Source organism: Streptomyces sp. NPDC014894 (genome assembly GCF_043080985.1).
Taxonomy (GTDB): domain Bacteria; phylum Actinomycetota; class Actinomycetes; order Streptomycetales; family Streptomycetaceae; genus Streptomyces.
Genome location: NZ_JBIBWD010000003.1, coordinates 599678 through 656801 on the forward strand (window position 1 = coordinate 599678; position 57124 = coordinate 656801).

General features: G+C 73.0%; 51 protein-coding genes, 1 tRNA gene, 1 pseudogene and 1 riboswitch (2 of these 54 cut by a window edge). Of the genes and pseudogenes, 27 read left to right on the forward strand and 26 right to left on the reverse strand.

Annotation, left to right across the window (positions count from 1 at the left end):
* Together ACF089_RS10485 and ACF089_RS10490 are read left to right on the forward strand one after the other, a co-directional pair.
* Window positions 1-1298: the 3' portion of an MFS transporter gene (locus tag ACF089_RS10485; RefSeq protein ID WP_392024516.1), read on the forward strand. It extends 316 nt beyond the left edge of the window; the window shows 1298 of its 1614 coding nt (coding positions 317-1614); the start codon falls outside the window, past its left edge; the stop codon is at window positions 1296-1298.
* Between the two features lie 152 nt (window positions 1299-1450).
* Complete coding sequence (locus ACF089_RS10490) at window positions 1451-1825, forward strand: peptidase inhibitor family I36 protein (RefSeq protein WP_392024517.1); 375 nt, start codon at window positions 1451-1453, stop codon at window positions 1823-1825.
* 97 nt (window positions 1826-1922) lie between these two features.
* On the opposite strand, the gene aceE is transcribed toward ACF089_RS10490, so the two are convergent.
* On the reverse strand, window positions 1923-4655 hold the full coding sequence (gene aceE, locus ACF089_RS10495; RefSeq protein WP_392024520.1) for a pyruvate dehydrogenase (acetyl-transferring), homodimeric type: 2733 nt from the start codon (window positions 4653-4655) through the stop codon (window positions 1923-1925).
* A 497-nt stretch (window positions 4656-5152) separates the two neighbouring features.
* On the opposite strand from aceE, the gene ACF089_RS10500 reads away from it, so the two are divergent.
* The 6 genes from ACF089_RS10500 (at window position 5153) to ACF089_RS10525 (ending at window position 9780) form a co-directional block, all read left to right on the forward strand.
* Entirely contained in the window at window positions 5153-5575 is a 423-nt protein-coding gene (locus tag ACF089_RS10500; protein ID WP_392024523.1) for a DUF3052 domain-containing protein, read from the forward strand.
* Between the two features lie 171 nt (window positions 5576-5746).
* Entirely contained in the window at window positions 5747-6205 is a 459-nt protein-coding gene (locus ACF089_RS10505; protein ID WP_392024525.1) for a peroxiredoxin, read from the forward strand.
* Between the two features lie 131 nt (window positions 6206-6336).
* On the forward strand, window positions 6337-6912 hold the full coding sequence (locus ACF089_RS10510; protein WP_392024527.1) for a TerD family protein: 576 nt from the start codon (window positions 6337-6339) through the stop codon (window positions 6910-6912).
* Window positions 6913-7075: 163 nt separating this feature from the next.
* A complete protein-coding gene (locus ACF089_RS10515) occupies window positions 7076-7651 on the forward strand; it encodes a TerD family protein (protein ID WP_392024530.1) in 576 nt (191 codons plus the stop codon).
* 96 nt (window positions 7652-7747) lie between these two features.
* Window positions 7748-8878 (forward strand): DUF475 domain-containing protein, encoded by a 1131-nt coding sequence (locus ACF089_RS10520; RefSeq protein ID WP_392024783.1) that lies wholly within the window; start codon window positions 7748-7750, stop codon window positions 8876-8878.
* Between the two features lie 170 nt (window positions 8879-9048).
* Window positions 9049-9780, forward strand: coding sequence for a Tellurium resistance (locus tag ACF089_RS10525; protein WP_392024532.1), 732 nt, complete (start codon window positions 9049-9051; stop codon window positions 9778-9780).
* Between the two features lie 5 nt (window positions 9781-9785).
* On the opposite strand, the gene ACF089_RS10530 is transcribed toward ACF089_RS10525, so the two are convergent.
* Window positions 9786-10619 (reverse strand): TerD family protein, encoded by an 834-nt coding sequence (locus tag ACF089_RS10530; protein WP_392024534.1) that lies wholly within the window; start codon window positions 10617-10619, stop codon window positions 9786-9788.
* Window positions 10620-10849: 230 nt separating this feature from the next.
* On the opposite strand from ACF089_RS10530, the gene ACF089_RS10535 reads away from it, so the two are divergent.
* The 3 genes from ACF089_RS10535 to ACF089_RS10545 all read left to right on the forward strand — a co-directional run bounded on the left by ACF089_RS10535 (window position 10850) and on the right by ACF089_RS10545 (window position 15623).
* Window positions 10850-12016 (forward strand): HpcH/HpaI aldolase/citrate lyase family protein, encoded by a 1167-nt coding sequence (locus ACF089_RS10535; RefSeq protein ID WP_392024537.1) that lies wholly within the window; start codon window positions 10850-10852, stop codon window positions 12014-12016.
* A 176-nt stretch (window positions 12017-12192) separates the two neighbouring features.
* Entirely contained in the window at window positions 12193-14781 is a 2589-nt protein-coding gene (locus ACF089_RS10540) for a phosphoribosyltransferase (RefSeq protein ID WP_392024539.1), read from the forward strand.
* A complete protein-coding gene (locus ACF089_RS10545; protein WP_392024541.1) occupies window positions 14778-15623 on the forward strand; it encodes an HAD family hydrolase in 846 nt (281 codons plus the stop codon). Before ACF089_RS10540 ends, ACF089_RS10545 begins: the two co-directional genes overlap by 4 nt.
* 112 nt (window positions 15624-15735) lie before the next feature.
* Here ACF089_RS10545 and ACF089_RS10550 read toward each other — a convergent pair whose 3' ends face one another.
* Window positions 15736-16383, reverse strand: a complete 648-nt coding sequence (locus ACF089_RS10550) for a DedA family protein (protein WP_392024785.1) — start codon at window positions 16381-16383, stop codon at window positions 15736-15738.
* Window positions 16384-16501: 118 nt separating this feature from the next.
* On the opposite strand from ACF089_RS10550, the gene ACF089_RS10555 reads away from it, so the two are divergent.
* Entirely contained in the window at window positions 16502-17683 is a 1182-nt protein-coding gene (locus ACF089_RS10555; protein ID WP_392024543.1) for a sensor histidine kinase, read from the forward strand.
* Entirely contained in the window at window positions 17674-18318 is a 645-nt protein-coding gene (locus tag ACF089_RS10560; RefSeq protein WP_392024545.1) for a response regulator, read from the forward strand. Before ACF089_RS10555 ends, ACF089_RS10560 begins: the two co-directional genes overlap by 10 nt.
* Before the next feature lie 15 nt (window positions 18319-18333).
* Here the strand turns inward: ACF089_RS10560 and ACF089_RS10565 are convergent, their stop codons facing one another.
* From ACF089_RS10565 to ACF089_RS10575, 3 genes are all read right to left on the reverse strand, one after another.
* Entirely contained in the window at window positions 18334-18555 is a 222-nt protein-coding gene (locus ACF089_RS10565; protein ID WP_392024547.1) for a zinc ribbon domain-containing protein, read from the reverse strand.
* 375 nt (window positions 18556-18930) lie between these two features.
* On the reverse strand, window positions 18931-20298 hold the full coding sequence (locus ACF089_RS10570; RefSeq protein WP_392024549.1) for a hypothetical protein: 1368 nt from the start codon (window positions 20296-20298) through the stop codon (window positions 18931-18933).
* Window positions 20299-20407: 109 nt separating this feature from the next.
* Window positions 20408-21094, reverse strand: a complete 687-nt coding sequence (locus ACF089_RS10575) for a DUF4097 family beta strand repeat-containing protein (RefSeq protein WP_392024551.1) — start codon at window positions 21092-21094, stop codon at window positions 20408-20410.
* A gap of 354 nt (window positions 21095-21448) precedes the next feature.
* On the opposite strand from ACF089_RS10575, the gene ACF089_RS10580 reads away from it, so the two are divergent.
* A tRNA-Val gene (locus ACF089_RS10580) sits at window positions 21449-21523 on the forward strand.
* A 287-nt stretch (window positions 21524-21810) separates the two neighbouring features.
* On the opposite strand, the gene ACF089_RS10585 is transcribed toward ACF089_RS10580, so the two are convergent.
* Window positions 21811-22719, reverse strand: a complete 909-nt coding sequence (locus ACF089_RS10585) for a nuclease-related domain-containing protein (RefSeq protein ID WP_392024554.1) — start codon at window positions 22717-22719, stop codon at window positions 21811-21813.
* A 200-nt stretch (window positions 22720-22919) separates the two neighbouring features.
* Here ACF089_RS10585 and ACF089_RS10590 point away from each other — a divergent pair, with 200 nt between their 5' ends.
* A complete protein-coding gene (locus ACF089_RS10590) occupies window positions 22920-23141 on the forward strand; it encodes a DUF2277 domain-containing protein (RefSeq protein WP_392024557.1) in 222 nt (73 codons plus the stop codon).
* Between the two features lie 45 nt (window positions 23142-23186).
* On the opposite strand, the gene ACF089_RS10595 is transcribed toward ACF089_RS10590, so the two are convergent.
* From ACF089_RS10595 to ACF089_RS10610, 4 genes are all read right to left on the reverse strand, one after another.
* The gene (locus ACF089_RS10595) at window positions 23187-23852 is read right to left on the reverse strand and encodes a DedA family protein (protein WP_392024560.1); all 666 of its coding nucleotides are present in this window, start codon (window positions 23850-23852) and stop codon (window positions 23187-23189) included.
* Between the two features lie 288 nt (window positions 23853-24140).
* On the reverse strand, window positions 24141-24608 hold the full coding sequence (locus ACF089_RS10600) for a DoxX family protein (protein WP_392024563.1): 468 nt from the start codon (window positions 24606-24608) through the stop codon (window positions 24141-24143).
* 262 nt (window positions 24609-24870) lie between these two features.
* Window positions 24871-26553: an alkaline phosphatase D family protein gene (locus ACF089_RS10605; protein ID WP_392024566.1), complete on the reverse strand. Its 1683-nt coding sequence runs from the start codon at window positions 26551-26553 to the stop codon at window positions 24871-24873.
* Window positions 26554-26639: 86 nt separating this feature from the next.
* The gene (locus ACF089_RS10610) at window positions 26640-27311 is read right to left on the reverse strand and encodes an HNH endonuclease family protein (RefSeq protein ID WP_392024569.1); all 672 of its coding nucleotides are present in this window, start codon (window positions 27309-27311) and stop codon (window positions 26640-26642) included.
* A 368-nt stretch (window positions 27312-27679) separates the two neighbouring features.
* Here ACF089_RS10610 and ACF089_RS10615 point away from each other — a divergent pair, with 368 nt between their 5' ends.
* Entirely contained in the window at window positions 27680-28417 is a 738-nt protein-coding gene (locus ACF089_RS10615) for an ABC transporter permease (protein ID WP_392024572.1), read from the forward strand.
* A 263-nt stretch (window positions 28418-28680) separates the two neighbouring features.
* Complete coding sequence (locus tag ACF089_RS10620) at window positions 28681-29265, forward strand: TMEM165/GDT1 family protein (RefSeq protein ID WP_392024574.1); 585 nt, start codon at window positions 28681-28683, stop codon at window positions 29263-29265.
* 503 nt (window positions 29266-29768) lie between these two features.
* On the opposite strand, the gene ACF089_RS10625 is transcribed toward ACF089_RS10620, so the two are convergent.
* Window positions 29769-30428: an HAD-IA family hydrolase gene (locus tag ACF089_RS10625; RefSeq protein ID WP_392024576.1), complete on the reverse strand. Its 660-nt coding sequence runs from the start codon at window positions 30426-30428 to the stop codon at window positions 29769-29771.
* 317 nt (window positions 30429-30745) lie between these two features.
* On the opposite strand from ACF089_RS10625, the gene ACF089_RS10630 reads away from it, so the two are divergent.
* Window positions 30746-32797, forward strand: a complete 2052-nt coding sequence (locus ACF089_RS10630) for an MFS transporter (RefSeq protein WP_392024579.1) — start codon at window positions 30746-30748, stop codon at window positions 32795-32797.
* 12 nt (window positions 32798-32809) lie between these two features.
* Here the strand turns inward: ACF089_RS10630 and ACF089_RS10635 are convergent, their stop codons facing one another.
* Window positions 32810-33289 (reverse strand): GNAT family N-acetyltransferase, encoded by a 480-nt coding sequence (locus tag ACF089_RS10635; RefSeq protein ID WP_392024582.1) that lies wholly within the window; start codon window positions 33287-33289, stop codon window positions 32810-32812.
* A gap of 42 nt (window positions 33290-33331) precedes the next feature.
* Entirely contained in the window at window positions 33332-33688 is a 357-nt protein-coding gene (locus ACF089_RS10640) for an antibiotic biosynthesis monooxygenase family protein (RefSeq protein ID WP_392024584.1), read from the reverse strand.
* A 213-nt stretch (window positions 33689-33901) separates the two neighbouring features.
* Here ACF089_RS10640 and ACF089_RS10645 point away from each other — a divergent pair, with 213 nt between their 5' ends.
* Window positions 33902-34309 (forward strand): DUF3291 domain-containing protein, encoded by a 408-nt coding sequence (locus tag ACF089_RS10645; protein ID WP_392024587.1) that lies wholly within the window; start codon window positions 33902-33904, stop codon window positions 34307-34309.
* 99 nt (window positions 34310-34408) lie between these two features.
* Here ACF089_RS10645 and ACF089_RS10650 read toward each other — a convergent pair whose 3' ends face one another.
* Window positions 34409-35110: an O-methyltransferase gene (locus ACF089_RS10650; RefSeq protein ID WP_392024590.1), complete on the reverse strand. Its 702-nt coding sequence runs from the start codon at window positions 35108-35110 to the stop codon at window positions 34409-34411.
* A gap of 321 nt (window positions 35111-35431) precedes the next feature.
* Here ACF089_RS10650 and ACF089_RS10655 point away from each other — a divergent pair, with 321 nt between their 5' ends.
* Window positions 35432-37648, forward strand: coding sequence for a bifunctional glycosyltransferase 87/phosphatase PAP2 family protein (locus tag ACF089_RS10655; RefSeq protein ID WP_392024593.1), 2217 nt, complete (start codon window positions 35432-35434; stop codon window positions 37646-37648).
* Between the two features lie 296 nt (window positions 37649-37944).
* Here ACF089_RS10655 and ACF089_RS10660 read toward each other — a convergent pair whose 3' ends face one another.
* Entirely contained in the window at window positions 37945-39297 is a 1353-nt protein-coding gene (locus ACF089_RS10660; protein WP_392024596.1) for a cytochrome P450, read from the reverse strand.
* Window positions 39298-39574: 277 nt separating this feature from the next.
* Here ACF089_RS10660 and ACF089_RS10665 point away from each other — a divergent pair, with 277 nt between their 5' ends.
* On the forward strand, window positions 39575-40744 hold the full coding sequence (locus ACF089_RS10665) for a steroid 3-ketoacyl-CoA thiolase (protein ID WP_392024599.1): 1170 nt from the start codon (window positions 39575-39577) through the stop codon (window positions 40742-40744).
* 197 nt (window positions 40745-40941) lie between these two features.
* The gene (locus ACF089_RS10670) at window positions 40942-41733 is read left to right on the forward strand and encodes a hypothetical protein (RefSeq protein WP_392024602.1); all 792 of its coding nucleotides are present in this window, start codon (window positions 40942-40944) and stop codon (window positions 41731-41733) included.
* Window positions 41734-41870: 137 nt separating this feature from the next.
* Here the strand turns inward: ACF089_RS10670 and ACF089_RS10675 are convergent, their stop codons facing one another.
* The 7 genes and pseudogenes from ACF089_RS10675 to ACF089_RS10705 all read right to left on the reverse strand — a co-directional run bounded on the left by ACF089_RS10675 (window position 41871) and on the right by ACF089_RS10705 (window position 50246).
* Window positions 41871-42299: a transglycosylase SLT domain-containing protein gene (locus ACF089_RS10675; RefSeq protein ID WP_392024605.1), complete on the reverse strand. Its 429-nt coding sequence runs from the start codon at window positions 42297-42299 to the stop codon at window positions 41871-41873.
* A 290-nt stretch (window positions 42300-42589) separates the two neighbouring features.
* Window positions 42590-43429 (reverse strand): ECF transporter S component, encoded by an 840-nt coding sequence (locus ACF089_RS10680; RefSeq protein ID WP_392024607.1) that lies wholly within the window; start codon window positions 43427-43429, stop codon window positions 42590-42592.
* Window positions 43426-45141, reverse strand: a complete 1716-nt coding sequence (locus ACF089_RS10685) for an ABC transporter ATP-binding protein (RefSeq protein ID WP_392024609.1) — start codon at window positions 45139-45141, stop codon at window positions 43426-43428. Before ACF089_RS10685 ends, ACF089_RS10680 begins: the two co-directional genes overlap by 4 nt.
* Window positions 45138-46253 (reverse strand): CbiQ family ECF transporter T component, encoded by a 1116-nt coding sequence (locus ACF089_RS10690; protein WP_392024787.1) that lies wholly within the window; start codon window positions 46251-46253, stop codon window positions 45138-45140. Before ACF089_RS10690 ends, ACF089_RS10685 begins: the two co-directional genes overlap by 4 nt.
* Before the next feature lie 449 nt (window positions 46254-46702).
* The gene (locus tag ACF089_RS10695) at window positions 46703-47359 is read right to left on the reverse strand and encodes an SCO2322 family protein (RefSeq protein ID WP_392024611.1); all 657 of its coding nucleotides are present in this window, start codon (window positions 47357-47359) and stop codon (window positions 46703-46705) included.
* Window positions 47359-48588, reverse strand: a complete 1230-nt coding sequence (locus ACF089_RS10700; RefSeq protein WP_392024612.1) for a prenyltransferase/squalene oxidase repeat-containing protein — start codon at window positions 48586-48588, stop codon at window positions 47359-47361. The genes ACF089_RS10695 and ACF089_RS10700 overlap by 1 nt, the downstream gene beginning before the upstream one ends.
* A gap of 132 nt (window positions 48589-48720) precedes the next feature.
* A riboswitch (cobalamin riboswitch) is annotated at window positions 48721-48804 on the reverse strand.
* 379 nt (window positions 48805-49183) lie between these two features.
* Window positions 49184-50246, reverse strand: a pseudogene (locus ACF089_RS10705) (MBL fold metallo-hydrolase).
* 153 nt (window positions 50247-50399) lie between these two features.
* Here ACF089_RS10705 and ACF089_RS10710 point away from each other — a divergent pair.
* Together ACF089_RS10710 and ACF089_RS10715 are read left to right on the forward strand one after the other, a co-directional pair.
* A complete protein-coding gene (locus tag ACF089_RS10710) occupies window positions 50400-51869 on the forward strand; it encodes an aldehyde dehydrogenase (protein WP_392024613.1) in 1470 nt (489 codons plus the stop codon).
* Window positions 51869-52102 (forward strand): ferredoxin, encoded by a 234-nt coding sequence (locus ACF089_RS10715; protein ID WP_392024615.1) that lies wholly within the window; start codon window positions 51869-51871, stop codon window positions 52100-52102. The genes ACF089_RS10710 and ACF089_RS10715 overlap by 1 nt, the downstream gene beginning before the upstream one ends.
* A 221-nt stretch (window positions 52103-52323) precedes the next feature.
* On the opposite strand, the gene ACF089_RS10720 is transcribed toward ACF089_RS10715, so the two are convergent.
* Window positions 52324-52998, reverse strand: coding sequence for a TetR family transcriptional regulator (locus tag ACF089_RS10720; protein WP_392024617.1), 675 nt, complete (start codon window positions 52996-52998; stop codon window positions 52324-52326).
* Between the two features lie 266 nt (window positions 52999-53264).
* Between ACF089_RS10720 and ACF089_RS10725 the strand changes: the two genes are divergently transcribed.
* From ACF089_RS10725 to ACF089_RS10735, 3 genes are all read left to right on the forward strand, one after another.
* Window positions 53265-54599, forward strand: a complete 1335-nt coding sequence (locus tag ACF089_RS10725; protein ID WP_392024619.1) for a glycosyltransferase family 4 protein — start codon at window positions 53265-53267, stop codon at window positions 54597-54599.
* A 97-nt stretch (window positions 54600-54696) separates the two neighbouring features.
* Complete coding sequence (locus tag ACF089_RS10730; RefSeq protein WP_392024621.1) at window positions 54697-55455, forward strand: methyltransferase domain-containing protein; 759 nt, start codon at window positions 54697-54699, stop codon at window positions 55453-55455.
* On the forward strand, window positions 55452-56525 hold the full coding sequence (locus tag ACF089_RS10735; protein WP_392024624.1) for a prenyltransferase: 1074 nt from the start codon (window positions 55452-55454) through the stop codon (window positions 56523-56525). Before ACF089_RS10730 ends, ACF089_RS10735 begins: the two co-directional genes overlap by 4 nt.
* 144 nt (window positions 56526-56669) lie before the next feature.
* Here the strand turns inward: ACF089_RS10735 and ACF089_RS10740 are convergent, their stop codons facing one another.
* Complete coding sequence (locus ACF089_RS10740) at window positions 56670-56963, reverse strand: hypothetical protein (protein ID WP_392024627.1); 294 nt, start codon at window positions 56961-56963, stop codon at window positions 56670-56672.
* A gap of 51 nt (window positions 56964-57014) precedes the next feature.
* A protein-coding gene (locus tag ACF089_RS10745) for an LLM class F420-dependent oxidoreductase (RefSeq protein WP_392024790.1) crosses the window boundary here: on the reverse strand, window positions 57015-57124 show its end. It continues 901 nt past the right edge of the window; 110 of the gene's 1011 nt are visible here — the last part of the coding sequence; its start codon lies off the right edge, out of view; it ends in the stop codon at window positions 57015-57017.

Sequence of the window (57124 nt, forward strand, 5' to 3'; positions counted from 1 at the left end):
TCGCCATCGCCTCCGCCGCCATCGGCTTCTCCGAGACCATCCCGATGGTGGTCGTCTTCCGGGTCGCCCAGGGCCTCTTCGGCGCCCTGCTGATGCCGGCCGCCCTCGGCCTGCTGCGGGCCACCTTCCCCGCCGAGAAGCTGAACATGGCGATCGGCATCTGGGGCATGGTCATCGGCGCGTCCACCGCGGGCGGCCCGATCGTCGGCGGTCTGCTGGTCGAGCACGTCAGCTGGCAGTCGGTCTTCTTCATCAACGTCCCGGTCGGCGTGATAGCGGTCGCGCTCGGACTGGTGATCCTCAGGGACCACCGCGCCGAGAACGCGCCGCGCTCCTTCGACATCCCCGGCATCCTGCTGCTCTCCGGCGCGATGTTCTGCCTGGTCTGGGCGCTCATCAAGGCCCCCGAGCCGAGCTGGGGCTGGGGCGGCGGCAAGACCTGGGGCTTCATCGCCGCGGCCGTCGTCTGCTTCGCCCTCTTCGCCTTCTGGGAGAGCCGGATCAAGGAGCCGCTCATCCCGCTGAAGCTCTTCCGCTCGGTGCCCCTGTCGGCCGGCGTGGTGCTGATGGTGATGATGGCCATCGCCTTCATGGGCGGGCTCTTCTTCGTCACCTTCTATCTCCAGAACGTGCACGGTCTGAGCCCCGTCGACGCCGGACTCCATCTGCTGCCGCTCACCGGCATGATGATCGTCGGCTCCCCGCTGGCGGGTCTGGTGATCACCAAGGTCGGTCCGCGCGTCCCGCTGGCCGGCGGCATGGCGTTCACCGCGATCGCCATGTTCGGCATGTCCACCCTCTCCAAGGACACCGGCAGCTTCACCATGTCCCTCTGGTTCGCCCTGCTCGGCCTCGGCCTCGCGCCGGTCATGGTCGGCGCGACCGAGGTCATCGTCGGCAACGCGCCGATGGAGCTGTCCGGCGTCGCCGGCGGGCTCCAGCAGGCCGCCATGCAGATCGGCGGCAGCCTCGGCACGGCCGTGCTGGGCGCGGTCATGGCCTCCCGGGTCGACAACGACCTCCCGGGCAACTGGGCCGAGGCGGGACTCCCGGCGCTCACCGAGGCGCAGTTCGACGAGGCCTCCAAGGCCGTCGAGATGGGCGTGGCCCCGATCACCCCGGAGACGCCCCCCGACGTCGCCGCCACCATCGGCGGGGTCGCGCACGACACCTTCCTGTCGGGCATGGGGCTCGCCAGCCTGGTCGCCGCCGGGGTGGCCGCCGTGGCCGTCTTCGTCGCCCTGCTCACCAAGCGCGGTGAGAACGCCCAGGCCGGCGCGGGCGCCGCGCACATCTGAGCCGACCGCTCCGTCCGACAGCCCCCACCGGGTCCACCCGGCGGGGGCTGTCACCCGTGGAGGTGATCCCGCGCCGGGACCCTTCCGCCCGGCGCGCCCCGCCGACCAGAGTGCGGTCACATCATCCGTACGACACACCGGAGCCGACCGCCATGCGCACCGTCACCGTCACCGCCGCCGCGACCGCCCTCGCCCTGACGGCCCTGCTGCCGGGGGCCTCCGCCGCCTCCGCCGCCGCGCCCCGCCTCGGCGCGTGTCCGCCCGGCGCGCTCTGCCTCTGGGAGCGGGAGGGCTTCAAGGGCCCGCGCCACACCCATGAGCTGTACGAGACCGGGACCGACGGCTGCGTCCCGCTGGCCGGCGGCCGCACCGCCGCCTCGCTCGCCAACCGCACCGGCCGACCCGTCACCGTGTACCAGTCGCCGGAGTGCGACGAGACCGGCGAGTACGACACCCACCCCGGCGCGGGCAGCTGGACGCCCGCCGCGCCGTACCGGATCAGGGCGTTCATGATCCGGGAGAGCTGACCGGGACCGGGACGAGGCGTGCCTCCCCCGCACAGCGCGAAGGGCGGCGGGACCCCGTCCCGCCGCCCTCCGGCGTCACACCCCGGCCGTCACGCCGTCACGCGTCGCCGCCCTCCGGGCCCGGGTCGGCCGCCTTCACATCCAGCAGCTGATAGCGGTCCACCGCCTGCTTCAGCGCCGAGCGGTCCACCTTCCCGTCCCGCGCCAGCTCGGTCAGAACGCCCAGCACGATCGACTCCGCGTCGATGTGGAAGTACCGGCGGGCCGCGCCGCGCGTGTCCGCGAAGCCGAACCCGTCCGCGCCGAGCGAGGCGTACCGCCCCGGCACCCAGCGCGAGATCTGGTCCGGCACTGAACGCATCCAGTCCGACACCGCCACGAACGGACCCTCGGACCCGGTCAGCTTCCGGGTCACATACGGCACCCGCTGCTCCTCCTCGGGGTGCAGCAGATTGAACTGCTCCACCTCCACGGCCTCCCGGCGCAGCTCGTTCCACGACGTCGCCGACCAGACGTCGGCGCGCACGTCCCACTCCTCGGCGAGGATCCGCTGCGCCTCCACGGCCCAGGGCACGGCCACCCCGGACGCCATGATCTGCGCCGGAATGGAGCCGCCCGTACCGGCGCGGAAGCGGTGGATCCCCTGGAGGATGCCCTCCACGTCCACGTCCTCCGGCTCCGCCGGGTGCTGGATGGGCTCGTTGTAGACCGTCAGGTAGTAGAAGACGTCCTCGGGGCTCTCCCCGTACATCCTGCGCAGACCGTCCTTGACGATGTGCGCGATCTCGAAGCCGTACGCCGGGTCGTAGGCCACACAGCCCGGGTTGGTGGAGGCCAGCAGCTGGGAGTGGCCGTCCGCGTGCTGGAGCCCCTCGCCCGTGAGCGTGGTGCGGCCGGCGGTCGCGCCCAGCACGAAGCCGCGCGCGAGCTGGTCGGCCATCTGCCAGAACTGGTCGCCGGTCCGCTGGAAGCCGAACATCGAGTAGAAGACGTAGACCGGGATCAGCGGCTCGCCATGGGTGGCGTAGGAGGATCCGGCCGCGATCAGCGACGCCGTGCAGCCCGCCTCGGAGATGCCGTCGTGGAGCATCTGCCCGGTCGGCGACTCCTTGTACGCGAGCAGCAGTTCCCGGTCGACCGACTCGTACTGCTGGCCGAGCGGGTTGTAGATCTTCGCGCTCGGGAAGAACGAGTCCATGCCGAAGGTGCGGTACTCGTCGGGCGCGATCAGCACGAAGCGCCGGCCGATCTCCTTGTCCCGCATCAGATCCTTCAGCAGCCGGACGAAGGCCATCGTGGTGGCGATCGACTGCTGGCCGGAGCCCTTCCGCACCGCCGCGTAGGTCTTGTCCTCCGGCAGCGCCAGCGGCTTCGCCCGCACGATCCGGGTCGGCACATAGCCGCCCAGCGCCCGCCGGCGGTCGTGCATGTACTGGATCTCCTCCGAGTCACGGCCCGGGTGGTAGTAGGGCGGCGCGCCGCTCTCCAGCTGGGCGTCGGTGATCGGGAGGTGCAGCCGGTCGCGGAAGCCCTTGAGGTCGGCGACCGTCAGCTTCTTCATCTGGTGGGTCGCGTTGCGGCCCTCGAAGTTCGGGCCCAGCGTCCAGCCTTTGACGGTCTGCGCCAGGATCACGGTCGGCTGGCCCCGGTGCTCCTTGGCCGCCGCGAAGGCCGCGTACACCTTGCGGTGGTCGTGACCGCCGCGCCCCAGGTGCAGGATCTGCTCGTCGGTCATGTTCTCGACCATCGCGCGCAGCCGCTGATCGCCGCCGAAGAAGTGGTCGCGGATGTATCCGCCGGTCTCGGTGGCGTACGTCTGGAACTGGCCGTCCGGCGTGGTGTTCAACTTGTTGACCAGCAGGCCGTCCCGGTCCTGGGCCAGCAGCGGGTCCCAGGAACGGTCCCAGACCAGCTTGATCACATTCCAGCCCGCGCCGCGGAACTGCGATTCCAGCTCCTGGATGATCTTGCCGTTGCCGCGGACCGGACCGTCCAGACGCTGGAGGTTGCAGTTGACGACAAAGGTGAGATTGTCCAGATTCTCCCGGGCGGCGATCGACAGCTGGCCGAGCGACTCCGGCTCGTCCATCTCGCCGTCGCCGAGGAACGCCCAGACGTGCGAGGCGGAGGTGTCGGCGATGCCCCGGGCCTGGAGATAGCGGTTCATCCGGGCCTGGTAGATCGCGCCGAGCGGGCCGAGGCCCATCGAGACCGTCGGGAACTCCCAGAAGTCCGGCATCAGCCGGGGGTGCGGATAGCTGGAGAGCCCGTCGGGGGCCTTCGACTTCTCCTGGCGGAAGGCGTCGAGCTGGGCCTCGCTGAGCCGGTCCAGCAGGAAGGCGCGGGCGTAGATGCCGGGGGAGGCATGGCCCTGGAAGAAGATCTGGTCGCCGCCGTCGCCCTGGTCCTTGCCCCGGAAGAAGTGGTTGAAGCCCACGTCGTAGAGGGAGGCGGAGGAGGCGAAGGTGGCGATGTGGCCGCCGACCCCGATGCCCGGGCGCTGGGCGCGCGAGACCATCACGGCCGCGTTCCACCGGGTCGCGTTCAGGACCTTGCGCTCGACCTCCTCGTTGCCGGGGAAGAAGGGCTCGTCCTTGGTGGCGATGGTGTTGACGTAGTCCGTGCTGCGCATCTCCGGCACGGCGACGCGCTTCTCGCGGGCCCGCTCGATGAGCCGGAGCATCAGATAGCGGGCCCGCTCCCGGCCCCGTTCGTCGACGGCCGCGTCGAGTGAGTCCAGCCACTCCTTGGTCTCTTCGGGATCGAAGTCCGGGACCTGGCTGGGCAGGCCGCCAATGATGATCGGATTGCGATCTGATCCGGAAGCCACGCTGTTCCTTCGCTGCTCGGGAGAGTTCCGCGGGCAGGTCTCCCGGAGGGGGAAATCCCGCGGACGGTCGGGCGGTGCGGCACCGCCTCCATCGTGTACCCCGAGGAGGGAAACGTCATCTCTACCGAGGGGTAACCCGTGATCCCGGCGGCCCGCCGGCCCCTCCCGGACGGCGCGCGGGGGCCAAGTCGGGGTCCTGGGCGGGGGCAAATCGCAATCTTACGCCCAACCCGGCCATGCGTTCCGTTTGGGTGTTCGGTTCCGGTGGCGGTGCTGTGTGGACGTAAAGTGGCAAACAAGTCCGAATGGTGTGGCACATTGCACGGGTCGTGGCCGAGCGTGTCTGGAGTTGCGTCGAGACGGGCGCAAACGTCACCGTTTCGGCGGTCTGGACGGCCGGGTACTTGCGCGATCCGCCCCGCCCGTGTGGACTACGGCCAACGCCACGCGTACGCGCGGGGCCGCAGCATCTACCGAACATGATCAGGAGGCAAGCCGTGAGCGCGACCGCGGACCACGCGGAGGAGCGGACCAACCCAGCAGCGAGGCTGGGGTTCGAGCCCGGACAGGTGGTCCAGGAGATCGGCTACGACGACGACGCCGACCAGGATCTCCGCGAAGGCATCGAGTCCGTGACCGGCCAGGATCTCGTGGACGAGGAATATGACGACGTCGCCGACGTCGTCGTCCTCTGGTTCCGCGACGAGGACGGAGATCTGACGGACGCACTGGTGGACTCCATCGGTCTCCTCGAGGACGGCGGCCTGATCTGGCTGCTGACTCCGAAGACCGGCCGGGACGGGTACGTCGAGCCCAGCGACATCAGCGAGGCTGCCCAGACCGCCGGACTCTCGCAGACCAAGAGCATCAGCGCGGCCAAGGACTGGGCCGGCAGCAGGCTGGTGGCCCCCAAGCGCTGAGCAGTCACAGAGAGTGAGCCCTGGATCCTGAACCGGGGCATGAGTTCCAGGGCCCCCTCCGGCCGCGCGGCCGGAGGGGGCCTCGGCACGCCCGCCCGCGCCCGGGGCCCGGGCGCGGGCCCTTAGGGTGGACGCGTCACTCCGACGGACTCACGAAGGGATCCACCCCCCATGGCGATCGAGGTCGGCACCAAGGCCCCCGCATTCGCACTCAAGGACAACCACGGGCGCACGGTGAGCCTCACCGACTTCCGCGGCGAGAAGAACGTCGTCCTCCTCTTCTACCCGTTCGCCTTCACCGGCGTCTGCACGGGCGAGCTGTGCGCGCTCCGCGACGAGCTGCCGACGTTCGTCAACGACGACACCCAGCTGCTCGCCGTCTCCAACGACTCCATCCACACCCTGCGCGTCTTCGCCGAGCAGGAGGGCCTGGAGTACCCGCTGCTGTCGGACTTCTGGCCGCACGGCGAGACCTCGCGGGCGTACGGCGTCTTCGACGAGGAGAAGGGCTGCGCGGTCCGCGGCACCTTCGTCATCGACAAGGAGGGCGTGGTCCGCTGGAGCGTCGTCAACGCGCTTCCCGACGCCCGTGACCTGAACGAGTACGTCGCCGCCCTGAAATCGCTCTGACGGCCCCGGGCCGCCGGAGCCGCTCGCGTCAAAGCCTGTTTCGTGCGGGAACCGGTCACTAGGATCCACTCGTTGATCCGAACACCGACGCACTACGGGGGCGCTGCCCCTGAACACCAATGGAGGGACTCGTGGGAGTCAGCCTCAGCAAGGGCGGCAACGTCTCGCTGACCAAGGCCGCGCCCGGTCTGACCGCGGTTGTCGTGGGCCTGGGCTGGGATGTCCGTACCACCACCGGCACGGACTTCGACCTGGACGCCAGCGCTCTGCTGACCAACGCCGAGGGCAAGGTCACCAACGACGGCGACTTCGTCTTCTTCAACAACCTCAAGAGCCCCGACGGCTCTGTCGAGCACACCGGTGACAATCTCACCGGTGAGGGCGAGGGCGACGACGAGCAGATCAAGGTCAATCTGGCGGGCGTGCCCGCCGGTGTCGCCAAGATCGTCTTCCCGGTCTCGATCTATGAGGCCGAGGGCCGCCAGCAGTCCTTCGGCCAGGTGCGCAACGCGTTCATCCGCGTGGTCAACCAGGCCGACAATGTGGAGCTGGCGCGTTACGACCTGAGCGAGGACGCCTCGACCGAGACCGCCATGGTCTTCGGCGAGCTGTACCGCAATGGCGCGGAGTGGAAGTTCCGCGCCATCGGCCAGGGTTACGCCTCGGGTCTGCGCGGCATCGCGCAGGACTTCGGCGTCAACGTCTGACCGTACGGCCGACCTCCGGCGCCGCGCCCCTCGCCGGGTGCGGCGCCGGACCCGCCCGTACCGCCGCCGTCCCGCGCACCCGCCCCGCCCGAGCGGGACGGGCCCGCGCGGCGCGGCGGCGGGGACGGGCCCGCGATTCACCGTCTCTGGGGAGGACCAGATCATGGGCGTCACGCTCGCCAAGGGAGGCAATGTCTCCCTCTCCAAGGCCGCACCGAACCTCACGCAGGTGCTGATCGGGCTCGGCTGGGATGTGCGCACCACCACCGGGGCCGATTTCGACCTCGACGCCAGCGCGCTGCTGTGCGGCGGCGGCCGCGTTCTCGGCGATGAGTACTTCGTCTTCTACAACAACCTCAAGAGCCCCGAGGGCTCCGTCGAGCACACCGGCGACAATCAGACCGGCGAGGGCGACGGCGACGATGAATCGCTGCTGGTCAGCCTGGTCGATGTGCCGGCCCGTGTCGACAAGATAATCTTTCCGGTCTCCATCCATGACGCGGACCGCAGGGGCCAGGCGTTCGGCCAGGTCAGCAATGCCTTCATCCGGGTGGTCAATCAGGCCGACGGCCAGGAACTGGCGCGATACGACCTGAGCGAGGACGCCTCCACCGAGACCGCGATGATCTTCGGTGAGCTGTATCGCTACAACGGCGAGTGGAAATTCCGTGCGGTGGGCCAGGGGTACGCGTCGGGTCTGAAGGGCATCGCTCTAGACTTCGGGGTCAATGTTTCATAGATCCGCGCACGGAGCGGGGAAACCCGCCCCCCGGCGCGGGGGTGTGCCTCCCTCAGGCTCCGCCCGGGAGGTCCCCATGGAAACGATTGGGTGCCAGTGGTTCTGAAAACCTTCGGCTGGTCCTTCGCGGTCACCGCGCTGGGACTGGTCGCGGCGGTGCTCTACGGCGGGTGGACCGCGTTCTGGATCGTCGCGATCCTGTCCGTCCTCGAAATCTCACTGTCGTTCGACAATGCGGTCGTCAACGCCGGAATCCTGAAGAAGATGAATGCCTTCTGGCAGAAGATCTTCCTCACGATCGGCATCCTCATCGCCGTCTTCGGTATGCGACTGGTCTTCCCTGTCCTCATTGTCGCGGTCAGTGCCTCGGTCGGCCCGATCGAGGCCGTCGAGCTGGCTCTGAATGACAAGGACAAATATCAGGAGCTGGTGACCGACGCCCATCCGTCGATCGCCGCCTTCGGCGGAATGTTCCTGCTCATGATTTTCCTCGACTTCATCTTCGAGGACCGTGACATCAAATGGCTCGGCTGGCTGGAGCGGCCCCTGGCCAAGCTCGGCAAGGTCGACATGCTCTCGGTCTGCATCGCGCTGATCGTGCTGCTCGGCAGCTCCCTGACCTTCGCCAAGAACGCGCACCAGCACGGCGGCGGACACGCGGACAAGGCCGAGACGGTGATGCTCTCCGGCATCGCCGGCCTGATCACCTATCTCGTCGTCGGCGGACTCTCCGGATACTTCGAGAACAAGCTGGAGGAGACGGAGGAGCGCGAGCACGAGGCCGAGGAGGCCGCCAAGCGGAGCGGTAAGAAGGTTTCGGCCGTCGCCATCGGCGGCAAGGCCGCCTTCTTCATGTTCCTCTACCTCGAAGTCCTCGACGCCTCCTTCTCCTTCGACGGTGTCATCGGCGCCTTCGCGGTCACCAACGACATCGTCCTGATGGCGCTCGGCCTCGGCATCGGCGCGATGTACGTCCGGTCCCTCACCGTCTATCTGGTCCGCCAGGGGACCCTCGACGACTACGTCTACCTGGAGCACGGCGCGCACTACGCGATCGGCGCGCTCGCGACCATCCTGCTCATCACCATCCAGTACGAGATCCCCGAGGTCATCACCGGAATGGTCGGCGTGCTGCTGATCGGCTGGTCCTTCTGGTCCTCGATCCAGCGCAACCGGAGGATCGCCCGGGACGAAAAGGCTGAGCCACACTCCGCGGCCGGGGTGTGACCGGGCGCCCAATGAGGGAACGCTCTCTGAGCGGGGCGGCTTCGAGGCACCGGCCTCGGGCCGCCCCGCCCGATGAGCGCGGGTGCGGGGACGGATGACGGAGCGACGCGGGGCGGGGGCCGGCCACGGGCCCGGCGAAGCGCGTTCCGACGAGAAGACTGGGGCGGGGCATGGCCTTCTGGGACAGCCTGTGGCAGGGCAGGTCGGCACAGTTCGACACGGGCAGCGGCGCCAACTCCATCGCGCTGACGCGGCGGCGGCCTTCGGTGTCGCTCAGCAAGCAGGGCGCGGCGACCGGACATCTGCGGGTCAATCTCTCCTGGCGGATGCGCGCGTCCGACTTCCGGGGGAAGTCCCGCCGGGGCGGGCTGCTGCGCAATCCCCTCCAGCTGTTCAAGCCGGAGGTGGTGCAGGCCCACACCCAGGGCATGGTCAATGTCGACCTCGACCTCGGCTGTCTGTACGAACTGGCCGACGGCAGCAAGGGCGTGGTCCAGCCGCTCGGCGACTTCCTCGGCTCGGCCAATGAGGCGCCGTACGTCCGGCTCAGCGGCGACGACCGGTTCGGCTCGGGATCCGGGGAGACGATCTATGTCAATCTCGATCATCACGCCGAGATCAAACGCCTGCTGTTCTTCGTCTACATCTACGACCAGACGCCGGCGTTCGACCGCACCCACGCCCTGGTGACCCTGTACCCGAGCAGCGGCCCCCGGGTGGAGATAGAACTCGACGAGCAGGCTCCGCAGGCCCGTTCCTGCGCGGTGTTCTCGCTGGAGAACGTCAAGGGCGACCTCGTGGTGCGCCGCGAGGTCAAATTCGTCTACGGCTTCCAGGCGGAGCTGGACCGACTCTACGGCTGGGGCCTCCAGTGGGGCCGCGGTTACAAGACCCGGGCCTGAGGCCCTCAGGGGCGTATGAACTGCGGACCCATCGGCGGCAGCCGGAAGTCCGGGTCGGGAACGAAGGCCCCGGCGGGCTGCGGATAGCCGTAGCCGGGCCGGGCCCGCCCCGAGGTCGGCTGGGGGTATCCGTAGCCGGGCCGCTGCTCGGGCGCCGCGTGCGGATAGCCGTACGCGGGACCTGCGGGCGGCGCGGCCGGGGGCCGGGCGGGCGGCGGGGGCATCGCGCCGGGCTCGGCCGCGCTCTCCGGGGCGCCCGCGTTCCCTGTGTTTCCCGCGTCCGCCGCTGCCTCGGCGGTCTCGTCCACCGAGATGCCGAAGTCGGTGGCCAGACCGACCAGCCCGGTCGGATACCCCTGCCCCACCGCCCGGAACTTCCAGCGGTCCCCGCGCCGGTACAGCTCGCCGCAGATGATCGCGGTCTCCTCGCCGGTCTCGGCGTGGACGTCGAAGACGGCCAGCGGTTCGCCGTCGGCCAGGGCCGCGTCGTACAGCAGGATCCGCAGATCGTGCACCTGGCGGAAGGTGTCGCCGTCCGAGGAGGCGGCCAGCACCACCTGGTCGACGGAAGGGTCGAGCGAGGTGAGATCCGCTTCGAGGGTGTCCGTCAGCTGGTCCGAGATCCGCTGCTTGGACAGTTTGCGGACCAGCCCCGAGGGGTGGCGCGGCTGGTTGTAGAAGACGAAGTCCTCGTCGGAGCGCACACGGGAGTCCGGGCCGAGCAGCAGGGCCGAGGCGTCCACGTCGGGGAGGCCGGGACCCGGGGTCCAGCGCAGCACGGCGCGGACCGCCGAGGCATGGAGCGGGACGTTCGAGCCCTTCATCATCGCGTGCGTCATGCCCGTCATCCTGCCTTCTCGGGGGCGGCCCGGACAACGCGGCGCAAGGGCCGGTCGCGGACGCCTTCGGCGGGTCCCGCCGAGCGCTCCGGGCCACGGCGGGGGACATTTGGAGCGCATCCAGGGGTTACCCGGAGTTCATGGACGCAGGGAACTCTTGACACACATCTGTACGTACTATTACCGGCCACGTCAGTAGGGCAGGACATCCAGGAGCGCGGGGGAGTCATATGCGTCATTTCGGGCAAATCTCGCCCTCGGTTCGCGAACGCCTGTTCCATCAGCAGCCCGGCGAGTTCACCGCCGCCTCTCCGCCGAAGATGCTCGCGGCGGCGCTGGGAGCCACCCTCTACAGCCCCGCCACCCGGCCGAGACTCGCCGACGACATCCGTAAACAGCTCGGCAGCGGAGTGGTCTCGATGGTCCTCTGTCTGGAGGATTCCATCGGCGACGCCGATGTGGCCGACGCCGAGGAGAATCTGGTCCGGCACTTCGCCGACCTGGACGCGGACGGCGGAGAGCCGCCGCTGCTCTTCATCCGGGTCCGCGAGCCCGCCCAGATCCCCGATCTGGCGCAGCGCCTCGGCCCCAGCGTCCGCAGACTGTCCGGTTTCGTCCTTCCCAAATTCACCGAAGAGCGGGGAGTGCCCTTCCTGGAGGCGCTCACCGCCGCCGAGAGCGCCACCGGCCACCGGCTCTTCGCCATGCCCGTCCTGGAGTCGCCCGAGCTGCTCCATCTGGAGACCCGCACCGAGACGCTCACCGGGATCGCCCGCACCGTCGACAAGTACCGCGACCGGGTGCTGGCCCTGCGGCTCGGCGTCACCGACTTCTGCTCCGCCTACGGACTGCGCCGCTCGCCCGACATGACCGCCTACGACGTCCGGATCGTCGCCGCCGTCATCGCCGACGTGGTCAATGTCCTCGGCCGCGCCGACGGCACCGGCTTCACCGTCACCGGCCCGGTCTGGGAGTACTTCCGGCTCCAGGAGCGCATGTTCAAACCCCAGCTGCGGCGCAGCCCCTTCCTGGAGGTCAGCGCCGAGGCCGTGCGCAACACCCTGATCGAGCACGACCTCGACGGACTGCTCCGCGAGATAGAGCTGGACCGGGCCAACGGACTCACCGGCAAGACCTGCATCCACCCCTCGCACGTCCTGCCCGTGCACGCGCTGTCCGTGGTCAGCCACGAGGAGTACAGCGACGCCCGCGACATCCTCCGCCCCGAACAGGACGGCGGCGGGGTGCTGCGCTCCGCGTACACCAACAAGATGAACGAAGTGAAGCCGCACCGCGCCTGGGCCGAGCGCACCCTGCTGCGCGCCGAGGCCTTCGGCGTGGCCCGGGAGGAGGTCGGCTTCGTGGAACTGCTCGCGGCCGGGCTCTCCGGCACATGACGGCGTCGGAGGGGCCCATGGGGCCCGGGTCGGGGCGGAGGGCCGCGGCGGACGGGACGGCCGGGCCCGGGTCCGGGCCCGGAGCGGCGACGGACGGGTCCGCCGGACCCGGGCCGAGGACGGCGACCGGCGGGCCGACCGGCCCCCGGCCGAGGACGAGAGAAGAGGCGGCCGCGGTGGTCTGGTCGGGTACATGGGTCGCACAGCGGCTGGGCATAGGGCTGGAGGGCGACGCACGCCTGCCCGAGCTGCTGGGGCTGGCCCTGCGCCGCAACCCGAAGCGGGCGCATCTGCTGGTCTCCCAGGTGCTGGGCAAGCACGTGCCCCAGTCGCCTGCCGTGGTCCACGGCGTCGGCCATGACCTGGGCGTACGCGTCCGCGCCCTGCTCGGCGACGAGGAGGCCGCCCGCGCGGTGGTCCTCGGCTACGCGGAGACCGCGACCGGACTCGGACACTCCGTCGCCGACGGCGTGGCCCTCGCGCCCTATCTGCACTCCACCCGCCGCCCGGTCCGGGGCATGACCGGCGCGGGCGGCTTCGAGGAGGCCCACTCCCACGCCACCTCCCATCTGCTGCTCCCGGCGGATCCGCTGCTGCTGACGCGGCCGGGCCCGCTGATCCTGGTGGACGACGAGTTCTCCACCGGGAACACCGTGCTGAACACCGTCCGCGAGCTGCACCGGATCGCCCCGCGCGAGCGCTATGTGATCGTGGCGCTGGTCGACATGCGCGCTCCGGCGGACCGCGACCGGCTGGACGCCTTCGCCGAGGAGATCGGGGCCCGGATCGATCTGGTCGCCCTGGCCTCGGGGACCGTGAGCCTCCCGGACGCCGTGCTGGAGAAGGGGCAGGCGCTGGTCGCCCGGTACGACACGGCCGCCGCGCCCGACACCGCCCCCGGCACCGTCCCCGCGCCCGACGACACCGCCCCCGCGCCCGACACCGCCGCTCCCGCGCCCCGGGCCGCGGCCGTGCGCCGCGTCGAGCTGGACTGGCCCGCCGATCTGCCCGACGGCGGCCGGCACGGCTTCCTCCCCGCGCACCGCGAGCGGCTGGAGGCGGCCCTCCCGGCGATGGCGGCCCGGATCGCCGAAGCCCTCGGCCTGAGCGCCGCCCCGGGAGAGCCCGCGCCCGGGGAGCCCGCGCCCGGGGAGCCCGCGCCCGGACCGGCCGCGTCGCCCCCGCGCCGCGTCCTGCTCCTCGGCTTCGAGGAGCTGATGTACGCCCCCCTGCGCCTCGGCACCGCCCTGGAGCGCCTGACCTCCGCCGAGATCCGCTTCTCCACCACCACCCGCTCGCCCGTCCTCGCCGTGGACGACCCCGGCTACGCCATCCGCACCCGACTCGTCTTCCCCGCGCACGACGACCCCGCCGACGGACCCGGCGAGCGCTACGCCTACAACGTGGCGGGCGGCGGATTCGACGCCGTCGTCGCCGTCGTCGACTCGGTCGCCGACACCCCGGCGCTCCACGCCCCCGGCGGCCTCCTGGACCGGCTCGCCGCCCACATCCCGCACGTGCTGCTCGCCGCCGTGCCCAGCCATGTCCCCGAAGGGGCCGCCATGCCGCCCGCACCGCCCCCGCCCGCGCCCTCGGGCGGCCTCCCCGCGCCCTCGGGCGGCCTCCCCGAGCCGCTGCGCGGCCCCGCCTTCTCCTCGTACGCCCCCGACGAGGTCGGCTGGCTGCTCCAGGACCTCTCGGACGTCGAGCTGGAGGCCCCCACCGAGGAGCGCGAGGAGGCGATACAGAGCGGTGGCGCGCACTACGCCGAATCCCTCCCCGTCGAGTACCAGCCCAGCGCCGACTACCAGCGGCTCTTCCACACCGCGCTGGAGAACTCCGCCGCCCGTATCGCCCGCGCCGTCGGCACCGTCACCGAGACCGTCCTCGCCGAGACCGCCTCCCCGCGCCCCGTGCTGGTCTCGCTGGCCCGGGCCGGCACCCCCGTCGGCATCCTGATGCGCCGCTGGGCCCAGCGCCGCCACGGCCTCGACCTGCCGCACTACGCCGTCTCCATCGTCCGGGGCCGGGGCATCGACGCCAACGCCCTGCGCTGGCTGAGCCTCCACCACGACCCGGCCGACATCGTCTTCGTCGACGGCTGGACCGGCAAGGGGGCCATCACCCGCGAGCTGACCTCGGCGCTCGCCGCCTTCGAGGGCTTCCGCCCGGAGATCGCCGTCCTCGCCGACCCCGGCGGCTGCGTCCGCACATACGGCACCCGCGAGGACTTCCTCATCCCCTCGGCCTGCCTCAACTCCACCGTCTCCGGACTGGTCTCCCGTACGGTCCTGCGCTCAGACCTCGTCGGCCCGGACGACTTCCACGGCGCGAAGTTCTACCGCGAGCTGGCCGGCGCGGACGTCTCCGGCCACTTCCTCGACGCCGTGTCCGCCCGGTTCGCCGAGACGCACGCCGCCGTGGACGCCGACGTCAAGGAGCGGCTGTCCGCCGACCGCGCCCCCACCTGGGAGGGCTGGGCCGCCGTCGAGCGGATCAGCGAGGAGTACGGCATCCACGACATGAACCTGGTCAAGCCCGGCGTCGGCGAGACCACCCGGGTGCTGCTGCGCCGCGTCCCCTGGAAGATCCTCGCCCGCGCCGGGGCGGGGGCCGACCTCGACCATGTGCGGCTGCTGGCCGCCCAGCGCGGCGTCCCCGTCGAAGAGGTCGGGGAGCTGCCGTACAGCTGCGTCGGGCTCATCCACCCCCGCTACACCCGGGGCGCGACCGGCGCCGACGGCACGGCGGTGACGGCCCTGTGAGCACCCCCAGCACCCCCGGAGCCCCCCGCACGCCCGGCGCGCGCGCCGGGACCCTGATCGCGAGCGATCTGGACCGTACGCTCATCTACTCCGCCGGAGCGCTCCAGCTCACCATGGCCGACGCGGAGGCCCCCCGGCTGCTCTGCGTCGAGGTGTACGACCGCAAGCCGCTCTCGTACGTCACCGAGACCGCGGCCGGACTGCTGACCCGGCTCGCCGCCGAGACGCTCTTCGTCCCCGCCACCACCCGCACCCGTGAGCAGTACGGCCGGATCCACCTCCCCGGCCCCCCGCCCGCGTACGCCGTCTGCGCCAACGGCGGACACCTCCTCGTCGACGGAGTGACCGACGAGGACTGGCGGCGGCGGGTCGCCGGCCGGCTCGCCGCAGAGTGCGCCCCGCTCGACGAGGTCCGCGCGCATCTGTCGGCCGCCGCCGACCCGGCCTGGCTGCTCAAGGAGCGCACCGCCGAGGACCTCTTCGCCTACCTCGTCGTCGACCGCGCGCTGCTCCCCGGCGACTGGGTCAAGGAACTGGCCGAGTGGGCCGGACCCCGGGGCTGGTCGGTCTCGCTCCAGGGCCGCAAGATCTACGCCGTACCGCGGCCGCTCACCAAGAGCGCCGCCGTCCGCGAGGTGGCCCGCCGCGTCGGCGCGGACCGGATCCTGGCGGCCGGGGACTCCCTCCTCGACGCCGATCTGCTGCTCGCCGCCGACCGCGCCTGGCGTCCCGGCCACGGCGAACTGGCCGACGCCGGCTGGAGCGCGCCCCAGGTGGAGGCCCTGGCGGAGCGGGGCGTCGCGGCGGGCGAGGAGATCCTCCGCCGCTTCCTGCGCGCGTAGCCCCGCGCCCGTACACACACGAGCGCCCGGGTCCGGAGGGGATCCGGACCCGGGCGCGCGGTGTTTCGTTCAGGTGCGAGGGGGTTCGGCGGTCGCCCGCGCCCCCGCGCGGTCACTTGCGCCGGCTGCCCGCCCCCGGCTTGAAGACGCGCACCCCGATGAAGGCCAGGAGGCCGACGACCGCGAACGCCAGCACCACCTTGGAGTAGGTGGAGACATAGCCGGTCACCTCCGTCCAGTTCTCCCCGAGCAGATATCCCGCCATCACGAAGATCGTGTTCCAGATCGCGCTGCCGAGCGTCGTCAGCCCGAGGAAGATCGGGATCGGCATCCGCTCGACGCCGGCCGGCACGGATATCAGCGAGCGGAAGATCGGAATCATTCGCCCGAAGAACACCGCCTTCGTGCCGTGCTTGGCGAACCAGGCCTCCGTCTTCTCGATGTCCGAGACCTTCACCAGCGGCAGCTTCGCGGCGATCGCGACCGTACGCTCCCGCCCGAGCAGCGCTCCCACCCCGTACAGCGCCAGCGCGCCGATCACCGAACCGGCGGTGGTCCACAGCAGAGCGGCGTAGAGATTCATCTGCCCGGTGCTCGCCGCGAACCCGGCCAGCGGCAGGATCACCTCGCTGGGCAGCGGCGGGAAGAGGTTCTCCAGGGCGATGGCGATGCCGGCCCCCGGTGCTCCCAGGGTGTCCATCATGCTGTTGACCCAGCCCGGAGCACTGCTCTCGGTAGCCGCAGCGCTGCTCATGATCATGGAATGCATGCCTTTCACGGTAGAAAACCGCAGCTGAAGAGAGGCTGAAGCGCACCGCAGGTTTCCCTGTGGCGCACCCCAGTGTGCGGAGCGGGACGACCGGCTAGCGTGACCGATCATGGACAGAGCACTGGGCCGGAGGACCGGCCGAGAGGTCGCGGCACTCGGTGCGCGCTACCTGGCGGGGCTGACCGCAGGGGCCGCCACCGCCGTGCTCGAACTGATTCTCGCACTCTTCGCGGTCATGATTCTTCTGCCCGCCCTGGCTTGGCCGCGCGGACGCCGGGCGGCGGCCCGCCCACTGGCCGCGCTCGCCACCACAGTGGCCGGAATCGAGCTGCGCAGGATGGCACGGTTCTACGGCGACCGCCTCCCCCGCCCGCCGCTCGCCTCCCCCTCCGAAGCCGCCCGGGCCGCCCGCCACGCCGCCGCCCGGATCCCGCTGGGCCTGCTCGGCGGACTCATCGTGGGCTCCGCGCTCACCGGTCTCTCCTGGGTGCTCTTCGCGCTCCTCGGCTGGTTCGTCACGGACATCGACTATCCGCTGGAGGTCGTCGGCGCGGGCTTCCTCGGACTCTTCATCGTGATCCTCTGCGCCCAGGGCGTCCACGGCACCGTCCTGCTGGAGGTCCGGCTCGCCCGTCGCCTCCTCGGCCCCAGCAGACAGGACCGGCTGGAGCTGCGCATCGCCCAGCTGGCCGTCAGCCGCGCGGAGGTCATGGACGCGGTCAACGACGAGCGCCGCCGTATCGAACGCGATCTCCACGACGGAGTCCAGCAGCGGCTGGTCGTCCTCGGGATGCTCCTGGGCCGCGCCCGCCGGAGCCGCGACCCCGAGCACGCCGACCGGCTCCTCCTCCAGGCCCACGAGGAGAGCCGCCGGGCCCTCGCCGAACTGCGCGAGGTCGCCTGGCGGGTCTATCCGACCGTGCTGGACGAGGCCGGGCTGCGCGCCGCGCTGGAGACCGTCGCCGAGCGCACCCCGCTGCCCGTACGGGTCGAGTACGACATCGCCCGGCCGGCCGCCCGGCAGGTGGAGACCGTGGCGTACTTCGTGGTCTCCGAGGCGGTCACCAATGTGGTGAAGCATTCGGGAGCCACCCGGATAGGGGTGAGCCTGCGGCGCGACCGCGAGATCCTGCGGCTGTCCGTCGAGGACGACGGCTCGGGCGGCGCGGACCCGGCGGGCGGCGGTCTCACCGGCCTGGCGAGCCGGGTCGCCGCCCTCGACGGCCGGTTCGCGGTGCACAGCCCGCCCGGCGGACCCACCACGATCACAGCGGAGCTGCCGTGCGCGTAATCCTGGCCGAGGACTCGACCCTGCTGCGGGAGGGGCTGATACGCCTCCTCGCGGAGGAGGGCCATGAGGTCCTCGCGGCGGTCGGCGACGGCGAACAGCTCCTCGCGGCCGTCGCCGCCGAACGCCCCGACGTCGTCGTGGCCGACGTCCGCATGCCGCCCACCCACACCGACGAGGGCCTCCGCGCCGCCCTGGAGATCCGCCGGCGGTGGCCCGGGGTGGGGGTGCTGGTGCTCTCCCAGTACGTCGAGAAGCGGTACGCCGCCGAGCTGCTGACCTCCGACTCGGAGGGCGTCGGCTATCTCCTCAAGGACCGGGTGGTCCAGGTCGACGAGTTCCTCGACGCCCTGGACCGGGTCGGCCGGGGCCGGGCCGCCTTCGACCCCGACGTCGTACGCCAGCTCCTCACCCGGGGCGCGGGCGCCGATCCGCTGGCCCGGCTCACGGCGCGGGAGCGGGACGTCCTCGGCGAGATGGCGCAGGGCCACGCGAACGGGGCCATCGCGCGGCGGCTCCATGTGTCGCAGAGCGCGGTCGAGAAACACATCAACGCGATCTTCGACAAGCTGGAGCTGCCGCGCACGGCGGGCTACTCGCGCAGGGTGCTGGCGGTCCTGCGCCATCTGGGGGCCTGAGGGGGGAGCGGGATCTCAGCCGCAGCAGCCGCCTCCGCAGCAGCCCCCGCCGCCCCCGCCGCCGCCCGGCGCGGGCGCGGAGGAGGACGAGGAGCCGCCGACGGCGACCGCGGACAGCAGCTTGACGGTGTCGTCGTGGCCCGCCGGACAGGGCGCGGGGTCGGAGGACTGGGCCATCGGCCGGTTCACTTCGAAGGTGTCGCCGCAGCTGCGGCAGCGGAAATCGTATCGGGGCATGGCCTCAGGCTACGCGTTCCGGGCCGGGGCCACGGAGGGCCGTACGAGCCGAACTGGCCGCGGGCGTCGGCCTCGAAGGCGCCGGGGCTTCGGTCCGGAACCGGCCGGGGCGTCGGTCGCGAACTCGCCGTGGTGGGCCGGGCGCGATGGCGAAGGGCGTGCCTGCGGCTCGTACGGCTGTCGGGTGCGGGATCGCCGTCCGGGGCTCGTACGTGAGGGCTTGTACGGCGGCCGGCGCCCGCGGTTCGCGCCTGGGGGCTCGTACCGTGGTCGGCACTCGCGGCTCGTACCCGCCGCCGGCCGCCCGCCCATGTCCTGGCAGCGGCGGGGCGTCGGAGGAGGGGGCGGCAGCGGCGGGGCGTCGGAGGAGGGGGCTCAGGCCGCGCCCCCGCCCCGCTCCTCCCGGATCCGCTCGACCACGCGGGCGGCGGCCCGGCGGACCTCCTCGTTCTCGGTGAGGAAGTGCCAGTAGTCGGGGTGACGGCCGTCGAGGGCGGCCACGGCGCGGTCCAGCCGGGCGACGGCCTCGTCGAGCGGCCGGGCGTGCCGGGGATCGGGCGTCTGGCGGCCGGCCATCGCGAGCCGCTGGGCGTCGCGTACGGCGAACCGCGTGCGGTCGATCTCCTGCCGGGGGTCCTTCGCGACGGCGTTGAGCCGCTGGAGCCGGTCCCCGGCCGCCGACACGGCCTCGTCGGTGCTGTTCAGCAGCGCGCGTACGGTGCCGAGCAGGGCGGTCGCGTCCGGCCAGCGCTGTTCGTCCCGGGCGCCGGCCGCCTCCCGGAGCTTCTCCCCGGCCTGCCGCAGACCGAGGGCGGCCTGCTCGGGCACGGGCTGGAGATCCTGCCAGCAGGCTGCGGTGAAACGGCGCCGCAGCTCGCTGAGGACCGGTTCGACCGAGGCGGTACGGGTGGTGAGGGCCTCGGCACGGGTCCGCAGGGACACCAGCCGCCGGTCGATCTCGGCGGCCCGCTCGGGCAGCTGCTCCGCCTCGGCCCGTACGGCTTCGGCGTCCCGCAGCACCCGGTCGGCGCGGTGCAGGGTCTCGGGGACCCCGTGCCGGCCCGCGCCCTGATTGAGCATGGTCAGCTCGGGGGCGAGGGCGGCGAGCCGCGCGGCCAGATCGTCCGCCCGCATTCCGGAGCCGCGCACCGTGTCCAGAGCATTGCTCGCGGACAAGAGCGCCGCTCTCGCCCGCTCCACGGCGGGGGCGAGCCGGGCGAGCTGGGACTCCGCCGTGTCCAGCAGCGGACCCAGCTCCTCGCCGAAGCGGTCCAGCTCCGTCTTCACCCCGACCAGCTCGTCCTTGGCGCGGCTCAGCTCGCCGCGCGCCCGGGAGGCGATGGAGGGCTCCAGATCGTCCCGGTCGAGATCGTGCGCGTCGACGGCCGCGATGTAACGGTGGCTGACCTCGTCGATCCGCCGCCCGAGCGCCTCGAAACCCTCCGCCGCCCGGCGCGCCCGCGGCGAACTGTCCACGGCGGTGATCGTCTCGATCGAGATCCTCAGCTCGCGCTGGGCGCTGTCCAACTCGTAGAAGGCAGCGGCGGCGGCGTCCTTGGCGGCCTGCGCGTCGGCCCGCTGGCTCTCCCCGCGCCCGCCGAACCAGCGTCGCGTACCGCCCCCGGTGAACGAGGCGGACCACACCGCCACGGCCAGCGGCGCCGGCAGCAGCATCAGGGCCAGGACATCCCGGACTGCACTCGCTGTCGCTCCCGCATGCGGCCGCGCGTGTGTCGCCGTCACATCCCTCTCCCGTGCTGCGTCGCCGTACCCGGTACATTCTCGCACCTGGCAACGGCGAACACACGGGCCGGACGATTCACCGCCCGCCGCCCGGCCTCCCGGGCGGGGACTACTCCGCCGCGCGCACCTTCACCGATCCGTTGTCGCTGCGGGCGGTCACGACATGGGAGCTGGCGTCGTCGGTCGGCACATCGACGTCCACCGACCCGTTGTCGCTCTTGGCCGTGACGGCGTACGGAGCCCCCGCCGACGGCAGCTCGATCCGGATCCCCCCGTTGTCGCTGACGGTCTCCAACCGCTCCGGCACGGCCCCGTCCTTCAGCCCGATCCGCACGTCCCCGTTGTCGGACCGGGCCTTCAGCGTCTTCGCGGCGACCCGCTCGGTGGTGACCTTCCCGTTGTCGGTCAGCAGCTCCAGCGCGCCGGTGGTGTCCCGCACGGTCACATCGCCGTTGTCCGACTCGATCCGCAGCGGCGTGCCGAAGCCGGACGCGGTCACGCCCCCGTTGTCGTCCAGCACCGTCACCGCGACCCCGCGCGGCACCTTCACGGTCTGCCGCGCCCGGCAGTCACTGGCGACGCCCGAGCAGTCCATCCGCAGGACGAGCCGGTCCTTCGACATCTTCCACGACGCCTCCGGGCCGCTCCCGAGGAACACCCAGCCGTCGACCTGCCGGCTCACCTCGACCTTCTTCACATCGGCCGCGACGACCTCGACGAACGAGTTGTCGCTGTCGATCGTCAGCCGCTCCCCGTCGAGCGCGAACGCCTTCCGCTCCACCGGCGCCTCGTCCACCTCCGTCCCCCCGCACCCGGCGAGCACCCCCACCAGCAGCCCCGCGCCCCCCAGCCCGACAACCCCCCGGACCCAACCCGCCCGCCGAGCGCGGAAACCCCTGCCATTCGCCGCCATGAAGATCATTCCCCCCGTGTCCCTGTCAACATCCCCCCACGCTACGAGCCCCCCGCCCCCACCACGATCCTGTCGCCCACCCTCTCCATGGTGGGGTTACCCCCCGCCCCTCCTCGCCCCCTCCCCCTCCCCGCCTCGCGTCGCGTCGGGCCTCTGACCTCCCCGCCCTGCCCCTGACGCGGGGGAACGGGTTTGCGGGGCGGGGCCGGGGGCCATGTACGCTGTTCTCTCATCCACGGGTGCGTAGCTCAGGGGTAGAGCGCTGCTCTTACAAAGCAGATGTCGGCGGTTCGAAACCGTCCGCGCCCACCAGTAGGACGCAGCAGGCGAGAGTCTGTTCAGGCCCTTCGGTCGATCACGATCGGAGGGCCGTTCCCTTGCCCGGAGTCCGCGAAGAGTCCACATCCCCACGTGATCTTGACGTGCGCGCCCGGATCCCGCTCCCGCGCCCGGAGTTCGGGCCGCCGCACCCCGGTCGGCCCGACGGGATCCCGGCCCGGGGACCGGTGTTCATCGATGGACGGCGACGGGGGCCTTCAGCGGGCCCGGGTTCGGCCTGGTCGGGCGGCGTCGCGGGTCGGCGCGCGGATGTGGGGGAGTCAGGCGGACAGCCAGGCGCGCCGGTCGCGGGCGATGTCGAAGATTTGGTCGGATTGGGCGGAGGTGAGCGCTCCGGACAGGGGGCCGAGGGCGGAGACGTGGCGCTGCCGGTAGACGCGGACGTCGGGGGGAGCGGCTGAGAGGTCGAGTGCGGTGACGCCGACGAAGACGAGGACCGGCTGCACAGGGACGTCGAAGGGGCAGAAACGCTCCAGTACGGCGCGGACGCGCCGGGCCTCGGAGCGGCTCTTGACCAGATAGGGGTGGGGCGGGCCGTCGCCGATCCGTACGGTGTCCTGGTCGACCCGGACCGGTTTGCCGTTGTGGTGCTTGGCGTTGACGGAGAAGACCCCGCCCGGGCCGATCAGCAGATGGTCGATGTCGACCTCGCGCGGCAGCGGCACGGAGTGGAGCACATGCCAGCCGCGCCGGGTGAGCCGGTTCAGCTCCGCGCCGACCAGGCGCTCCCCGGCGAGGCCCTGCCGCCAGGAGTCCCACTCGGAGCGGCGGCGCAGCAGCCGGTCGAGGAGCCGTTCCAGCGGGCCGGGTCCGGACTCGGCGAGCAGTTCGCGCAGGGCGGCGCCGGGACGGCGGCGGGCGAGGTCGTTCTCCGGGGTGAGCGGGGGCAGGAGGGGCGCGGGCCGGGTCCGGGGCGGCGGCACGGACGAGTCGGGGGCGTGCGCCGGGGGCGCGGGGTCGGCCGGGGCATGGCGGGCGAGCGCGTCGAGGACCGTGTCGCGGTAGTGGGGGGTGAGGAAGGTGACCTCGCCCGTTCTGCGGTCCGCCCAGGCGACCGAGGTGCCGTCGGGCAGATTCACATAGAGGCGGTCGTGCCCGTACCGCTTCCACGCGGTGACTCTCAGCTTCTCCACCCGGACCCCCAGCAGTCGCGCCGACCGTCCCGCCATGGCAGCAGCCCGGCGGGCGGATCCACAAGACCGCCCCCGGGGGCCGAGCCGGTTCGGACGGCGCCGTCCGGCGAGGTCGACCCGCTCGCCCGGTCCGCGGCGCCGTCATCGAGGCCGCGTGCCGCGCCGGTCGGGGCCGGGCCCCGGCCCTGCTCGCCGGCGACGGCCCGGTTGTCAGTGGGCGGGTGCACACTAAAGACATGTGCCGCAGTATCAAGACCCTCCGCCCGCCCGCGCTCCCCGAAGAGGCCACCGAGGACGACTTCCGGGCCGCCGCCCTTCAGTACGTACGGAAGGTGTCCGGTTTCCGGGCCCCCGCCGCGCACAATCGGGAGGTGTTCGACCGGGCCGTCGACGACATAGCGGAGGCGACCCGCGCGCTTCTCGACGGTCTGGAGATACGGGGTACGGCGAAGCCCTGAGACCGTCGCGGTCTCAGGGCCTGTCGGACTGCCGGGCCGGGGCCCTCAGGCGTCGGCGCACACGGCGACGGGGGCCGCCGCCGTCACCGGGCGGCGGCGCATGACGTACGCCGCCAGCGCGCCCGCGCCGAAGAGCGCGAGGACGGAGACGGCCGCGCCGAACCAGCTCGCGCCGAGCCACTGGCCGCCGAAGTATCCGAGGCCCACGCTGTATCCGGCCCAGACCACTCCCGCCACAGCCGACCAGGGAAGGAAGTCCTTCACCTTGCGGTGGGCGGCGCCGGCTCCCAGGGAGACCACCGAGCGGCCGGCCGGAGCGAAGCGGGCGATCACGACGAGCGCCCCGCCGCCCCGGTTGAGCGTCGCGCCCAGCCGGGCGTGCGCGCTGGTCAGCCTGCGCGATTTGGCGATGGCCCGGTCGAAGCGGTCGCCGCCGCGCCGGGCCAGCCGGTAGGCGACGAGATCGCCGAGGACGGAAGCGGTGGCCGCGCACAGGCCCAGGACCAGCAGCGAGGGGACCTCGCGCGGCACCTGCTCGGCCGCGCCCGCGACCGTGCTGACCGTGGTCGAACCGGCCGCGGCGGCGGTCGCCACCGTGATCACCAGGACACCGCTCGGCAGCACCGGCAGAAAGACATCGAGGAGTACGGAGAGGGCCACCACTGCGTAGATCCAAGGGCTGCTGGTCAGCGACCCCAGACTCTCGAGCACCTTGACTCTCCCCGTTTCGTGGACGTGCCGCGACGCTGGAGGTGGTCGGTTGTGGCGGCAGTAACAGCTCTACAGCGTACGCCGGACGTTTGCCGAGAGATCACCCGGGGGTCGCCGATGTTGTGATCATCACTTTCTGTCCTGAATTCTGGCTGGGGTCCTACTGGACCGCGCGCGAGCCGTTCGGGTGCGCAGCGCCCGGATACGGGGAAGCGCCCGGGCCTCCGAAGAGACGCCGGGCGCTCGATGAGCCGATCAGTCCGCCCCGTGCGGGTGGGGCGGCGTGGTTCAGGCGGTGACGGCGGACGAATCGCGCCCGTCCTGCCGGGAGCGGCCGGCGCTCCGCGAGCCGAACAGCTTGTCCAGCGCCAGCGCGCCCGAGCCGGTGAAGACCAGCAGCAGGAAGGCCCAGCAGAACAGCGCCGAGGCCTCGCCGCTGTTCTCCAGCGGGAACAGCCCCGCCGACTGGTGCTCCACGAAGTACGCGTACGCCATCGAGCCGGAGCAGATGAAGGCGGCGCTGCGGGTGCCGACGCCGAGCATCACGAGCCCGCCGCCGATGAACTGGATGACTGCGGCGTACCAACCGGGCCAGGCCCCGGTCTCGACGGTGCCGCCGCCGTGGGCCCCGCCCAGCACGCCGAAGAGCGACGCCGCGCCGTGGCAGGCGAAGAGCAGACCTATGACGATGCGGAACGCGCCTATGACATACGGCTGGGACTGGTCGAGCTTTGCGGTCAACGCGGTGTTGGCCATGGGGGGACTCCTGTGTGTGGGGGACAGGGAACCAATGAGCCAAAGTTAGGGAGACCTGATTAATACTTGCAAGTTCAACATTCGGTCGGAGAAGGTTTCTCATCGGAATCTCATGCCGGATGTCCGGCTAAGGCCGCCCATGGCCGATTCCGCCGACCACCGCCGGGCCCCGGCCCCCGCCGCCGTCCGGTCCGCCCCCGCCCGGTCCGCCGACCGCACTCGGTCCGCCGGCCCCGCCCCGCCTCCCGAGCCGTCGGGCCCCTCAGTCCTCCGGCCCGGTCAACTCCCGCTCCTCCACGGCGATCAGCCGCCGGCCCTCCCGCCCCCCGGGCCCCGCCTCCCGCGCCTGGTCCAGCCGGAGCCGCGCCGAGCGCCCGCGCAGGGTCAGCGTCATCAGCTGATTGCCGAACCACGGACCGCCCGTGCGCTCCCAGTGCACCGGCGGTCTCCCCGTACGCCCGTGACGCGCCAGCAGATGGCCCAGCCGCCGCCCCACCCGGCTCCAGCCGAAGTGGAACCCCAGCTGGATCATGCGCGGAATGGAATTGTGGACGGGGGAGCAGGTCAGCTGGAGCACCCGGGCGTCCGGACCCGGCGCGCCCCGCCAGTCGGGCTCGGCCACATACGCGTGGTGGACGTCCCCGGAGAGGACATAGACGCCCGCCGGGGCCCCCGGCCCCCGCCCGGCCTCCGCGATCAGCGAGGCCAGCGCCGCGAAGGACGGCGGAAACGCGGCCCAGTGCTCCAGATCGGCGGCCCGGCGCACCTTCTCGCCCAGCCGCGCCCAGCGCGCGCCGCGCTCGCCCCGGCACAGCGCCGCGTTCCACCCCTCCGTGTCATGGACGAGCGGGGGCAGCAGCCAGGGCAGCGAACTGCCGATGAGGAGATGGTCGTAGGACCCCGGATCCTCCAGCGCCTGCTCGCGCAGCCAGCCGGCCTCCTCCGGATCGAGCATCGACCTGCGCCCCTCGTCGAGGACGCGGGCGGCCCGGGTGTCGACCATCAGCAGCCGCGTCCGGCCGAAATCGCGCCGGAAACTCCAGCGCACCGTGGCCGGATCCGCGTCCGCGCGGGCCGCGAAGGCCCGCAGCTCGTCCGTGCCGTCGTCGGCGGCCCGCACGGCGGCGAAGAGCGGGTCCGACTCCAGCTCGGCGGGGGAGAGATTGCCGAGGTGCTGATAGACCCAGTACGACATCAGCCCGCTGAGCACCCGCTCCCGCCACCAGGGCAGGGCCCGCATCTCCGCCAGCCAGGCGGCGCTGGTGTTCCAGTCGTCGATCACGTCATGGTCGTCGAAGATCATGCAGCTGGGCACGGTGGAGAGCAGCCAGCGCACCTCGGGGTCGCGCCAGGACTCGTCGTACAGCCGGGTGTACTCCTCGTAGTCCGCGACCTCCGCGCCGGGCGGCTCGTCCAGATCGCGGCGGCCGGCCAGCCAGGCGCGGGTGTCCGCCGAGACCTCGTCCGCGTACACCTGGTCGCCGAGGAGCAGCAGGACGTCGGGGCGCTCGGCGGCCGGGTCGGCGGCGAGCCGGGAGGCGAGCGTGTCCAGGGCGTCCGGGCCGACCGGATCGTGCTCGCCGGAGGGCTTGGCGGCCCAGCGGCAGGAGCCGAAGGTGACGGTCACGGCGGCCGAGGACGGCTCGGGGACGGTGATCACGGACGGGGGGAAGCCGGAATCCGGCTCGGGCCAGACCCGCGCGCCGTCCAGCAGGACCTCGTACGCCGTCGTGGCGCCGGGGCTCAGCCCGGCGACCGTCACCAGCGCGTAGTGGTGACCGGCGATCGAGAAGGTGCGCGCGGAGCCGCCCGCGCCGTCCGCGCACCGGACCTCGGCGGCGCACGGCCGCTCGGTCTCGACCCAGACGGTCGCCCGCCCGTCCGTCTCCCGGCCGATGTGCCGCAGCAGTGGTCCCAGGCGAAGCCCGACCGCGTCGGCCGTCATCCGTGCCTCCTCCGTCGCCCCGTACGGTACGGAACGACGGAGGAGCGCGACAGGTTCCGGAGGGGACGACGCGCGGGGATCTGCCGTCAGCAGCCGCTCAGCGAGGACTGGAGCGCGTTCTTCTCGGCGGTGTCGACGGTCATCTTGTAGTGGTGCTTCACCTGCACCCACATCCGGACGTAGGTGCAGACGTACGAGGTGCGCGAGGGCAGCCACTCGGCCGGGTCCTTGTCGCCCTTGGCCTGGTTGACGTTGTCGGTGACGGCGATCAGCTGGGGACGGGCGAGGTCGTTGGCGAAGGACTGCCGCTGCGCCGTGGTCCAGCTGTTCGCGCCCGAGCGCCACGCCTCGGAGAGCGGCACGATGTGGTCGATGTCCACGTCGGAGGCGGCGGTCCAGGTCGCTCCGTCGTACTCGGAGTACCAGCTTCCGCTGACCGCCGCGCAGCTGGAGTTCTGCACCACGTTCACACCGTCGCGCTTGAGGACGACCTCGCGGGTGTTGCACGTGCCCGACTGGGTCGACCAGTGCGGGAACTTGTCGCGGCTGTAGCCGCTGGAGGAGCCCTCGGCCCGCACGGTGAGATCGGCGAGATAGGCGCGCGCGGTGGCTCCGTTGACGGGGGTGGGCGGGGCGGCCTGCGCGGCCGGGGCGGTGGCCAGCAGCCCGCCGACGGCGAGGGCGGCGGTGGCGGCGAGGGCGGTGATACGGCGCGCGATGGCGCGGCGGTGGGGGTGACGCGCGTAGAGACCGGACATGCGAACTCCTCGTCGGTGGGGGGAGCGTGACCAGCGGTGCGTGGCCAGACTGGTGGGGCCGGGTGTCGGTGAGACAGGCACCGGATTACAGGGTGACGACATGCACACGACAGATCAAGTGTTCTGACGGACCGACACATTCCGGTGACTCTGGCTGGGTTGCTGGTGGGGTTTGTCCGACTCGTGGGGCGCTTTGTTCTGACTGGTGTTCGGGTACGGGGTGGTTTGGTACGGGGTGGTCGGGCGCGCCGCCCGGGGGGTGCGAGGCGGTCGGGGGCAGGGTGATTCGGTACGGGGCGGCCGGGCGCGGCGCCGGGTGCGCGGGGCGGTTCGGCGGCCGGCCGGGGGCGCGGGCGTAGGGTTGCCGGGTGCTGCTGACGGTCGACGCCACCTTCGGGGCCGTACTGGCCGTCCTCCTCGTCGTCGCGGCGGCGGTCGTCGCGCTCGCCCACCTCGGCCGAGCCCGGGAGACCCTGATCGCCGGAGCCCGCGCCGCACTCCAGCTCGCCGCCGTCTCCCTCGTCATCGGCTGGGTGGTCGGCTCCCTGCCGCTGCTCCTCGCGTTCGTCCTGCTGATGTACGCCGTCGCCGCGCGCACCGCCGGCCGGCGGATCACCCCCAACGGGAGCTGGTGGTGGGCCTCGGTCCCCATCGGGGCCGGCGTGCTGCCCGTGGTGTCGGCGCTGCTGCTCACCGGACTCGTACCGCTGAAGGGCATCGCCCTGGTCCCCGTCGCCGGGATCCTCATCGGCGGCGCGCTCACCGCGACCGTGCTCGCCGGGCGGCGGGCGCTGGACGAGCTGAGGACCCGGCACGGCGAGGTGGAGGCCGGGATGGCGCTCGGGCTGCTCGACCGGGACGCCCGGCTGGAGGTCGCCCGGGGCTCGGCGGCGGACGCGCTGCTGCCGGGGCTGGACCAGACCAGGACCGTGGGCCTGGTCACGCTTCCGGGGGCCTTCGTCGGGATGCTGCTCGGCGGCGCCTCCCCGCTGCTGGCGGGCGCGGTGCAGCTGTTCGTGCTGGTCGGGCTGATGGCGGTGCAGGCGGTGGCGGTCGCGACCGTGCTGGAGCTGGTGGCGCGCGGGAAGCTGCACCGGCGGGAGTGAGGCCCTCGGCGGGGCGGGTCGCGCCTGGAGGGGGCGGCGGGCGGTGGCGTACCCTGAACGGAGCAGAAGGGGAGTAGCTCTTCGCCGGACCGTCGACATACTGCTGGACCCTCGGGTCCGGCCGGCGCCCGGAGGCGGACCCGCGAGGTCCGCCAGCGAGACCTTCGGCCGCAGTGTCCTACCGACGCTGCCGTGCCGAAGCGACCCCGTTCACGTCTGGTCTCTCGGTGCGGGCAGCCCGAACCGATTGAGGAATCACCCCCGTGGTCAGTTTCACTGTCATGGCGATCACCTTCGGCGTCGTCTTTCTCGCCGAGCTTCCCGACAAGACCGCCCTCGCCGGTCTGATGCTGGGCACCCGCTACCGGGCGTCCTATGTCTTCGCCGGAGTGGCCGCCGCCTTCGCGGTGCACGTCGCGCTCGCGATCGCGGCGGGCAGCGTGCTGACGCTGCTGCCGCACCGGCTGGTGCAGGCGGTGGTCGGCGTGCTCTTCCTCGCCGGGGCGCTGGTGCTGTTGCTGCGCAAGCACGACGAGGACGGGGAGAGCGTGAAGGCTCCGGCGGACCAGTCGTTCTGGAAGGTCTCCGGGGCCGGGTTCATGCTGATCCTCGTCGCCGAGTTCGGTGATCTGACGCAGATCATGACGGCGAATCTCGCGGCGCGGTACGACGACCCGGTGTCGGTGGGGCTTGGGGCGGTGCTGGCGCTGTGGGCGGTGGCGGGGATTGGGATCGTCGGGGGGCGGACGCTGATGAAGTATGTGCCGCTGAAGTTGATTACGAAGGTGGCGGCGGGGTTGATGCTGGCGCTGGCCGGGTTCAGCCTCTACGAGGCGGTCACCGGGTGACCCGCCTCTGACCCGCGCCCCGGGCGCCCTCCCGCCCGGGGCCCCGCCCCGGGGGCCCGTGTCGGGGGCGCTGCCCCCGAGCCCCCGCGCCTCAATCGCCGGCGGGGCTGAGGTTGCTCGGGTCCTTGCGCCTCAATCGTCGGCGGGGCTGAGGTTGCTCGGGCTCTTGCGCCTCAATCGTCGGCGGGGCTGAGGTTGCTCGGGTCCTTGTGCCTCAATCGCCGGCGGGGCTGGGTTGGTCCTGTTCGGGGTTTGGGTTGCGCGGGTGGGTGCGCCTCAATCGCCGGCGGGGCTGGGTTGGTCCCGTCGGGGGCTGGGATTGGCCGGGTCTCGGCGTCCCGACTGTCTGTGGGGGGACGTCGGCCAAATCCAGCCCGTCCGGCGTTTGAGGACGGACCGGTGTGCCGTGGGGCGATGGCCATGGGGGGCGGGCGCGCCCGGGACCTGTGGTGGCCGCGGGTGGGCTGGGGCGTGGCTGTGCCGGGTGGGCACGGGGGTGGGGATCAGGTGGTGGCTTGGAGGTGGATGGTGCCGTTGGGGGAGGGGGTGAGGGTGAGGTGGGTGAGGTCGGGGAGGTGGAGGTCGGGGGAGTGGGGGAGGGCGCGGGGGCCGATGCCGACGACGAGGGCGCCAGCGGCGCGGGCGGCGGCGATGCCGGCGGCGGAGTCCTCGAAGGCCACGCAGTCGGAGGGGGCGAAGCCCAGTTCGGCGGCGCCCTTGAGGAACCCCTCGGGATCGGGCTTGCTGGCCCCGACGGACTCCGCGGTGATCCGCACGTCGGGCATGGGCAGCCCGGCCGCGGCCATCCGGGCCCGCGCCAGGGCCGCGTCCGCCGAGGTCACGAGGGCGTGCGGGAGCCCGGCGAGGGCGGCCATGAAGGCGGGCGCGCCGGGGATCGGCACCACACCGTCCACATCGGCGGTCTCCTGCGCCAGCATCACCGCGTTCTCGGCGTGGTTCAGCTCCATCGGACGGTCGGGCAGCAGCTGCGCCATCGTGGCGTACCCCTGCCGCCCGTGGACCACCTTCAGCGCCTCGTCCGCGTCCAGCCCGTGCCGCTCGGCCCAGCGCCGCCAGATGCGCTCCACCGCCGCGTCCGAGTTGACGAGGGTGCCGTCCATGTCGAGAAGGAAGGCGCGGGCGGTCAGGCTGCTTGCCGGCATGGTCGTACTCCGTACTCCGTAGCGACCGCACCCACTCCTCGGCGACCGTGCGGACGGAAGAATCAAGCGGCTCCGCCCGCCGGTCAGGGAGTACGGACGGAGCCACTTTGTTCCGTCATGGTACAAACCGGATCGCCCCGACGCCACCCCGGGGCGCCCGTAAAGCCCGCCCCCGCGCCCCGGACCCGCCCCGCGCCGGGCCCGCGCTGCCCGGGACACCCCCGCCCCGCCGGACCCCCACCCCCGGCCCCGCTCCGCAGGCCGTAACCGCGCACACCCCACAGGATGGGAAGGACGCGGACCCGAGGAGATCGCCCATGGCGCAGGAAGTCAGCGGCAGCCCCCTGAGCCCGGCCCCGGGCGAGGGCCAGAACCCCCGGTCCGTCATGGTCGCCATCGGCGCGCTGCTGCTCGGCATGCTGCTCGCGGCGCTCGACCAGACCATCGTCTCCACCGCGCTGCCCACCATCGTGAGCGAGCTGGGCGGCCTGGAGCACCTCTCCTGGGTGGTCACCGCGTATCTGCTGGCCTCGACCGCCGCCACCCCGCTGTGGGGCAAACTCGGCGACCAGTACGGCCGCAAGAAGCTCTTCCAGGCCGCGATCGTCATCTTCCTGATCGGCTCCGCGCTCTGCGGCATCGCCCAGAACATGCCCCAGCTCATCGGCTTCCGCGCGCTCCAGGGCCTGGGCGGCGGCGGGCTGATGGTGCTGTCCATGGCGATCGTCGGCGACATCGTCTCGCCGCGCGAGCGCGGCAAGTACCAGGGCCTCTTCGGCGCGGTCTTCGGCGCGAGCAGCGTCCTCGGCCCGCTGCTCGGCGGATTCTTCACCGACAACCTCAGCTGGCGCTGGGTGTTCTACATCAACCTCCCCATCGGCGTCGTCGCCCTGCTCGTCATCGCCGCCGTCCTGCACATCCCGGTCCGCTCCACCCCGCACACCATCGACTACCTCGGCACCTTCCTGATCGCCTCCGTCGCCACCTGTCTGGTCCTCGTCGCCTCCCTCGGCGGCACCACCTGGGCCTGGGACTCGGCCCAGATCATCGCCCTGGCCGTGCTCGGGGCGGTGCTGCTCGTCGTCTTCGTCCAGGTCGAGCGCCGGGCCGCCGAACCCGTGCTGCCGCTGCGGCTCTTCCGCATCCGCACCTTCACCCTCGTCGCCGTCATCAGCTTCATCATCGGATTCGCGATGTTCGGCGCGATGACCTTCCTGCCGACGTTCCTCCAGGTCGTCCACGGCATCAGCCCGACCCTCTCGGGCGTGCACATGCTGCCGATGGTGATCGGGCTGCTGCTCGCCTCCACCGCGTCCGGGCAGATCGTCAGCCGCACCGGCCGGTGGAAGGTCTTCCCCATCGCCGGGACCGCGATCACCGCGATCGGGCTGGCGCTGCTCCACCGGCTCACCGAAACCAGCTCGAACTGGCAGATCAGCGCCTACTTCTTCGTCTTCGGCACCGGTCTGGGCCTGGTCATGCAAGTCCTGGTGCTGGTGGTGCAGAACGCCGTCCGCTACGAGGATCTGGGCGTCGCCACCTCCGGAGCGACCTTCTTCCGCTCCATCGGGGCCTCCTTCGGCGTCGCCATCTTCGGCACGATCTTCTCCAACGGGCTGCGGACCAAGCTCGGCGACGCGCTCCGGGGCCGGCCCGTGCCGCCCGGGGCCGACGCCGGCGATCTGGCCGCCGACCCGCAGGCCATCGCCAAACTCCCGCCCGGACTGCGGCAGCCGGTGATCCACGCCTTCGCCTCCGCGATCACCGATGTGTTCCTGTACGCGGTGCCGGTGGTCGTCCTCGCCTTCATCGTCGCCTGGTTCCTCAGGGAGGACCCGCTGCGCGGCTCGGTCACCGCGCCCGACCCCAGCCAGACCCTCGCCTCCAACCCGGTCGAGCGCTCCTCCCGCGAGGAGTGCGCCCGGGCCCTGTCGGTGCTGGGCTCGCGCGACGGCCGCCGCCGGATCTACGAGAAGATCACCGACAAGGCGGGGTACGACCTGCTCCCCGCCGCCGGCTGGCTGCTGCTGCGCATCCGCCGACACGGAACGGTCGAACCGGGCCTGCTCGCCGACACCACCCCCGTACCGCTGGAGGCGATCACGGACGCCTCCCGCCAGCTGGAGGAACGCGGGCTGGTGCGGCGCGAGGGGGTGCAGCTGTTCCTCTCCGAGAGCGGACTGCAGGCCGCCGTCCGGCTGGCGCAGGCCCGTGAGGACTCGCTCGCCGAGCTGCTCGGCGACTGGTGGGGACCGGAGCGGCCCACCGATCTCGTCCAGCTGGTGGAGGAGCTGAACGCGGAGCTGTGCGGCTCCGACGGCGAACGGCCCCCCGGCCCGGGGCCCGGCCGGGACCACCGGGCGCGCTGAGCCCGGCGGCGGTCACAGCTCCTTGGCGTACCAGACGTCCATGTACGGGCCGGTGCGGTACGGGGGCGTCTCCGCGTAACCGTGACGCGCGTACAGCGCCCGGGCCTCGACCAGGTCGAGCCGGGTGTTGAGCACCATCCGCCGGGCCCCGAGGCCGCGCGCCCGCTCCTCCAGCGCGTCGAGCAGCAGCCCCGCGCCCCCCTTGCCGCGGAACGCGGGCCGGACGTACACCCGGGTCAGCTCGGCGCGCTCCGGGTCGAGCAGCAGGATTCCGCCGCAGGCCGCGGCCTCGCCGCCGTACCGGCCGACGAGGAACTGGCCGGTGGGCGGGGTGAGCAGCTCGACGCCGTCCCCGGCGAGCCCGCCGGCTATCTCCTCGGCGGTCGCGGGCCGCCGCCAATAGCGGCTCGCGACCTCGTCGTAGTAGTCGCGTCGCAGCGGGCCCGCGTCGGCGGAGTGAACGGCCTCGGGGGCGATGGTCCAGTGGGTCACATCGCCCTCCCTACCGCAGCGACGCACCCGCTGACCAGCGATTCAGCTCTTGGGGGCGGCGGACTGGACGACCTCGAACGACCACACCGTCGATCCAGTCGCGGCGGGCTTCGGCTTCTCGCCGCCGCCTTCGCCGCCCGCGCCTCCCTGGCCGGAGCCGGCCGCCGGGCCGTGCGCACCGCGCATCGAACCGGCCATCCACGCCTCGAAATCGGCCTCGCTGCGCCAGCGGGTGTAGACCAGATAGTCGTCGGTGCCCTCCAGCGGGCGCAGCAGCTCGAACCACTCGAAGCCGTCGGCGCTCTCCACGGAACCGGCACGGGAGGCGAAGCGCTTCTCCAGCACTTCGCGCTGCTCGGCGGGGACGGTCAGGACATTGATCTTCACCACGCTGGCCACAGGGACATCCTTCGCATAGAGGTGCTCCGACCGTACCGCCCGGCCCCCGGCGGCCCGCCCCCGGGACCGCGTATCGGGTCCGCCGCCGTTTCGGGGCGCGGGGCGGGGGCGCCGGCGCGCACGTACCCCGCGCGCACGCGCCCCGCTCGCGGCGTGCGCCGGCGCTGTCTAGCGTGAACAGCGCCGCCGTCCGCCGTCCGGAGGAGTGTCCCCGTGCCGCCTCTTCCCTGGGTGAAGGTCAACCCGGCCGTCCCCGGCACCCGCGCCCATGTCCTCGCCTCCCGGCTGGAGCTGAAGTCCTTCGCCCGGATCCCGGACTATCTGCTGAAGACGGTCTCCGTCTTCCGGCAGCTGCGCGGGTCGCCGGGGGCGCTCGGGGTCTCCCTGGACGCGCGGCCCGGCCGGCGGGCCTTCTGCACGCTCTCCGCCTGGGAGAGCCGGGAGGCCCTGGACGCGTATGTGCGCACCGAGCCGCACAAGAACGTCATGGCCCGGCTGCGGCCCCTGCTCAGGGCGACGACCTTCACCTCCTGGGAGGTGCCCGTGGAGGAGCTGCCCGTCGACTGGACGGAGGCCCGCCGCCGCCTCGACGAACAGGCGCTCGCCGACGGCCGGGGCTGAGCCGTCCGCCGGGGCCGAGCCGGCCGCCGTCCGCCGAGGCCCCCCGGCCCCGCCGTCCGCCGAGGGCCTCAGCCGGTCACACCCGCCGGACCGGGGACGTCAATCGGTCACCACCGCCATCAGGAACCCGTCGTACCCCTTCGAACCCACGGTCTGCACCGCCGTCGCCTCCAGCCGGGGCTCCCGCGCCACCACCTCGAACATCTCGCGCGTACCGGCGACCGCCTCGTCCGCGCCGTCCCCGGACAGCACCGCCCCGCCCCGGACGACATTGTCGACAATGATCACGCTGCCGGGACGGGAGAGCTTCAGCGCCCACTCCACGTACCGGGGATTGTTCTTCTTGTCCGCGTCGATGAAGAACAGATCGAACGGGCCCGCCCCCGGCTCCGCCGCCAGCTTCGGCAGCGTCTCCAGCGCCGCCCCCGTCCGCACCTCCGCGATCGCGTCCAGACCGGCTCGGGAGAGATTGGCGCGCGCCACCTCCGCATGCGCCTCGCTGTACTCCAGCGAGATCAGCCTGCCGCCCTCCGGCAAGGCCCTGGCCAGCCAGATCGTGCTGTAACCGCCCAGCGTCCCGATCTCCAGAACGGTCCGCGCGCCCCGCGCCCTCGCCAGCAGATACAGCAGTTTGCCCTGATTGCCCGCGACGCCGATCTCCGGCAGCCCGGCCCGGGCACTGGCCGCCTGCGCGGCGGTCAACGCCTCGTCGTCGGGGGCCAGCAGATCCGTCACATATCCGTCGACCGCCCGCCACACTTCCGGGTTCTGCGCCCTGGGCTGCTGAGACTTCTGATTCATACGTCAAACTTATGGCAGCGAGGGGTTCCGGGCCCGCGGCCCGGCAGCCGTGACGTGCGAAGGCGCGCCACGGTTCTTGTATGTTCCCCCCGCACCCCTCCTCGGGGCATGTCGTCATGTCACACCGCCCGACACCGGTCGGCGGGCCCGGCCGGTATCGGAGATCCGGCCGGACCGGACGCGCCGGCGGCTGTCAGGCGAGGAGGGGGTCGCCCGAGTCTTCAGGACCGGGCGGTGCGAAGCTCTGGGACACCAGAACAGAACCGGACGTAACGGAACGTAGGGGAGGCGCGGCGCGACGTGGCGAACGCGGAGCACAGCGTGCGCGAGAGTGCGACGACGGACTCGAGGACGGGCGCGGCGAGGGTCGCCCTGTGGCTCGTGGCCGCCGTCCTCGCCATACGGCAGACGGCCGTGGTCCTGAGACAGCCTCCCGGCGAACGCCTCATCGACCTGGAGACCTGGATCGGCGAGAACGGCGTCCTGCGGGCCGGGGGATCGCTGTACGACACCGACCGGTTCACGGGCACCCCCTTCGCGGGACTGGTGCTCAGACCGCTGACCCACGCCGCCGAACAGGCCCTCGGCATCGCCTGGACCCTCGGCACCCTGCTGCTCGTGGCCGGCGTCGCCCTGGTCGTGGCGCGCGCCCTGCCCGCTCCCGTCTCGCGCCGCAGCGCGCTGCTGGCCGCGCCGGTCGCGCTCAGCCTGCTGATGATCTCGCTGCCCGTGCGGAACAGCTTCCACCTCGGCCAGACCAGCGTCATCCCCGTCCTGCTCGTCCTCCTCGGCTGCTTCGCGGCCCGCGGCGAGCGACGGTCCGGCCTGCTGATCGGCGTCGCCGCCGCGCTCCAGCCCACCGTGCTGCTCTTCGCCCCGCTGCTCTGGCTCACCGGTCGCAAGAAGGCCGCCGTCACCTCGGCGGCGACCTTCGCCGCCTGCTCGGCGCTGGCCTGGGCCGCGATGCCGGGCGACTCCCTCGCCTACTGGGTCGAGCACGCCGCCGGCGCCGGGCTCGGCGGCCACCCCGACGGGCTCGCCAACCAGTCGCTGCACGGCGCGCTGCTCCGCTTCGGCCTCGAAGGACCGCTGGAGATCGCGCTCTATCTGGCCCTCGCCGCCGCCGTGGCCTGGCTGGGGCTGCGCCGCGCCGTCCGGTACGCCCGGGACGGGCAGCTGCTGCTCGCCGTCGCCATCACCGGCTGTGTCGCCGTCGCGGTCTCGCCGACCACCTGGCAGCACCAGCTGCTGTGGGTGCTGCTCGCGGTCGTCGGCCGGGTCGGCAAGCGCCGTTCGGACCGGATGCTGTGGCCGGTGCTGACCGTGCTGACGCTGACCCTGCCCAGCAAGATGCTGCTGCCGAACATCATGGTGCTCGCGCCGGTCCGCGACAACGCGGTCCTGATCGCGGCGCTCGCGGCGGCCTGCGCGGTGCCCTTCCTGACCCGCACCTCGCCGTACTTCCGCCGGCCCGTTCCCACCGAGTACGTCACCCCGCTGCCCTCGCGCTGGAGCCGGGTCCCGCTGCTGCCGTTCTGGCGGCGGGTGATCAGCCGGCCGAATCTGCTGCTCGAACTGATCGTGATCCGGGTCGGCTATTCGATCTACTCACAGATCCGGCTCGCGGCGACCGGCAGTGTGGAGGCGGCCCGTGAGCACGGCCGGCAGATCGACTCGATCGAGCGGGCCATCGGCATCGACATCGAGCACTGGGTGAATCACGCGGTGGTCGGGGTGGAGTGGCTGGAGGGCTTCTTCAACTTCTACTACACCTCGTTCCACTTCCCGGTGCCGCTGGCCATTCTCGCGGTGCTCTACATCCGCCGTCCCTCGGACTACCGCTGGGCGCGCTCCGCGCTCGCCTTCGCCACGCTGCTGGCGCTGGTCGGGTTCTGGCTGTATCCGCTCGCCCCGCCGAGGCTGATGCCGGGCATGGGCTTCATCGACACCGTGCACCGCACCAAGGACCTCGCCAATCCGGAGTTCGGTCCGCTGACCCAGCTCACCAACCAGTACGCGGCGATGCCGTCGCTGCACTTCGGCTGGTCGCTGTGGTGCGGTGTGGTGGTGGTGCTGCTCGCGCCGAAGCTGTGGATGAAGCTGCTGGGCCTGGTCCATCCGCTGATCACGATGTGCGTCATCGTCGGCACGGCGAATCACTGGATCCTGGACGCGCTGGGCGGCGCGGTCGTCGTCGCCGCCGGTTTCGGTCTGACGTATCTGCTGTCGGGCCGCCGCGAGGTGCGGCGGGCGGACGGCGCGGACGCGCCGCCGACGGCCTCCGGCCGGACCGCCGAGCGGATTCCGGTTCCGGTTCCGCCCCCGGCCGCCGAGCCGGTGTCGGCGTCGGCGCAGATCGCCGTCCCGGCGGCTCGGGAGCCCAGCGGGGACGGTGCGGCGCGCAGGACGGCGGACGCCGGGGCGGGGGCCGCGCGGAAGAGCGCGGGCTCCGGAGCGTCGGAGTCCGCGGCCCGGGACGCCGAGGACCCGGGCGATCCGCAGGAGCCCCGGGCCGCCGTCCCCGCCGGGCCGCAGTAGCCGGAGCGGCAGCGGGCGCAACGGTCGGCGCATGGGTCGGCGCGTCGGGTCGGTCAGTGAGCCGGTCGGCGCGTCCAGTCGCTCAGCGAGTCGGTCGGCGCACGGGCCGGCGCGCACCGGCTCCGCGCGTCGGGTCGGCCTGCGCCCGGGACGGCGTACCGGTCACCGCGTGAGACGGCGCGCGGCTGCCCCGGGGGGTACGGGAAGGCTCCCGTACCCCCCGGGGTGGATCGCCGCGTTCCGTCAAGGATCCGCCCGTGCTCCGGGTCTCGCCACTCGGGGCGGCCCGGTCCGGCTCAGCCGCCCCGGGTGACCCGTAGCTCCTTGATCCCGTTCAGCCAGGCCGACCGCAGCCGGCGCGGCTCGCCCGCGAGCCGGAGGTCGGGGAGCGCGTCCGCCAGCGCGTTGAACATCAGATCGATCTCCATCACCGCGAGCGATCTGCCCAGGCAGAAGTGCGGACCGCCGCCGCCGAACCCCAGATGCGGATTGGGGTCGCGGGCGATGTCGAAGACCTCGGGCCGGTCGAAGACCTCCGGGTCGTTGTTGGCGGACGAGTAGAAGAGCCCCACCCGGTCCCCCTCGCGGATCTCCCGCCCGCCGAGGACGGTGTCCTGGGCGGCGGTGCGCTGGAAGGCGACGATCGGCGAGGCCCAGCGCACGATCTCCTCGGCCGCGGTCGCCGGGCGCTCCCGCCGGTAGCGCTCCCACTGCTCGGGATGGGTGAGAAAGGCGTGCATCCCGTGGGTGACGGCGTTGCGGGTGGTCTCGTTGCCCGCCACGGCCAGCAGGACGACGAAGAACCCGAACTCGTCCGACGACAGATTGCCCGCGCCCTCCGCCGCCACCAGCTGGGTGACGATGTCCTTCGCCGGGCAGGCCTTGCGGTCCGCCGCCAGATTCATGGCGTACGAGAGGAACGCCATGGTCGCCTCGACGCCGGCCTCCTCGGTGATCGCGAACTCGGGGTCGTCGTACGACGCCATCGTGTTGGACCAGTCGAAGATCCGGGCCCGGTCCTCCTGCGGGACGCCGATCAGCTCGGCGATGGCCTGGAGCGGCAGCTCGACCGCGATCCGGCTGACGAAGTCGAAGGAGCCGTCCGGCCCGGCGGCGGCGACGGCCTCGTCCACGATCGCGCGCGCCCGCTCGCGGAGCGCGGCCCGCAGCGAGCCGACCGAGCGCGGGGTGAAGCCGCGCTGCACGATCTGCCGTACGCGGGTGTGCTCCGGCGGGTCCATATTGAGCATGATCAGCCGCTGGACGTCGATCTGGTCGCGCCGGATCGACTCGTTGAACCGGATGACCGCCGTGTTGCGGAAGGACGAGAACAACTCCGGCCGGGTGGAGACGTATTTGACGTCCGCGTGCCGGGTCACCGCCCAGTAGCCCTCGTCGTCGAAACCCGAAGCGCCGCGCCGCTGGGGGATCCAGGACACCGGCGCGGTCTCTCTCATCAGGGCGAACTCGGGGTGCGGGACCCTGGTCCGCAGCAGATCGGGATCGGTGAAGTCGAAGCCTTCGGGCAGGCCGCGGGTCCCTTCGGGCAGGCCGTGGATCCCCGCGGACGGGGGGCCGGGCCCTTCGGACAGGCCGTCGGCCCCTCGGGGCGGACGGCCGGACCCTACGGGCGGATGGGGACAGGGCATCGGCAGCTCCAGCTCTGGCGTCGGCGCCAGGGACACGGGCGCCGCGACTCGGCGCGCTATCCCTGACGACCCATCAGGAGGTGTCCGAAAGCTAGTAACGAGTTCTACAACTCGCAAGGGGCATGGCCGGATTGCCCGCCCGCGGCGGCCGGAGCAACGGCGTGCAAGACCCTTGCGCACTGAGGGTAGCTGTCATAAGACTGACAGTAGAACTAGAACGCGTACCAGTTCTAGCGCGGAGCGCCGGGACGCCCGCGCCGTGAGGAGAGGACGAGCCATGGCCGCGGAACCCGTCATCGTCGAAGCCGTACGCACCCCGATCGGCAAGCGCGGGGGAGCGCTCGCCAATCTCCACCCCGCCTACCTCCTGGGCGAGACCTACCGCGAACTCCTCGGCCGCACCGCGATCCAGCCCGACTGCGTCGAACAGATCGTCGGCGGGACGGTCACCCACGCGGGCGAGCAGTCCATGAACCCGGCGCGCAACGCCTGGCTGGCGATGGGACTTCCGTACGAGACGGCCGCGACGACCGTGGACTGCCAGTGCGGCTCCTCGCAGCAGGCCTCCCACCTGGTCGCGAACATGATCGCGGCGGGCGTCATCGACGTCGGCATCAGCTGCGGCGTCGAGGCGATGTCCCGGGTGCCGCTGGGCAGCGGCTCCAAACACGGCCCGGGGAAGCCGTTCCCCGACGAGTGGAGCGTGGACCTGCCCAATCAGTTCGAGGCCGCCGAACGCATCGCCCGCCACCGGGGTCTGAGCCGTGAACGGGTCGACTCGCTCGGGCTGCTCTCCCAGGAACGCGCCGCGACCGCCTGGTCCGAGGAGCGCTTCAAACGCGAGACGTTCGCCGTCCAGGTCCCCACCACCGAGGACGAACAGGCCGCCGGACAGGGCATGTGGCGGCTGGTCGACCGGGACGAGGGACTGCGGGACACCAGCATGGAGGCGCTCGCCCGGCTCAAGCCCGTGATGCCCACCGCCGTCCACACCGCGGGCAACTCCTCCCAGATCTCGGACGGCGCGGCCGCGATCATGTGGGCCTCCAAGCGGATGGCCCGGGCCCTGAGGCTGCGTCCCAGGGCCCGGATCGTGGCGCAGGCGCTGGTCGGGGCGGATCCGCACTTCCATCTGGACGGGCCCGTCGACGCGACCCGCGCGGTGCTGGGGAAGGCCGGGATGTCGATCAAGGACATCGACGTGGTCGAGATCAACGAGGCCTTCGCCTCGGTGGTGCTCAGCTGGGCGCGGGTCTTCGAACAGGATCTGGAGAAGGTCAACGTCAACGGGGGAGCGATCGCGCTCGGCCATCCCGTCGGGGCGACCGGCGCGCGGCTGATCATCACGGCCCTGCATGAGCTGGAGCGCGCGGACAAGGAGTTCGCGCTGGTGACGATGTGCGCGGGCGGGGCGCTGGCGACGGGGACGATCATCCAGCGGCTGTGAGCCCGCCAGGGTGCGGGGCCGAGCCGGTGCGAGGGGGCGAGCCGCCGCGCACGGGACCGCCGTTCGGACGGTCCGGGCGGGGCTGAGCGGGTCCGGCCGCACGAGGCCGGCCGGGCGGGCCCGTACCCGAGGGCGGCTGTCAGTGCCGGGGGATAGGTTCTCCACGACTCCCGCCGCTTCCAAGGAGAGACGACGCCGTGGCCCCAGGACCGCCGAGGACACCGCTCGACATCGGCGAGCTGATACCGGAGCTGGCCCCGCTCCGCAGACGGGCGACGGCGCTGTCGTCCGCGCCCGGCGACCCCGGGGCCCGGGACAGCTCCATCGGCGGGCCGATGCTCTGGCCCGCCGACGAGCCCTGGCCCCACTGCGCGGAGCCCGGGCACGCCGACTGGTCCGGCGCGCAGCCCTCACGGCCGGTGCCCATGGTGCCGGTGGTGCAGCTGTTTGCCCGTGATGTGCCCGAGCTGCGGTTCCCCGAGGGGAAGGACGTCCTCCAGCTGCTCTGGTGCACCCTGATCCACACCGAGGAGCCGTGCACCGTACTGCCGGTCCTACACTGGCGCGCGGAGTCGGAGACGCTCGCCGCCGGAGTGCTGCGGGACATCCCCGAACCGGCCGAGGGGGAGTACGAGGGCGACTTCACCCCCCGTCCGCCGTGCGCGCTCTCACCCGTCGTGGTCGACGACTACCCCAACTGGGACCGACCCGAGGCGCTGCGCCCCCGGATCGCGGCCGCGGAGGAGGAGTTCGGCTTCTTCTACACGGAGCTGGCCTGTGTGCTGGAGAGCAAGGCCGGCGGATACCCGGCCTGGACCCAGCCGCCCGACTGGCCCTCCTGCGACCGGGGCCATCGGATGGAACATCTGCTCAGCGTCACCGGGGACGAGCACGTGGACATGGACATGGGGGACGGGGGAGGCGTCTACGTCTTCCTCTGCCGAGAGTGCCCGGAGCTTCCCCACGCCCACCGCTTCGACTGTCACTGAGGCCCGAGCGAGGTCCGAACGAGGCCGTGCGGGAGCGCCCCCGGGGCCGGGGCAGGGGGCGGAACGAGGACCGCGGCCCCCGGTCCTCGGGGTGCGAGGGCCGGGGGCCGCGGTCGGCGTTCCGGTGGCGGGACCGGTCAGTACCAGCCCTGGGTCTGCCAGGTGGACCAGGCGTCACAGGGGCTGCCGTAGCGGTCCTTCATGTAGTCGAGGCCCCACTCGATCTGGGTCTCGGGGTTGGTCTTCCAGTCCGCGCCCGCGGTCGCCATCTTCCCGGCGGGCAGCGCCTGGACCAGCCCGTACGCACCGCTGGAGGGGTTCTGCGCGTTCACGTCCCAGTTGCTCTCATGCGTGACGATCTTGCTGAAGCAGTTGAACTGCGCCTCATTCTTGATCATCTTCTTGGCGATCGCCTTCGCGGACGCGGACTCGGCCGCGGTGGGCGCGGCGGAGGCCGACGGCGCGTTCACGCCCAGCACCATCGCGGCGGAGGTCGCCACGAGCGCGGAGCCGAGCAGGGCGGTCCGGGGACGCGGGGAGAAACGGCTGAGAACGGAGCGGGTCACAGAGAGCGCCTAACGTCGGGAACAGGTCCGTCGCACGGGCAGCCGGGATCCCGCCTCGGAAGAAGGGATTCCGCCCGGTGGCACAGGCTCGGCTCCAGGAGGAGCACGGGCCGCGCCGGCGACCTGATCAGTTGTACGGCCCGTCCGCCCCGCCGGCAACGGCCCCCGCTACTAGCCGGCCCCGTAGCCGGACGCCGGCCGCACCCGCCCGGAGGGGGTGCGGGAGCGCCCGGCCCGGCCCCGGCCGCTACGGCCCCGCTTAGCAGAGGACCAAAGCCCTGTGGGCCGCCTCACCCGCCGGCCCCCCGCCCGGGCCCCTCGAATGTGACCTGGGCCTCGAAGGCCGCCCGCCGGGTCGCCCTCCGCAGCGCCTTCAGCACGACCGCGCCGAGGGTCAGCGTCAGCACGAGGGTGAGCGAGGCCCGCCCCAGGTCCCAGCCGAGGGAGGTGGCCAGACAGTAGGCGAGGAAACGCACCAGGTTCTCCCCGACCGGGTCGCCCGGGTGGAAGGAGATCCCGGAGGAGAGCCCGCCGACGAGGATCCAGCCCTGGAGATTCATCACCGTGCCGTACGCGAACGACGCGACCGTCCCGTACGCCCCGAGCATCAGCAGCTCCGCCCGGCCCCGGATCCGCTCCGCGCCCGGCAGCAGCCCCGCGCCCATCGTGAACCAGCCCATGGCCAGCATCTGGAACGGCATCCACGGCCCCACGCCGCCCGTGAGCAGCGCGGACGCGAACATCGTCACCGAGCCCAGCACGAAGCCGAACCCCGGGCCCAGCACCCGCCCGCTCAGCACCATCAGGAAGAACATGGGCTCCAGGCCCGCCGTGCCCGCGCCGAGCGGGCGCAGCGCGGCCCCGACGGCGGCGAGCACCCCCAGCATCGCCACCGCCTTGGCGTCCATCCCGCTGTCCGCGATGGTCGCCACGACCACCGCCACCAGCAGCGGCAGCAGCGCGGCGAAGAGCCAGGGCGCGTCGGCGCGGTGGGAGACGAGACCGGAGCCGGGGTCGGCGAGCAGCGGCCAGCCGAAGGCGATCACTCCGACGAAGCTGACCAGGGCCAGGGCGGCGACGGAGCGCGGGCCCAGCCGGACCGGCCGCGCGCCGGGGGCGACGCTCCTCACAGCGCCTCCCGGACCTGGGCGACGGTCAGCCAGCGCCCCGGGGCGAGGATCTTGGCGACCTGGGGGGCGAAGGCGGGCGAGGAGACCACGATCTCGGCCGTCGGCCCGTCCGCGACGATCTCGCCGTCGGCGAGGATCACCACCCGGTGCGCCAGCTCGGCGGCCAGCTCCACATCGTGGGTGGCCAGCACGATGGTGTGGCCTCGGGCCGCGAGCCCCTGGAGGACCCTGACCAGCCGGGCCTTGGCCGCGTAGTCCAGCCCCCGGGTCGGCTCGTCGAGCAGCAGCAGCGGGGGCCGGCCGGTCAGGACCAGCGCCAGGGCGAGCGCGAGCCGCTGTCCCTCGGAGAGATCGCGCGGGTGGGCCGTGTCGGGGACGCCGGGGAGCAGCTCGTCCACCAGGGCGCGGCAGCTGCCGGGCGGGGCGTCCGCGTCGGCGTCGGCGGCCGTGCACTCGGCGGCCACGGTGTCCGCGTAGAGCAGGTCGCGCGGCTCCTGTGGCACCAGGGCGACCCGGCGGATCAGCCGGGAGGGCTCACTGCGGTGCGGAGTGAGACCGCCGACGGTGACGCTGCCCGCGGTGGGTTCGAGCAGTCCGACGAGGGCGGAGAGGAGGGTCGACTTCCCGGCTCCGTTACGGCCCATGAGGGCCACGGTCTCGCCGGGCGCGAGGCTGAGGGTGACGTCGTGCAGGGCGGTGACGCGGCCGCGTCGGACGGTGAGCCCGTCCAGGGCGGCGGTGTCCGAACCGGCCGGCGGCACGGGGGCGGGCTCCGGGGTCCTCGGACGGCGGCCCGGCATCCGGAGCAGGCTCCGGCGGGCGGCCGGCTCCGGGGCGGGCTCCGGAAGACCGGCGGGAGCGGGGACGTCGGGCCGCCCCGGGGCGGGCGGGGTGAGGCCGGCCAGGCGCTCCCGCAGCGCGGCGGCGCGTCGGCGGGCGTCCCGTACGGACAGCGGCAGCGGGTCCCAGCCCGCGAGCCGCCCCAGGGCCACCACCGGCGGGTGCACCGGAGAGAGGGCCATGATCTCGGCCGGCGCGCCCATGACGGGGGGCTGCCCGGGGCCGGGCAGCAGGATCACCTGGTCCGCGTAGTGCACCACGCGTTCGAGCCGGTGCTCGGCCATCAGCACCGTCGTCCCCAGATCGTGCACCAGCCGTTGCAGCACCGCGAGGACCTCCTCCGCCGCCGCCGGGTCCAGCGCCGACGTCGGCTCGTCCAGCACCAGCACCTTCGGGTGCGGGGTGAGCACCGAGCCGATCGCCACCCGCTGCCGCTGGCCTCCGGACAGCGTCGCGATCGGCCGCTCGCGCAGCTCGGCGAGCCCGAGCAGATCGAGCGTCTCCTCCACCCGTCGGCGCATCACGTCGGGCGCGAGACCGAGCGACTCCATCCCGTACGCCAGCTCGTCCTCGACCGTGTCGGTGACGAAGTGCGCCAGGGGATCCTGGCCGACCGTGCCGACGAGATCGGCCAGCTCGCGCGGGGGATGGGTACGGGTGTCGCGGCCGTCCACGGTGACGCGCCCGCGCAGCGCGCCGCCGCTGAAGTGCGGGACCAGCCCGGAGACCGTGCCCAGCAGAGTCGACTTGCCGACTCCCGACGGGCCGACCAGCAGCACCAGCTCCCCCTCGGGGACGGTGAGGTCGAGCCCCTGGAGCGCCGGCCGCTCCGCCTCGGCGTAGGTGACCGACACCGCGTCGAACCGGATCACGGGGACTCCTCGGGTACGGAAGCGGAAGCTGAAGTGGAAGCGGCCGGGTCCGGGGCCGTCGCCGCGGACGGGGGGACGGGCGCGACGAACGCCGGGAGCAGCCCGACGGCGATCGCCAGCGCGGGCCACAGCGGGAGGACCGGCGCGACCAGCGGTACGACGGAGGGGTGCAGGGCCTCGGGATTGAGGGATCCGGCCCAGATCATCAGCGCGGCGACCGCCGCGCCCGAGCCCGCCACCAGCCACGAGCGGACGCCGAACAGATCCGGGCGGTAGCGGGTGCGCAGGGAGCGCCGCCCGCCGAGCCGGAGGCCGACGACGGCGGCGAACAGCCCCGCGAGGAGCAGCGGGAGCCCGTAGACCGCGCCCTCGGCCGCGAGCAGTCCGTACGAACCGGCGCAGACGCCGAGCAGACCGCCGAGGGTGAAGACGGTGGTGGTGCGGCGCACGGCGGGCGGGACATGAGCGCTGCGGCCGTACCCCCGCGCGTCCATCGAGGCGGCGACGGCGACGGAGCGTTCGAGCGCGCCCTCCAGCACGGGCAGCCCGATCTGCGCGATCGCCCTGATCCCGCCGGTGGGGCGGCCGCGCAGCCTGCGGGCGGTACGGAGCCGGGCGACGTCGGCGACCATGTTCGGCGCGAAGGTCATCGCGACGACGACCGCGACGCCGACCTCGTACAGCGCGCCCGGGAGGCACTTGAGCAGCCGGGCCGGGTTGGCGAGGGCGTTGGCCGCGCCGACGCAGATGAGCAGGGCGGCGAGCTTCGCGCCGTCGTACAGCGCGAAGACCAGCTGCTCGGCGGTGACCCGGCCGCCGATACGGATGCCGCGCGCCCAGTCCGGGAGCGGGACCTCGGGGAGGGTGAAGAGGGTGTGGGAGCCGGGGATGGGCGAGCCGAGGAGGGTGGAGAAGAGGACCCGGATGCCGATGACGAGGACGCCGAGCTTGACGAAGGCGAGGTAGGAGCGGGCCCAGGGGGCGTCGGTGCGGCGCGCGGCGACGACGTAGCCGGCGACGGCGACGACGAGGGCGAGGAGGAGGGGGTTGGTGGTGCGGGAGGCGGCGACGGCGAGGCCCAGGGCCCAGAGCCACCAGGCGCCCGGGTGCAGGGCGTTGCGGCGGTCGGCCTGGGGAGCGCGGAGGCGCTGTGCGGCGCGGAGGCGCTGTACGGAGCGGGAGGGGGTGGTGGGGCGGGGGGCCCGGGGGTGTGTCTGGGCGCCGGCCCGGGGGGTGCGCCTCAAACGCCGGCGGGGCTGGTTTTTGATCGGTTCGTCGGAGGCTGCGGGGGTATCGCGCCTCAATCGCCGGCGGGGCTGGATTTGGGGCTGCTCGATTTCGTCTGCGGGGATGTTCCGCCTCAAACGCCGGCGGGGCTGGGGTGGGGGCTGCTCGCGCTGCGAAAGGCGGCGGGGGTGGGCTGGGGGGGCCTCGTGCGTCGGACGCCAGGCGGGCTGGGGTGGGGGCTGCTCGTGCGTCGGACGGGGGTGGGGCTGGGGTGGGGTGGGCTCGTCTGTTGAAGGGGAGCGGGGCTGGGGGGTGGTCGGGGTGGGGTCGGTGGTCATCGGGGGCGGCGGCGGGATTGGAGGAGGGCGGCGAGGGCGAGGAGGGCGATGGCGGAGACGCCGGCGATCGCGCCGAGGGAGGGGCCGCCGTCGGAGTCGGAAGCGGAGTCGGGCTCGGCGGGGGCGGTCTTGCCGGCGGCGGCGGAGACCTGCTCGCCGCAGCCGGTCGCGGGGTAGCCGGAGATCGCGCAGAGCAGGGCCTGCCCGTTGTAGCGCAGCGGCTTGGCGACCGAGGCCAGGGCGTCCGCGGTGGTCGCCGAGTCCGCCACCCGCGCGCAGGCGGTGCGCTGCGGCGGCGGGTTCTCGCCGTCGGGGGCGTCCTCGGGGAGGCCGGGGTCGATGACGAGGGCGACGCGCTTGGCGCCCGGCTCGGCCGGGGTCGTGCCGCAGACGTCCGCGAAGTCCGGGGCCCGGCGGGGGCGCGTCGAGTCCGCGCTGTCGGCGCTCACGGAGAAGCGGAATCCGTTGACGGAGCCGTCCTCGGGACGGGCCGTCGCCGGGCCCTCCGTCGCGTACGTCCAGGCGGCCCCGTCGCCCTGCCAGAAGGACCAGTAGCGGTACCCGGCCCCGGCCGCCTGCGCCGGACCCGCGCCGAGGAGCGTCAGCGCGGCCGCCGCGACGAGGAGCCACGACAGCGGAGACCGGGCGCGCATCACCGCTGGGACTTGCGTCGGCCGCCGAAGAGCACGCCCACGCCGACGGCCGCCGCGAAGAACGCGCCGACGAACCACCACATGCCGGAGCCCGAGTCGGAGTCCGAGGCGGCGTCGGAGTCCTTGGACGCCTTCTCCGCCCGGGGCTCGGGGCCCGTCGCGTTCAGGCCCGCCACCAGGTCCGTCGTACCGAAGCTCTTCGGGTCGGCCCCGGCCGCCTCGGCCGCGAGGATCAGCTGGGCGTACGCCGCCGGGCCGGACTCCTTCGCCCAGTCCGCCGCGTTCGCCTCCAGCCACTCCAGGGGCTTCTTCGCCCGGTCGGCCATGCCCTGGGCGGTCAGCGCCACCACCGCGTCCGCCGTGTTGCCGAAGTCCGGCTTCTTCGACGGGTCGTCGGAGCCGGGCATCGGCGGGGTGAGCAGATGGCCGGTCTTCGCGAGCGCGGTCGCGAGGTACACCGCGCCGTTGTGCGCGGCGCCCTCGATCGTCTTCGCGGGCTCGCAGGAGTCGCCGGAGTCCTTCGCGCCCGCCTTCGCCGCCAGCCCCTCGCCCTTGGCCGCGACCACGGCCGCGGCGGTGGAGTCGGCGACGATGCCGGGCTGCTTCGGCTGGAAGACGAACGCCCCGCCGTTCTCGCCGCCGCAGGGCGTGGCGAAGGTCAGCAGCGCGTCGTACGGCGACTTCCCGTCCTTCGAGGTGACCTCGCCCGGCTTCGCGCCCGCCGCCGCGAGCGCGCCGATCACGATGGAGGTGGAGTTGGCGTCGCTGGCCCCGCCGGGGTTGTAGCCCCAGCCGCCGTCGGCGTTCTGGACCTTCGTCAGCCAGTCGACGGACTTCTTCACGGTCTCGTCCTGACCGCCGAGCGCGGCGAGCGCCTGCACCGCGGCGGCCGTGGCGTTGGAGTCCAGCGGCAGCTTCGCGGCGCACGCGGCCTTCGTGTCCGCGCGGTACGCGGCGAACGCGCCGTTGTCGCACTGCTGCCCGGTCAGCCACTCCACGGCCTTCTCGGCGGGCGTCACGCCGACCGTGTCCTGGGCGAGCAGCGCCAGGGCCTGCCGCCAGACGCCGTCGTACGTCGGGTCGCCCGTCCCGTACAGACCGGCGGGGAGCGCGGCGGAGGGGGAGGGGGTGGGAGCGGCGGCGGCGGGGGACGCGGCGGAGGCGACGGCCACGCCGAGGACGGCGGAGGCGGCGAGCGCTGCTGCGCCGCGGCGGCGAACGGTGGTCATGGGCGGGGCGGGCCTCTCCTGCGGGAGCCGGGCACGGGCACGCTCAGGCACCAGGGCTCCGGTTCCGTATTCCTCGACGGTGCCGGTCACCGGCGGGCTGCCGGTGGCGCGAGCCGTTCACGGTCGCGTACGGGGCATTCCGGCTCGCCGCCCCCGAGCGGATCGGGGTGACGGCTCACGGCTGCGGGTCAGCGCCGGATTCGCACCGGCTTCCCCCCGTACGGGTGTGATGACGACCTGCCCACTCTACCGGCCGTCCGGCCGCCATCCGGAGGGTGAGCCCCCGCTTCTGTCCCGGCCGATCCGATCGGATGCGGTCGGTCCGGACGGGGCCGGACCGGATCGGATCCGTCCGCCCCGGCCGACCTGGCCGTCCTCGCCGCGCCCTCCGCCGGACCGTCCCGCCCGGCGCGCCCGCTCCCCGTGACGCACGCCACGCCGCGCCCGGCCCCGCGCCCGCCTCGCGTACGGGACGGGACCGTGGGTACGGGACCGCGCCGCGCGTAACAGGACGACACCGCACGCACCGGCCCGCACCGCACGTACCGGCCCGCACCGCACGGGCCCCGCGTCCAGAGCCCCGCCGCGTACGCGGTCACACCGCCGCGTACCGCGTCGGGACGCCCGGCAGGGCCTCGGCCCGCCCCCAGGGTCACAAGCCTGCGCAGGTGCGCCTCCGCCTCCGCCACCGCGATGTTCCGCGAGCCGTGCGGGATCCGCTCCCACGGCCGGTTCCAGGTCATCCGCTCGGCGGTCTGCCACGGGGTGAGCGGCTCCGCCAGCAGCTCCAGCAGCTGTCCGAGCCGCCGCTCGTGGTGGTCGAGCAGCTCCCGCACCCGTCCGGCGGCCCCGGTGAAGGAGTGCTGGTGCGCGGGCAGCACCTCGGCGACCGAGAGCCGGCCGACCCGCTCCAGCGACGCGAGGTAGTCGCCGAGGGGATCGGCGCCGAGATCGGCGGATTCCGGTCCTTCCGGGTCCTCGTACAGGCCGATGTGCGGGCTGATCCCGGGGAGCAGATGGTCCCCGGAGAAGAGCCGGCCGCGGCCCGGGAGGTTCGCCGGATGCGCCTCGTCCAGATGGAGGCAGACATGGCCCGGGGTGTGTCCGGGCGTCCAGATCGCGGTCAGCCGCCGCCCGGCGAGGTCCAGCCGCTCCCCGGGGACGATCTCCCGGTCGGGCAGGGCCGCCCGCCGCCCCGGGTCCGTCCCGGCGCGGCCCGTCGCGAGGGCCGTCCGCAGCAGCGCGGTGTGGGCGTCCGGGGCCCCGGCGCGGGCCAGCTTCTCGGCGAGGAAGGCGAGCCAGACGCCCGGCCCGGCCTCCCGGGTCCTGCGTACCGCCTCGGCGTCGGCGGCGTGCATGGCGATCCACGCGCCGGACGCCTCCCGGACCTGCCCGGAGAGCCCGTGGTGGTCGGGGTGGCAGTGGGTCACGAGCACCCCGTGGACGTCCCGCACCGCGACCCCGGCGGCGGCGAGCCCGGCGGTGAGGGCGTCCCAGGAGTCCGGGTCGTCCCAGCCGGTGTCGACGAGGACCGGGCCCCGGTCGGTGTCCAGCAGATGGACGAGGGTGTGGCCGAGCGGATTGTCCGGGATGGGCACCTCGATGGACCAGACCCCGCCGCCGTGATCGATCACCCGGGTCCGCTGAGCCTGTGTCATGACGCCCGCCCCTCTCGGCCGGCCCTCCCCGCCTCCCCCGGCGGCGGGCTCTCCCGCCTGCCGCCGGCGGCACGGGCATTGCCCGTCGCGACGAGAGCTGATATCAGTTCTGACACAGTGTCAGATAAACCCCGGGTGCAGGAGGCGGCGGCCATGACCGAGCTCGTGGAACACGGAGAACTCTTCATCGGCGGGGAGTTCGCCGAACCGCTCGGCGACGAGGTCATCGAGGTCGTCTCGCCCCACACCGAACAGGTCATCGGCCGGGTGCCGCACGCCTCCCGCGCCGATGTGGACCGCGCGGTGGCCGCCGCCCGCACCGCGTTCGACGACGGCCCCTGGCCCCGGCTGCCGCTCGCCGAGCGGATCGCCGCCGTCGGCAGGATCAAGGACGCGATCGCCGTCCGCCACGAGGAACTGGCCCGCGTCATCAGCTCCCAGAACGGCTCCCCGTACTCCTGGAGCGTGCTCGCCCAGGCCCTCGGCGCGCTGATGGTGTGGGACGCGCATCTCGCGATCGCGCGGGACTTCCCGTACGAGGAGAGCCGGGACGGCGCGCTCGGCCCCCTCCTGGTGCGGCGGGAGCCGGTCGGCGTGGTCGCCGCCGTGGTGCCGTGGAACGTGCCGCAGTTCACCGCCGCGGCCAAGCTCGCCCCCGCGCTGCTCGCCGGGTGCACCGCCGTCCTCAAACCGTCCCCCGAGTCGCCGCTCGACTCCTGGCTGCTCGCCGGCATCGCGCGGGACGCCGGGCTGCCCGAGGGGGTGCTCTCGGTGCTGCCCGCCGGACGGGAGGTGAGCGAATACCTGGTCGGCCACCCCGGCGTCGACAAGGTCTCCTTCACCGGATCGGTCGCGGTCGGCAAACGGGTCATGGAGGTCGCCTCCCGCCGTCTCGCCCGGCTCACCCTGGAGCTGGGCGGCAAGTCCGCCGCCGTGATCCTCCCCGACGCCGACCTGGAGTCGGCCGTCGCCGGGATCGTCCCCGCGGCCTGGATGAACAACGGGCAGGCCTGTGTCGCCCAGACCCGGGTGCTCGTGCCGCGCTCCCGCTACGGCGAGTTCGCCGAGGCGCTCACCGCCGCCGCCTCGGCGCTCGTGGTCGGCGATCCGCTGGACCCGGCGACCCAGGTCGGCCCGCTGGTCGCCCGGCGGCAGCGGCGGCGCACTCTCGACTACATCGACTCCGGGCTGCGCGAGGGCGCGAAACTCCTCACCGGCGGCGGCCGCCCGGCCGGACTCGAACACGGCTGGTACGTCGAGCCGACCCTCTTCGGAGAGGTCGACAACAGCATGCGGATCGCCCGCGAGGAGATCTTCGGCCCGGTGGTCTGTCTGCTGCCGTACGGGGACGAGGACGAGGCCGCGCGGATCGCCGACGACTCCGACTACGGGCTCAGCGGCAGCGTCTGGACCGGCGACGTCGAGCGCGGCATCGGCTTCGCCCGGCGGATCCGGACCGGGTCGTACAGCGTCAACACCTTCGGCCTGGACATGCTTGGGCCATTCGGCGGATACAAGAACTCCGGCGTCGGGCGGGAGATGGGACCCGAGGGCTACGGTGCGTATCTGGAGCACAAGACGATCCATCTGCCCGCAGGACACCGAGGCGACGGAGGCAACTGATGGGCGACCGCTGGCGCATCGAGGTCGACCGGAGCGTCTGCATCGGCTCGGGCATGTGCGTGGGCACGGCCCCGGACGGCTTCCGGCTGGACGAGGCGCGCCAGGCGCATCCGACGGCGGCGGAGAGCGAAGCGAGCGAGACGGCGCTGGAGGCGGCGGAGAGCTGCCCCGTCGAGGCGATCACGATCACCGTGTCGGCGAGCGGGGAGCCGGTGTTCCCCCCGGAGGAGTGAGCGGGCCGGGGAGCCCGGCTCCGCTTCCGCTTCCGGGCCGGCGCGCCCTTTGGCCGGCGCTCCGGCGGCTCTGCCGGCGGCCCCTCTCACCGGAGACGGATCTGCCGACGGATCTGCCGACGGATCTGCCGACGGATCTGCCGACGGACCTGCCGACGGACCTGCCGACGGACCTGCCGACGGACCTGCCGACGGACCTGCCGACGGACCTGCCGGCGGCGCTACCGGCGGCCCCGGGAGCGCGCGGGCTCCCCGGCCCCCGCCCCCGCCTCCGCTTCCGCCTCCGCTTCCGCCGTCGTCAGCTCGATCAGCCGGCACACCGTCTCGATGTCGATCCGCACCTGGGCGATCGAGGCCCGCCCCGACAGCCAGGTGATCAGCGCCGAGTGCCAGGTGTGCTCGATCACCCGGACCGCCGACAGCTGGGCGGGCGTCGGGCGCTCCAGCCCCGTGGCGTCCAGGATGATCGCCGTCGTCTGCCGCGAGACGGTGTCCACCTCGGCGCTGACGCTCCGGTCCGCGAAGGTCAGCGCCCGCACCATCGCGTCCGCGAGATGCGGCTCCCGCTGGAGCGCCCGGAAGGCCCGCATCAGCGTCTCGGCCACCCGCTCGGCCGCGCTCTCCCCGCCCGGCGGACGCTTCCGCAGGGTGGTGTGCAGATGCTGGAGCTGGTCCTGCATGGTGGCGACCAGCAGATGGATCTTGGAGGGGAAGTAGCGGTAGAGCGTGCCGAGCGCGACCTCCGCGGCCTCGGCGACCTCGCGCATCTGCACCGCGTCGAAGCCGCCCCGGCTCGCCAGCTGCGCGCTGGCGTGCAGGATGCGGCGGCGGCGTGCCTCCTGGCGCTCGGTCAGCCGCGGTGAGGCGGGCCCCCGCGGCCTGGCTTCGGCAGTCATATGTCCCGTTCCCTCACAAGGCGGATCATCCCGTTCCGTGCGCCCGCGGCGCCCGCGCCGGGCGGCTGCCGGACGGGTGTCGGACACGGATCGGTCGCACAGCATGGCAGCGTGGCCGCCGTGGTGCGAATCACCTGTTCCAGCCCTTACAGCGGCGCTACCTGCCGGTAGATTCGAAGCTCGTTGAGCGACCAAGTCTGAAACTTGTTCTAGATTAGCGCGAGCGGTTACGCTCCGGCGAAACGCAGTGATGAAGGGGGCCGTGAGTGACCGCTGAGGCCATCGAGGCCGGCCCTCACGCGAACCCGGGGAAGGGCCGCCGCACCGCGGCCTCCCCCCTCGGCGACGCGGCGGGCGACGCGCCGCTGCGCATCGCCCTCCTCTCCTACAAGGGCAACCCCTTCTGCGGCGGCCAGGGCGTCTACGTCCGCCACCTCTCCCGCGAACTGGCCCGGCTCGGACACCGCGTCGAAGTGATCGGCGCCCAGCCCTACCCCGTACTCGACGAGGGCGTCCCCCTCACCGAGCTGCCCAGCCTCGACCTCTACCGCAGCCCCGATCCCTTCCGCACGCCGGGCCGGGGCGAGTACCGCGACTGGATCGACGCGGTCGAGGTCGGCACCATGTGGACCGGCGGCTTCCCCGAGCCGCTGACCTTCTCGCTGCGCGCCCGCCGCCATCTCGCCGCCCGGCGCGGACAGTTCGACGTCGTCCACGACAACCAGACCCTCGGCTACGGACTCCTCGGCGACCTCGGCGCACCCCTGGTCACCACCGTCCACCACCCCATCACCGTCGACCGGAAGCTCGATCTGGCCGCCGCCGACAGCCGCGGCCGGCGGCTCTCGGTCCGCCGCTGGTACGGATTCACCCGGATGCAGAAGCGGGTCGCCCGCCGGCTGCCCTCCGTCCTCACCGTCTCCGGCTCCTCGCGGCAGGAGATCGTGGACCACCTCGGCGTACGCCCGGACCGGATCCGGGTCGTCCACATCGGCGCCGACGCCGAACTCTTCTCGCCCGACCCCGCCGTCCCCGAGATCCCCGGCCGGATCGTCACCACCTCCAGCGCCGATGTGCCCCTGAAGGGCCTCGTCCACCTGGTGGAGGCGCTGGCCCGGCTCCGCGCCGATCATCCCCACGCCCATCTCGTGGTCGTCGGCAAGCGCGCCGAGGACGGCCCGGTCCACCGGCTCATCGAACGCCACGGGCTCCAGGACGCGATCGAGTTCGTCAAGGGAATCTCCGACGCCGAACTCGTCGACCTGGTGCGCGGCGCGCAGATCGCCTGTGTGCCCTCGCTGTACGAGGGGTTCTCGCTGCCCGCCGCCGAGGCGATGGCCACCGGCACCCCGCTGGTCGCCACCACCGGCGGGGCGATCCCCGAGGTCTCGGGACCCGACGGCGAGAGCTGTCTCGCCGTCCCGCCCGGCGACGCGGACGCCCTCGCCGCTGCCCTCGGCCGGCTCCTGGGCGACCCCGAACTGCGGGCCAGGCTCGGCGCGGCGGGCCGGGCCCGGGTGCTGGAACGGTTCACCTGGGCCAAGGCGGCGCAGGGGACGGTGGAGCTGTACCGCGCGGCGATCTCCCGGGTGGCCCGTTGACACCCTCGTACGCCCCCGTCCCGCCCCGCCCCACGGCCGCGCCCCGTCCCACCGCGGCACCACGTCATCGAACTCTCGACTGCGAAAGCGGGAACCTGTGCTGACCGTCGACTTCTCCCGCTTCCCGCTCGCCGCGGGCGACCGCGTCCTCGATCTGGGCTGCGGCGCGGGACGCCACGCCTTCGAGTGCTACCGGCGCGGCGCCCGGGTCGTGGCCCTCGACCGCAACGCCGAGGAGATCCGCGAGGTCGCCACCTGGTTCGCGGCGATGAAGGAGGCGGGCGAGGCCCCCGAGGGCGCGACCGCCACCGCCATGGAGGGCGACGCCCTCAACCTCCCCTTCCCCGACGAGTCCTTCGACGTCGTGATCATCTCCGAGGTCATGGAGCACATCCCCGACGACAAGGGCGTCCTCGCCGAGATGGTGCGGGTGCTCAAGCCCGGCGGCCGGATCGCCGTCACCGTCCCCCGCTACGGCCCCGAGAAGGTCTGCTGGACCCTCAGCGACGCCTACCACGAGGTCGAGGGCGGCCATATCCGCATCTACCGGGCCGACGAACTCCTCGCCAGGATCGAGGAAGCCGGACTCGTCCCCTACGGCACCCACCACGCCCACGCCCTGCACAGCCCCTACTGGTGGCTCAAATGCGCCCTCGGCGTCGACAACGACAAGGCGCTGCCGGTCAAGGCGTACCACCGGCTCCTGGTCTGGGACATCATGAAGAAGCCACTGGCCACCCGGCTCGCCGAGCGGGCGCTCAACCCGCTGATCGGCAAGAGCTTCGTCGCCTACGCCACCAAGCCCCAGCTCCCCTCGGCCGATTCCGCCGCCGCCGCGACCGGGGCCCGCGCGTGAGCAATCCCCCCACCGAGCACCTCATCCTCCCCGGGGTGCTCACCGCAGAGGAGGCCGCCGAGACCGTCGCGGGCATCCTCGCCGTCCAGCGCGAGGACGGCGCCATCCCCTGGTTCCGCGGCCACCACCTCGACCCGTGGGACCACATCGAGGCCGCCATGGCGCTGGACGCCGCGGGCGAGGACGAGGCCGCGGCCCGCGCGTACGCCTGGCTGCTGCGCCACCAGAACGAGGACGGCTCCTGGTACGCCGCCTACGCCGACGGAGACGCCGGCCGGCCCACCGGCCGGAGCCGGGAGAGCAACTTCTGCGCCTATGTCGCCGTCGGCGTCTGGCACCACTACCTCGCCACCGGCGACGAGGCCTTCCTCGACCGCATGTGGCCGGCGGTCTGCGCGGCGGTCGAGTTCACCCTGCGGCTCCAGCAGCCCGGCGGCCAGATCGGCTGGAAGCGCGAGGCCGACGGCGCCCCGGTCGCCGACGCCCTGCTCACCGGCAGCTCCTCCATCCACCACGCGCTGCGCTGCGCGCTCGCCATCGCGGACGAGCGCGAGGAGCCCCGGCCCGCGTGGGAGGCGGCGGCGGGCGCGCTCGCCCACGCGATACAGAGCCATCCGGAGCGCTTCCTGGACAAGGACCGCTACTCGATGGACTGGTACTACCCGGTCCTCGGCGGCGCGGTCACGGGACCCGGGGCCAAGGCGCGGATCGAGGAGCGTTGGGAGGACTTCGTCGTCCCGGGCCTCGGGGTGCGCTGTGTGCTGCCGAACCCCTGGGTGACCGGCGGCGAGAGCTGTGAACTGGCCCTGGCGCTCTGGGTGATGGGGGAGTCGGACCGCGCCCTGGAGATCCTCCAGTCCATCGCCCATCTGCGGGCCCCCGACGGCATGTACTGGACGGGGTACGTCTTCGAGGGCGAGCGGGCGATCTGGCCCGAGGAGCGCACCGCCTGGACGGCCGGCTCGCTGCTGCTGGCGGTGGCCGCGCTCGGGGGGGACGAGGCGACCACCGCGGTCTTCGGCGGGGAACGGCTGCCGCGCGGCTCCGCCCCCGACTGCTGCGCGTTCTGACGGCTCCGGTCTTCGTTTCGGGCTCGGCGAGGGTCCGGCGGCGGGCCGGGTCCGGCGGTGGGTCGTGTCCGGGGCGGGCCGGGTCCGGGGCGTGTCCGGGCCGGGTCGGGTCCGCCGACGGGTCCGTCTCGGCCGGCCGGTCCGTCAGCGGCCGCGCAGGCGTCCCGCCACGGCGTGCCCGACGAAGAGATAGACCACGGCCGCCAGCCCGTATCCGGCGACGACCCGCGCCCAGGCCGCGTCGAAGGTGAACAGGTCGTGGGACCAGCCCGCCAGGAACCGGGCGCTGTCCTGGACGAAACCGACCAGCTCGTTGCCCCGGTTGGCGTCCAGCAGATACATCAGGATCCACAGGACGATGATCGCGGCCATCACGTCCGCGACGACCGCGACGACCGTCGCGGCCTGGTGCGTTCCGTTGCGATGACGAGGACTCATGTCTCCTCGGGTTACCGCTGTCGCCCCGGGGAAACCCGCCGGGGCGGGCTTTCACAGCACCAGCTCCGCCAGGGTGCGCAGCGTCCGGGCGTCCGGCGAGGTCAGCAGCAGATCCGTGACGGGTCCGGACCGCCACGCGTCGAGCCGTTCGGCGATCCGCT

Excerpts from the sequence above, each read along its gene's own strand:
- ACF089_RS10555 (WP_392024543.1), top strand. The coding sequence starts at position 16,502 with ATGGACAGAGCACTGGGCCGGAGGACCGGCCGAGAGGTCGCGGCACTC.
- ACF089_RS10625 (WP_392024576.1), bottom strand. The coding sequence starts at position 30,428 with ATGCCGGCAAGCAGCCTGACCGCCCGCGCCTTCCTTCTCGACATGGAC.
- ACF089_RS10590 (WP_392024557.1), top strand. The coding sequence starts at position 22,920 with ATGTGCCGCAGTATCAAGACCCTCCGCCCGCCCGCGCTCCCCGAAGAG.
- ACF089_RS10660 (WP_392024596.1), bottom strand. The coding sequence starts at position 39,297 with ATGCCCTGTCCCCATCCGCCCGTAGGGTCCGGCCGTCCGCCCCGAGGG.
- ACF089_RS10550 (WP_392024785.1), bottom strand. The coding sequence starts at position 16,383 with ATGATCATGAGCAGCGCTGCGGCTACCGAGAGCAGTGCTCCGGGCTGG.
- ACF089_RS10530 (WP_392024534.1), bottom strand. The coding sequence starts at position 10,619 with ATGACGCACGCGATGATGAAGGGCTCGAACGTCCCGCTCCATGCCTCG.
- ACF089_RS10490 (WP_392024517.1), top strand. The coding sequence starts at position 1,451 with ATGCGCACCGTCACCGTCACCGCCGCCGCGACCGCCCTCGCCCTGACG.
- ACF089_RS10720 (WP_392024617.1), bottom strand. The coding sequence starts at position 52,998 with ATGACTGCCGAAGCCAGGCCGCGGGGGCCCGCCTCACCGCGGCTGACC.
- ACF089_RS10630 (WP_392024579.1), top strand. The coding sequence starts at position 30,746 with ATGGCGCAGGAAGTCAGCGGCAGCCCCCTGAGCCCGGCCCCGGGCGAG.
- ACF089_RS10695 (WP_392024611.1), bottom strand. The coding sequence starts at position 47,359 with ATGCGCGCCCGGTCTCCGCTGTCGTGGCTCCTCGTCGCGGCGGCCGCG.
- ACF089_RS10700 (WP_392024612.1), bottom strand. The coding sequence starts at position 48,588 with ATGACCACCGTTCGCCGCCGCGGCGCAGCAGCGCTCGCCGCCTCCGCC.
- ACF089_RS10710 (WP_392024613.1), top strand. The coding sequence starts at position 50,400 with ATGACCGAGCTCGTGGAACACGGAGAACTCTTCATCGGCGGGGAGTTC.
- ACF089_RS10515 (WP_392024530.1), top strand. The coding sequence starts at position 7,076 with ATGGGCGTCACGCTCGCCAAGGGAGGCAATGTCTCCCTCTCCAAGGCC.
- ACF089_RS10585 (WP_392024554.1), bottom strand. The coding sequence starts at position 22,719 with ATGGCGGGACGGTCGGCGCGACTGCTGGGGGTCCGGGTGGAGAAGCTG.
- ACF089_RS10610 (WP_392024569.1), bottom strand. The coding sequence starts at position 27,311 with ATGTCCGGTCTCTACGCGCGTCACCCCCACCGCCGCGCCATCGCGCGC.
- ACF089_RS10565 (WP_392024547.1), bottom strand. The coding sequence starts at position 18,555 with ATGCCCCGATACGATTTCCGCTGCCGCAGCTGCGGCGACACCTTCGAA.
- ACF089_RS10665 (WP_392024599.1), top strand. The coding sequence starts at position 39,575 with ATGGCCGCGGAACCCGTCATCGTCGAAGCCGTACGCACCCCGATCGGC.
- ACF089_RS10605 (WP_392024566.1), bottom strand. The coding sequence starts at position 26,553 with ATGACGGCCGACGCGGTCGGGCTTCGCCTGGGACCACTGCTGCGGCAC.
- ACF089_RS10740 (WP_392024627.1), bottom strand. The coding sequence starts at position 56,963 with ATGAGTCCTCGTCATCGCAACGGAACGCACCAGGCCGCGACGGTCGTC.
- ACF089_RS10525 (WP_392024532.1), top strand. The coding sequence starts at position 9,049 with ATGGCCTTCTGGGACAGCCTGTGGCAGGGCAGGTCGGCACAGTTCGAC.
- ACF089_RS10650 (WP_392024590.1), bottom strand. The coding sequence starts at position 35,110 with ATGAATCAGAAGTCTCAGCAGCCCAGGGCGCAGAACCCGGAAGTGTGG.
- ACF089_RS10600 (WP_392024563.1), bottom strand. The coding sequence starts at position 24,608 with ATGGCCAACACCGCGTTGACCGCAAAGCTCGACCAGTCCCAGCCGTAT.
- ACF089_RS10505 (WP_392024525.1), top strand. The coding sequence starts at position 5,747 with ATGGCGATCGAGGTCGGCACCAAGGCCCCCGCATTCGCACTCAAGGAC.
- ACF089_RS10535 (WP_392024537.1), top strand. The coding sequence starts at position 10,850 with ATGCGTCATTTCGGGCAAATCTCGCCCTCGGTTCGCGAACGCCTGTTC.
- ACF089_RS10715 (WP_392024615.1), top strand. The coding sequence starts at position 51,869 with ATGGGCGACCGCTGGCGCATCGAGGTCGACCGGAGCGTCTGCATCGGC.